At 76.0% G+C, this 55,089-nt stretch carries 54 protein-coding genes, 3 pseudogenes and 1 riboswitch (2 of these 58 running past the window's edge); of the genes and pseudogenes, 32 read left to right on the top strand and 25 right to left on the bottom strand.

Translation table 11 applies throughout. The annotated features are described in order from the left end of the window. Window positions 1-862, bottom strand: partial view of a ferredoxin-like domain-containing protein gene (locus CP974_RS15400; RefSeq protein ID WP_031129789.1) — the 5' portion only. Its footprint begins 449 nt before the window's first position; the window shows 862 of its 1,311 coding nt (coding positions 1-862); the start codon lies at window positions 860-862; the stop codon falls past the left edge of the window. Window positions 863-872: 10 nt separating this feature from the next. Further along, window positions 873-1,004: riboswitch (cobalamin riboswitch) on the top strand. A gap of 35 nt (window positions 1,005-1,039) precedes the next feature. Between CP974_RS15400 and cobN the strand changes: the two genes are divergently transcribed. Together cobN and CP974_RS15410 are read left to right on the top strand one after the other, a co-directional pair. Next, window positions 1,040-4,642 (top strand): cobaltochelatase subunit CobN, encoded by a 3,603-nt coding sequence (cobN, locus tag CP974_RS15405; protein ID WP_031129790.1) that lies wholly within the window; start codon window positions 1,040-1,042, stop codon window positions 4,640-4,642. Between the two features lie 401 nt (window positions 4,643-5,043). Further along, complete coding sequence (locus CP974_RS15410; RefSeq protein WP_031129791.1) at window positions 5,044-5,925, top strand: NAD(P)H-binding protein; 882 nt, start codon at window positions 5,044-5,046, stop codon at window positions 5,923-5,925. Between the two features lie 253 nt (window positions 5,926-6,178). On the opposite strand, the gene CP974_RS29645 is transcribed toward CP974_RS15410, so the two are convergent. Continuing rightward, complete coding sequence (locus tag CP974_RS29645; protein ID WP_158935948.1) at window positions 6,179-6,355, bottom strand: hypothetical protein; 177 nt, start codon at window positions 6,353-6,355, stop codon at window positions 6,179-6,181. An 81-nt stretch (window positions 6,356-6,436) separates the two neighbouring features. On the opposite strand from CP974_RS29645, the gene CP974_RS15415 reads away from it, so the two are divergent. The 3 genes from CP974_RS15415 to CP974_RS15425 all read left to right on the top strand — a co-directional run bounded on the left by CP974_RS15415 (window position 6,437) and on the right by CP974_RS15425 (window position 9,159). Then, window positions 6,437-6,973 (top strand): FBP domain-containing protein, encoded by a 537-nt coding sequence (locus tag CP974_RS15415; RefSeq protein ID WP_031129792.1) that lies wholly within the window; start codon window positions 6,437-6,439, stop codon window positions 6,971-6,973. A 337-nt stretch (window positions 6,974-7,310) separates the two neighbouring features. Further along, a complete protein-coding gene (locus CP974_RS15420; protein WP_051839165.1) occupies window positions 7,311-8,657 on the top strand; it encodes a DUF418 domain-containing protein in 1,347 nt (448 codons plus the stop codon). Window positions 8,658-8,742: 85 nt separating this feature from the next. Continuing rightward, on the top strand, window positions 8,743-9,159 hold the full coding sequence (locus CP974_RS15425; protein ID WP_031129794.1) for a VOC family protein: 417 nt from the start codon (window positions 8,743-8,745) through the stop codon (window positions 9,157-9,159). Between the two features lie 13 nt (window positions 9,160-9,172). On the opposite strand, the gene CP974_RS15430 is transcribed toward CP974_RS15425, so the two are convergent. Continuing rightward, window positions 9,173-10,594 (bottom strand): D-alanyl-D-alanine carboxypeptidase family protein, encoded by a 1,422-nt coding sequence (locus CP974_RS15430; protein WP_031129795.1) that lies wholly within the window; start codon window positions 10,592-10,594, stop codon window positions 9,173-9,175. A 269-nt stretch (window positions 10,595-10,863) separates the two neighbouring features. Between CP974_RS15430 and CP974_RS15435 the strand changes: the two genes are divergently transcribed. Then, on the top strand, window positions 10,864-11,679 hold the full coding sequence (locus CP974_RS15435) for a mechanosensitive ion channel family protein (RefSeq protein WP_051839167.1): 816 nt from the start codon (window positions 10,864-10,866) through the stop codon (window positions 11,677-11,679). A 358-nt stretch (window positions 11,680-12,037) separates the two neighbouring features. On the opposite strand, the pseudogene CP974_RS15440 reads toward CP974_RS15435, so the two are convergent. Further along, window positions 12,038-12,340, bottom strand: a pseudogene (locus CP974_RS15440) (DUF6401 family natural product biosynthesis protein); the annotation flags it as partial. Between the two features lie 221 nt (window positions 12,341-12,561). Here CP974_RS15440 and CP974_RS15445 point away from each other — a divergent pair. Then, a complete protein-coding gene (locus CP974_RS15445) occupies window positions 12,562-12,924 on the top strand; it encodes an SsgA family sporulation/cell division regulator (protein ID WP_031129798.1) in 363 nt (120 codons plus the stop codon). Between the two features lie 89 nt (window positions 12,925-13,013). Here CP974_RS15445 and CP974_RS15450 read toward each other — a convergent pair whose 3' ends face one another. Further along, the gene (locus CP974_RS15450; RefSeq protein WP_031129799.1) at window positions 13,014-13,430 is read right to left on the bottom strand and encodes a four-helix bundle copper-binding protein; all 417 of its coding nucleotides are present in this window, start codon (window positions 13,428-13,430) and stop codon (window positions 13,014-13,016) included. 402 nt (window positions 13,431-13,832) lie between these two features. On the opposite strand from CP974_RS15450, the gene CP974_RS30275 reads away from it, so the two are divergent. The 3 genes from CP974_RS30275 to CP974_RS15465 are packed head-to-tail and all read left to right on the top strand — an operon-like array spanning window position 13,833 to window position 15,105. Further along, on the top strand, window positions 13,833-14,228 hold the full coding sequence (locus CP974_RS30275) for a FluC/FEX family fluoride channel (RefSeq protein ID WP_051839168.1): 396 nt from the start codon (window positions 13,833-13,835) through the stop codon (window positions 14,226-14,228). Further along, complete coding sequence (locus tag CP974_RS15460) at window positions 14,225-14,749, top strand: DUF190 domain-containing protein (RefSeq protein WP_150485813.1); 525 nt, start codon at window positions 14,225-14,227, stop codon at window positions 14,747-14,749. The genes CP974_RS30275 and CP974_RS15460 overlap by 4 nt, the downstream gene beginning before the upstream one ends. After that, a complete protein-coding gene (locus CP974_RS15465; RefSeq protein WP_031137317.1) occupies window positions 14,746-15,105 on the top strand; it encodes a fluoride efflux transporter FluC in 360 nt (119 codons plus the stop codon). The genes CP974_RS15460 and CP974_RS15465 overlap by 4 nt, the downstream gene beginning before the upstream one ends. 132 nt (window positions 15,106-15,237) lie before the next feature. On the opposite strand, the gene CP974_RS15470 is transcribed toward CP974_RS15465, so the two are convergent. The 4 genes and pseudogenes from CP974_RS15470 to CP974_RS15485 form a co-directional block, all read right to left on the bottom strand. Then, a complete protein-coding gene (locus tag CP974_RS15470; RefSeq protein WP_223844329.1) occupies window positions 15,238-15,741 on the bottom strand; it encodes a hypothetical protein in 504 nt (167 codons plus the stop codon). 377 nt (window positions 15,742-16,118) lie between these two features. Further along, window positions 16,119-17,327, bottom strand: a complete 1,209-nt coding sequence (locus CP974_RS15475; protein WP_031131956.1) for an MAB_1171c family putative transporter — start codon at window positions 17,325-17,327, stop codon at window positions 16,119-16,121. 192 nt (window positions 17,328-17,519) lie between these two features. Beyond that, a pseudogene (locus CP974_RS15480) lies at window positions 17,520-18,068 on the bottom strand (toxin); the annotation flags it as partial. A 78-nt stretch (window positions 18,069-18,146) separates the two neighbouring features. Beyond that, on the bottom strand, window positions 18,147-18,662 hold the full coding sequence (locus CP974_RS15485; protein WP_051839454.1) for a hypothetical protein: 516 nt from the start codon (window positions 18,660-18,662) through the stop codon (window positions 18,147-18,149). Window positions 18,663-19,073: 411 nt separating this feature from the next. Between CP974_RS15485 and CP974_RS15490 the strand changes: the two genes are divergently transcribed. Beyond that, complete coding sequence (locus CP974_RS15490; RefSeq protein WP_031131951.1) at window positions 19,074-19,892, top strand: VOC family protein; 819 nt, start codon at window positions 19,074-19,076, stop codon at window positions 19,890-19,892. 94 nt (window positions 19,893-19,986) lie between these two features. Continuing rightward, window positions 19,987-20,682 carry an ester cyclase gene (locus CP974_RS15495; protein ID WP_031131950.1) on the top strand — a complete coding sequence of 232 codons (696 nt, stop codon included), beginning with the start codon at window positions 19,987-19,989 and terminating at the stop codon, window positions 20,680-20,682. 222 nt (window positions 20,683-20,904) lie between these two features. Here CP974_RS15495 and CP974_RS15500 read toward each other — a convergent pair whose 3' ends face one another. Further along, window positions 20,905-21,315 (bottom strand): MerR family transcriptional regulator, encoded by a 411-nt coding sequence (locus CP974_RS15500; protein ID WP_031131949.1) that lies wholly within the window; start codon window positions 21,313-21,315, stop codon window positions 20,905-20,907. A 116-nt stretch (window positions 21,316-21,431) separates the two neighbouring features. Beyond that, window positions 21,432-21,797 carry a PH domain-containing protein gene (locus CP974_RS15505; RefSeq protein WP_031131948.1) on the bottom strand — a complete coding sequence of 122 codons (366 nt, stop codon included), beginning with the start codon at window positions 21,795-21,797 and terminating at the stop codon, window positions 21,432-21,434. 630 nt (window positions 21,798-22,427) lie between these two features. Between CP974_RS15505 and CP974_RS29650 the strand changes: the two genes are divergently transcribed. The 4 genes from CP974_RS29650 to CP974_RS15525 all read left to right on the top strand — a co-directional run bounded on the left by CP974_RS29650 (window position 22,428) and on the right by CP974_RS15525 (window position 25,247). Beyond that, entirely contained in the window at window positions 22,428-23,171 is a 744-nt protein-coding gene (locus CP974_RS29650; protein WP_078915611.1) for an RICIN domain-containing protein, read from the top strand. Window positions 23,172-23,199: 28 nt separating this feature from the next. After that, window positions 23,200-24,090 carry a CmcI family methyltransferase gene (locus CP974_RS15515; RefSeq protein WP_031131944.1) on the top strand — a complete coding sequence of 297 codons (891 nt, stop codon included), beginning with the start codon at window positions 23,200-23,202 and terminating at the stop codon, window positions 24,088-24,090. 250 nt (window positions 24,091-24,340) lie between these two features. Then, window positions 24,341-24,793, top strand: a complete 453-nt coding sequence (locus CP974_RS15520) for a YbhB/YbcL family Raf kinase inhibitor-like protein (RefSeq protein ID WP_031131942.1) — start codon at window positions 24,341-24,343, stop codon at window positions 24,791-24,793. A gap of 7 nt (window positions 24,794-24,800) precedes the next feature. Then, on the top strand, window positions 24,801-25,247 hold the full coding sequence (locus CP974_RS15525) for an archease (protein ID WP_031131940.1): 447 nt from the start codon (window positions 24,801-24,803) through the stop codon (window positions 25,245-25,247). A 364-nt stretch (window positions 25,248-25,611) separates the two neighbouring features. Here the strand turns inward: CP974_RS15525 and CP974_RS15530 are convergent, their stop codons facing one another. From CP974_RS15530 to CP974_RS15545, 4 genes are all read right to left on the bottom strand, one after another. Beyond that, the gene (locus CP974_RS15530) at window positions 25,612-27,030 is read right to left on the bottom strand and encodes an RtcB family protein (protein ID WP_461838984.1); all 1,419 of its coding nucleotides are present in this window, start codon (window positions 27,028-27,030) and stop codon (window positions 25,612-25,614) included. A 219-nt stretch (window positions 27,031-27,249) separates the two neighbouring features. Continuing rightward, complete coding sequence (locus tag CP974_RS15535; RefSeq protein WP_031131937.1) at window positions 27,250-28,413, bottom strand: polyprenyl synthetase family protein; 1,164 nt, start codon at window positions 28,411-28,413, stop codon at window positions 27,250-27,252. Window positions 28,414-28,547: 134 nt separating this feature from the next. Then, window positions 28,548-29,627, bottom strand: a complete 1,080-nt coding sequence (locus CP974_RS15540) for a tetratricopeptide repeat protein (RefSeq protein ID WP_031131935.1) — start codon at window positions 29,625-29,627, stop codon at window positions 28,548-28,550. Window positions 29,628-29,933: 306 nt separating this feature from the next. Beyond that, on the bottom strand, window positions 29,934-30,905 hold the full coding sequence (locus CP974_RS15545) for a sigma factor-like helix-turn-helix DNA-binding protein (RefSeq protein ID WP_031131933.1): 972 nt from the start codon (window positions 30,903-30,905) through the stop codon (window positions 29,934-29,936). A 224-nt stretch (window positions 30,906-31,129) separates the two neighbouring features. Here CP974_RS15545 and CP974_RS15550 point away from each other — a divergent pair, with 224 nt between their 5' ends. Together CP974_RS15550 and CP974_RS15555 are read left to right on the top strand one after the other, a co-directional pair. Continuing rightward, entirely contained in the window at window positions 31,130-31,807 is a 678-nt protein-coding gene (locus CP974_RS15550; protein WP_158100683.1) for a TetR/AcrR family transcriptional regulator, read from the top strand. Next, window positions 31,804-33,135, top strand: a complete 1,332-nt coding sequence (locus CP974_RS15555; protein WP_051839450.1) for an FAD-dependent monooxygenase — start codon at window positions 31,804-31,806, stop codon at window positions 33,133-33,135. The genes CP974_RS15550 and CP974_RS15555 overlap by 4 nt, the downstream gene beginning before the upstream one ends. Before the next feature lie 20 nt (window positions 33,136-33,155). Here CP974_RS15555 and CP974_RS15560 read toward each other — a convergent pair whose 3' ends face one another. Continuing rightward, complete coding sequence (locus CP974_RS15560) at window positions 33,156-33,461, bottom strand: hypothetical protein (RefSeq protein ID WP_031131927.1); 306 nt, start codon at window positions 33,459-33,461, stop codon at window positions 33,156-33,158. A gap of 619 nt (window positions 33,462-34,080) precedes the next feature. Here CP974_RS15560 and CP974_RS15565 point away from each other — a divergent pair. Together CP974_RS15565 and CP974_RS15570 are read left to right on the top strand one after the other, a co-directional pair. Beyond that, window positions 34,081-35,286 carry a PP2C family protein-serine/threonine phosphatase gene (locus CP974_RS15565; RefSeq protein WP_234327602.1) on the top strand — a complete coding sequence of 402 codons (1,206 nt, stop codon included), beginning with the start codon at window positions 34,081-34,083 and terminating at the stop codon, window positions 35,284-35,286. Window positions 35,287-35,344: 58 nt separating this feature from the next. Further along, window positions 35,345-35,755 (top strand): hypothetical protein, encoded by a 411-nt coding sequence (locus tag CP974_RS15570; RefSeq protein WP_150485816.1) that lies wholly within the window; start codon window positions 35,345-35,347, stop codon window positions 35,753-35,755. A gap of 444 nt (window positions 35,756-36,199) precedes the next feature. Here the strand turns inward: CP974_RS15570 and CP974_RS15575 are convergent. Then, window positions 36,200-36,538 (bottom strand): annotated as a pseudogene (locus CP974_RS15575) (MerR family transcriptional regulator); the annotation flags it as partial. A 371-nt stretch (window positions 36,539-36,909) separates the two neighbouring features. Between CP974_RS15575 and CP974_RS15580 the strand changes: the two are divergent. From CP974_RS15580 to CP974_RS29655, 3 genes are all read left to right on the top strand, one after another. Then, window positions 36,910-37,113, top strand: coding sequence for a cold-shock protein (locus CP974_RS15580; protein WP_010468045.1), 204 nt, complete (start codon window positions 36,910-36,912; stop codon window positions 37,111-37,113). Window positions 37,114-37,288: 175 nt separating this feature from the next. Continuing rightward, window positions 37,289-38,782, top strand: a complete 1,494-nt coding sequence (locus CP974_RS15585) for a DEAD/DEAH box helicase (RefSeq protein ID WP_051839217.1) — start codon at window positions 37,289-37,291, stop codon at window positions 38,780-38,782. Window positions 38,783-38,996: 214 nt separating this feature from the next. Next, complete coding sequence (locus CP974_RS29655) at window positions 38,997-39,278, top strand: SCO5918 family protein (RefSeq protein ID WP_031130099.1); 282 nt, start codon at window positions 38,997-38,999, stop codon at window positions 39,276-39,278. Window positions 39,279-39,408: 130 nt separating this feature from the next. On the opposite strand, the gene CP974_RS15595 is transcribed toward CP974_RS29655, so the two are convergent. Further along, on the bottom strand, window positions 39,409-39,777 hold the full coding sequence (locus tag CP974_RS15595; protein ID WP_031130098.1) for a GvpU-like protein: 369 nt from the start codon (window positions 39,775-39,777) through the stop codon (window positions 39,409-39,411). Window positions 39,778-40,004: 227 nt separating this feature from the next. Beyond that, complete coding sequence (locus tag CP974_RS15600; RefSeq protein ID WP_078915474.1) at window positions 40,005-41,351, bottom strand: pectate lyase family protein; 1,347 nt, start codon at window positions 41,349-41,351, stop codon at window positions 40,005-40,007. 375 nt (window positions 41,352-41,726) lie between these two features. Between CP974_RS15600 and CP974_RS15605 the strand changes: the two genes are divergently transcribed. Further along, complete coding sequence (locus tag CP974_RS15605) at window positions 41,727-42,743, top strand: hypothetical protein (RefSeq protein ID WP_107067004.1); 1,017 nt, start codon at window positions 41,727-41,729, stop codon at window positions 42,741-42,743. 110 nt (window positions 42,744-42,853) lie between these two features. After that, window positions 42,854-43,378 (top strand): luciferase domain-containing protein, encoded by a 525-nt coding sequence (locus CP974_RS15610; protein ID WP_140160815.1) that lies wholly within the window; start codon window positions 42,854-42,856, stop codon window positions 43,376-43,378. Between the two features lie 66 nt (window positions 43,379-43,444). Here the strand turns inward: CP974_RS15610 and CP974_RS15615 are convergent, their stop codons facing one another. Continuing rightward, a complete protein-coding gene (locus tag CP974_RS15615) occupies window positions 43,445-44,059 on the bottom strand; it encodes a helix-turn-helix domain-containing protein (RefSeq protein WP_031130093.1) in 615 nt (204 codons plus the stop codon). A 164-nt stretch (window positions 44,060-44,223) separates the two neighbouring features. Here CP974_RS15615 and CP974_RS15620 point away from each other — a divergent pair, with 164 nt between their 5' ends. The 3 genes from CP974_RS15620 (at window position 44,224) to CP974_RS15630 (ending at window position 46,572) form a co-directional block, all read left to right on the top strand. Then, window positions 44,224-45,060 (top strand): EamA family transporter, encoded by an 837-nt coding sequence (locus CP974_RS15620; RefSeq protein WP_031130092.1) that lies wholly within the window; start codon window positions 44,224-44,226, stop codon window positions 45,058-45,060. Between the two features lie 77 nt (window positions 45,061-45,137). Continuing rightward, a complete protein-coding gene (locus tag CP974_RS15625) occupies window positions 45,138-45,785 on the top strand; it encodes an FMN-binding negative transcriptional regulator (RefSeq protein ID WP_031130091.1) in 648 nt (215 codons plus the stop codon). A gap of 79 nt (window positions 45,786-45,864) precedes the next feature. After that, a complete protein-coding gene (locus tag CP974_RS15630; protein WP_031130090.1) occupies window positions 45,865-46,572 on the top strand; it encodes a B3/B4 domain-containing protein in 708 nt (235 codons plus the stop codon). Window positions 46,573-46,681: 109 nt separating this feature from the next. On the opposite strand, the gene CP974_RS15635 is transcribed toward CP974_RS15630, so the two are convergent. Beyond that, window positions 46,682-47,335, bottom strand: coding sequence for a response regulator (locus CP974_RS15635; protein WP_031130089.1), 654 nt, complete (start codon window positions 47,333-47,335; stop codon window positions 46,682-46,684). After that, a complete protein-coding gene (locus CP974_RS15640) occupies window positions 47,332-48,270 on the bottom strand; it encodes a sensor histidine kinase (protein ID WP_373276702.1) in 939 nt (312 codons plus the stop codon). The genes CP974_RS15635 and CP974_RS15640 overlap by 4 nt, the downstream gene beginning before the upstream one ends. A gap of 481 nt (window positions 48,271-48,751) precedes the next feature. On the opposite strand from CP974_RS15640, the gene CP974_RS15645 reads away from it, so the two are divergent. The 4 genes from CP974_RS15645 (at window position 48,752) to CP974_RS15660 (ending at window position 53,237) form a co-directional block, all read left to right on the top strand. Continuing rightward, entirely contained in the window at window positions 48,752-49,096 is a 345-nt protein-coding gene (locus CP974_RS15645) for a hypothetical protein (protein WP_037937321.1), read from the top strand. 195 nt (window positions 49,097-49,291) lie between these two features. Beyond that, a complete protein-coding gene (locus tag CP974_RS15650; protein WP_031130087.1) occupies window positions 49,292-50,812 on the top strand; it encodes a potassium/proton antiporter in 1,521 nt (506 codons plus the stop codon). Between the two features lie 329 nt (window positions 50,813-51,141). Beyond that, window positions 51,142-52,488, top strand: coding sequence for a hemolysin family protein (locus tag CP974_RS15655; RefSeq protein WP_031130086.1), 1,347 nt, complete (start codon window positions 51,142-51,144; stop codon window positions 52,486-52,488). Between the two features lie 203 nt (window positions 52,489-52,691). Then, window positions 52,692-53,237: a GNAT family N-acetyltransferase gene (locus tag CP974_RS15660; protein WP_031130085.1), complete on the top strand. Its 546-nt coding sequence runs from the start codon at window positions 52,692-52,694 to the stop codon at window positions 53,235-53,237. A gap of 264 nt (window positions 53,238-53,501) precedes the next feature. On the opposite strand, the gene CP974_RS15665 is transcribed toward CP974_RS15660, so the two are convergent. From CP974_RS15665 to CP974_RS15675, 3 genes are all read right to left on the bottom strand, one after another. After that, window positions 53,502-53,765, bottom strand: a complete 264-nt coding sequence (locus CP974_RS15665) for a GlsB/YeaQ/YmgE family stress response membrane protein (protein WP_031130084.1) — start codon at window positions 53,763-53,765, stop codon at window positions 53,502-53,504. A gap of 40 nt (window positions 53,766-53,805) precedes the next feature. After that, window positions 53,806-54,261 (bottom strand): tellurite resistance TerB family protein, encoded by a 456-nt coding sequence (locus CP974_RS15670; RefSeq protein ID WP_031130083.1) that lies wholly within the window; start codon window positions 54,259-54,261, stop codon window positions 53,806-53,808. Window positions 54,262-54,359: 98 nt separating this feature from the next. After that, window positions 54,360-55,089, bottom strand: the 3' portion of a protein-coding gene (locus CP974_RS15675) for a sporulation protein (protein WP_031130082.1). 320 nt of this gene lie beyond the right edge of the window; 730 of the gene's 1,050 nt are visible here — the last part of the coding sequence; its start codon lies beyond the right edge, outside the window — the gene reads right to left on this strand; it ends in the stop codon at window positions 54,360-54,362.

Below are 55,089 nucleotides of genomic sequence, written 5' to 3' on the forward strand. Positions count from 1 at the left end.
CGCCGACCAATCCCGGCTCGGGCGGCGCCGCGACCGGCGGAACGCCCGCCGCGCCCGGCAGCGCCTCCGCACCGTCCGCCGCGTGTGCCGCGGCCCGTGCAGCGGCGACCCCGGCCGTGGCCAGACGCTCCGTCACAGCTTCCTCCAGCGGTGCGCCGTCGGGCAGTTCGGCCACCCGCCAGGCCCCCGTGCCCGCTTCCCGGGCCACCGCCAGGAACCCCTCCGCCGCGGCCAGCGCCGCGGTCGGCGCGTCGTCCGGGGCGACCCGCCACGCGAGGCCCCCGATCCTTACCAGAGCGCGGCCGTCCGGCTCTGCGACCAACGTCACATCCCCGCCCAGGCCGGCCACGTCCCCGCGCCCGTCGTCCACGGCGAACAGGAACCGCCCCGAGAGGCCCGTCGTCCACGCCCGCGCGCACAGCAGCGCGTCCAGCGAGCGCGCCCACGCACCGGCGTCCCCGAAGCCCCGGCCGTCCAGCCCGGACAGGGGGGAGACGACCATGTTCCGCACCCGCTCGTGCGCGGCCGACGGCAGCAGCCCGGCCGCGCCCAGCAGCTCGGCGAGGGCGAGGCCGCAGTCGTCGGGAAGGCCGCGCAGATCGAGGTTGCCGCGCGAGGTGACACCGATCCGGCCGTCGCCCAGCCGGTCCGCGGCATCGGCGAGCGCGGCGACCTGGGGGGCCGTCAGCACACCGGTGGGCAGCCGCAGCCGGGCCAGGCCCCCGTCGTCCGCGCGGTGCAGCCGCAGTGCGCCGGGGCACGCGTCCGCACGGTCGCGGACACGGTTCCGAAGGGGATCCCGTATGTGGGATTCGCCCCCGTTCCGGGGCTTTGATGGGCTGGGCGGCATGGCGGCGAGCATACGCGCAGCCTCTACTATGCAGACGGCACAGGGTCCCAGGACCCTAGGGAGGAAGCCCGGTGTGAATCCGGCGCGGTCCCGCCACTGTGAGCAGGACCCGAGCGGCCCCGCGAGTCAGGAACTCCCGCCACCCACGACCACCCGGGGCGAGGACACCCCGAGGAAGGCCCGGCACGCGTGATTCTGCTGCTGTCGCACTCCGACACCGACCTGCTGAGCGCCCGCGCGGCGGGCGGCCCGGTCGAGTACCGGTTCGCCAACCCCGCACGCCTCCCCATAGACGGGCTGCCCGGCCTCCTCGACGGAGTCGACCTCGTCGTCGTCCGCCTCCTCGGGGGCCTCCGGTCCTGGGAGGAGGGCATCGACCTGCTCCGCGCCCAGGACCGCCCGGTCGTCTTCCTCACCGGTGAACAGGCGCCCGACGCCCAGCTCATGGAGGCGTCCACCGTCCCCATCGGGGTCGCCACCGAGGCGCACGCCTACCTCGCCCACGGCGGCCCGGACAACCTGGAGCAGCTCGCCCGGTTCCTCTCCGACACCGTGCTCCTCACCGGCCACGGCTTCGACCCGCCGGCCGCCGCGCCCACCTGGGGCCCGCTGGAGCGCACCCCCCGCACCGCCGACGGCCCGACCGTCGCCGTGCTCTACTACCGCGCCCACCACATGAGCGGCAACACCGCCTTCGTGGGCGCCCTGTGCGACGCCGTCGAGGACGCCGGCGGCCGCGCCCTCCCGCTGTACGTGGCCTCCCTGCGCGCCCCCGAACCGGAGCTGCTGGACCAGTTGCGCGGCGCCGACGCCGTCATCACCACCGTCCTCGCCGCGGGCGGCACCAAGCCCGCCGAGGCCCAGGCCGGCGGCGACGAGGAGGCGTGGGACGCGGGCGCGCTCGCCTCCCTGGACGTCCCCGTCCTGCAGGCGCTGTGCCTCACCAGCCCGCGCGCCGACTGGGAGGAGAACGACGAGGGCCTGTCCCCGCTCGACGCGGCCAACCAGATCGCCGTACCCGAGTTCGACGGGCGGATCATCACCGTCCCGTTCTCCTTCAAGGAGATCGACGAGGACGGGCTGCCCGCGTACGTCGCCGACCCCGAGCGCGCGGCCCGCGTCGCCGGCATCGCCGTCCGCCACGCGCGGCTGCGGCACATCCCGAACGCCGAGAAGCGCCTGGCGCTGGTCCTCTCCGCGTACCCGACGAAGCACTCCCGCATCGGCAACGCCGTCGGCCTGGACACCCCCGCCTCCGCCGTCGCCCTGCTGCGCCGGCTGCGCGAGGAGGGGTACGACTTCGGCGACGAGGACGTGCCGGGCCTCGCGTCCGGCGACGGCGACGAGCTGATCTACGCCCTCATCGAGGCCGGCGGCCACGACCAGGACTGGCTCACCGAGGAGCAGCTCGCCCGCAACCCGGTCCGCATCCCGGCCGCCGACTACCGGCGCTGGTTCGCGACCCTGCCGGAGGAGCTGCGCTCCGCCGTCGAGCAGCACTGGGGCCCGCCGCCCGGCGAGATGTTCCTCGACCGCTCCCGCAACCCGGAGGGCGACATCGTCCTCGCCGCGCTGCGGCGCGGGAACCTGCTCATCCTCATCCAGCCGCCGCGCGGTTTCGGCGAGAACCCGATCGCGATCTACCACGACCCGGACCTGCCGCCCTCGCACCACTACCTGGCCGCCTACCGCTGGATCGCCGCGCCCGCCTCCGACGGCGGCTTCGGCGCGGACGCCATGGTCCACCTCGGCAAGCACGGCAACCTGGAGTGGCTGCCCGGCAAGAACGCCGGCCTGTCCGCCGCCTGCGGCCCCGACGCCGCCCTCGGCGACCTGCCGCTGGTCTACCCCTTCCTCGTCAACGACCCCGGCGAGGGCACGCAGGCCAAGCGGCGCGCCCACGCCACACTGATCGACCACCTGGTGCCGCCGATGGCCCGCGCCGACTCGTACGGCGACATCGCGCGGCTGGAGCAGCTGCTCGACGAGTACGCGCAGATCTCCTCCATGGACCCGGCGAAGCTCCCGGCGATCCGCGCCCAGATCTGGACCCTCATCCAGGCCGCCCGCCTCGACCACGACCTGGGTCTGGAGGACCGGCCCGACGACGACGGCTTCGACGACTTCCTGCTGCACGTCGACGGCTGGCTGTGCGAGGTGAAGGACGCGCAGATCCGCGACGGCCTGCACGTCCTCGGCACCGCCCCGTCCGGTGCCGAGCGGGTCAACCTGGTCCTGTCGATCCTGCGCGCCCGGCAGATCTGGGGCGGCACGCAGGCTCTCCCCGGCCTGCGGGAGGCGCTCGGCCTGGACGAGTCCGCCGCGACCCGCACCACCGCCGACGAGGCGGAGGCCAAGGCCCGCGCGCTGGTGGAGGCCATGGAGGCCGCCGACTGGGACCCGGCCGCCGTGCCGGCGGTCGCGGAGGGCCACGGCGAGCAGGTCGCCGCCGTACTGGACTTCGCCGCCCGCCAGGTCGTGCCCCGCCTCGGCGCCACCACCGCCGAACTCGACCACGCCGTGCACGCCCTCAACGGCGGCTTCGTACCGGCCGGCCCGTCCGGTTCGCCGCTGCGCGGTCTGGTCAACGTCCTGCCGACCGGCCGGAACTTCTACTCCGTCGACCCGAAGGCCGTTCCGTCGCGCCTCGCGTGGGAGACCGGGCAGGCCCTCGCCGACTCGCTGCTGGAGCGGTACCGCGCCGACAACGGCGACTGGCCCACCTCGGTCGGCCTGTCCCTGTGGGGCACGAGTGCGATGCGCACCAGCGGCGACGACGTCGCCGAGGCGCTGGCGCTGCTGGGCGTCCGCCCCGTCTGGGACGACGCGTCCCGCCGCGTCAACGGCCTGGAGCCGATCCCGCTCGCCGAGCTGGGCCGCCCCCGCGTCGACGTGACGCTGCGCATCTCCGGCTTCTTCCGTGACGCCTTCCCGCACACGATCGGGCTGCTCGACGACGCGGTGCGGCTCGCCGCCTCCCTCGACGAGCCCGCCACGGAGAACTACGTCCGCGCCCACGCGCAGGCCGACCTGGCCGAGCACGGCGACGAGCGGCGCGCCACCACCCGCATCTTCGGCTCCCGGCCCGGTACGTACGGCGCGGGCATCCTGCAGCTGATCGACTCCCGCGACTGGCGCACCGACGCCGACCTCGCCGAGGTGTACACGGTGTGGGGCGGCTTCGCGTACGGCCGGGGCCTGGACGGACGCCCCGCGCGCGAGGAGATGGAGACGGCGTACAAGCGGATCGCCGTCGCCGCGAAGAACACGGACACGCGCGAGCACGACATCGCCGACTCCGACGACTACTTCCAGTACCACGGCGGCATGGTCGCCACCGTCCGCGCCCTGCGCGGCACCGCGCCGGAGGCGTACATCGGCGACTCGACCCGCCCGGAGACGGTCCGCACGCGGACCCTGGTGGAGGAGACGTCCCGTGTGTTCCGCGCGCGCGTCGTCAACCCCCGCTGGATCGAGGCGATGCGCCGCCACGGCTACAAGGGTGCCTTCGAGCTCGCGGCGACCGTCGACTACCTCTTCGGCTACGACGCCACGACCGGTGTCGTCGCGGACTGGATGTACGACAAGCTGACCGAGGCGTACGTCCTGGACCCGGAGAACCGCGCGTTCCTCCAGGAGGCCAACCCGTGGGCGCTCCACGGCATCGCGGAGCGGCTCCTGGAGGCGGAGTCCCGCGGCATGTGGGCGAAGCCCGACCCGCGGGTGCTGGAGGAGCTGAAGCAGGTGTACCTGGAGACGGAGGGCGACCTGGAGGGCGGCGACGAGGCGTAACGCCCGCTTCCTCGTTCGCGGTTCCGGTTGTCCACAGCCGCCCGGCCTGGTTGTCCACAGGGCCGGGCGGCTGTGGCGTTTCGTCCGTAGGCTGGTCCTGCCGGATGAGGCGGCGTACCTGACGCCTGGCGTGGGCTCGGGTCCTGGTGGTGCGCGGCGTCGTGGACGGGGCGTGGGGGCGCTGGAGCGGTGGCGCCGGGTGGGCCGGGTGCGGGGTGCGGGGTGCGGCAGGGGCGGGTGCGCTGATGCGGGGATGGGCTGAGGTGAGTGGCCGAGGAACTGGGTGAGGGGACGTCCGGGGTGCCGGAAGGGGGTGTGGAGAGGGCGGTCGGGGTGCCGGAAGGGGGTGTGGAGAGGGCGGTCGGGGTGCCGGGTGGGCGTGCCGGGCGGAGACTGCCGGTATGAGCGATGACGTGGTGGCGGTCACCGGAGCCTCCGGGCGGATCGGGCGGCGCGTGGCCGACCGGCTGGGCGCGGCCGGGGTGCCGGTGCGGTTGCTGGGACGGGATCCGGCGCGGCTTCCGGAGGTGCCGGGGGCGGTGAAGGCGCCGCCCGCCGCGTACGGGGACGGCGAGGCGATGAGGGCGGCGCTGGACGGTGCGGACACGCTGTTCCTGGTGTCGGCGCACGAGTCGCCCGACCGGGTGGCGGAGCACCGGACGGCCGTGGACGCGGCGGTGGCGGCCGGGGTGGGGCGGATCGTGTACCTGTCGTTCCAGGGGGCCGGGCCGGACGCGACGTTCACGTTCGCGCGGGACCACTGGCACACGGAGCAGTACGTCCGCGCCCACGAGGGGCTGGCGTTCACGTTCCTGCGGGACAACTGGTACCTGGCGGGCATCCCCGCGATGACTGGTCCGGACGGGGTGATCAGGGGCCCGGCGGGCAACGGCAGGGTGGCCGCCGTCGCGCACGAGGACATCGCCGACGTGGCGGCGGTGGTGCTGCTGGCCCGTGACCGCCGGCACGACGGCGCAGCGTACGACGTGACGGGAGGAGAGGCGTTCACCCTCGCGGAGGCGGCCGAGGAGATGTCGCGGGCTACCGGACGGACGATCCGGTACCTGCCGGAGACCAGGGAGGAGGCATACGCGTCACGTGCCGGGTACGGCGCCGAGCGGTGGCGGCTCGACGGCTGGGTCAGCTCGTACGAGGCCGTCGCGCGGGGTGAGCTGGCCGCGGTCTCCGACACCGTCGAGCGGGTGGCGGGCCACGAGCCGATGACCTTGCGCGCGTACCTGTCGGCGCACCCGCGGGACTACGCCCACCTGGTGGGTCGGTAGGGCCGCCAGGTCCTGCCGCAGGAGGCTTCTCCCGGCGGGGCGGCGTGATCTCGGTGGGGCCGGCGGGCCTCCACGGGGACGGCTGTTCATCACGGAGCGGCCGTTGGAGGGTGGTGGGGGCGTGCACGAGGGGCGTGGACGCGCAGGGGTGGGAGGGCGGCCGGTGGGACGGAGCGCTCGGTCGGGCAGCTCGTGCGTGGTGACGACGGGGCCGTCCGAGTGGGGGCCGGGCCGCCCTCGGTGTCCGCCTGGATCAGTCCTCGCCCAGGATGATGTGCCACTCCTGGGCGGTGGGGTCCTCCGGTTCTCTGTCCGTGCGGGCCGGGCGGCAGGTGCGGACTCTGCCCTGGATGTCGCGGTGGAGGGAGATGGGCTGGGGCGCGGCGGGCGTTTCCGCGCCGCCCGCGCCGGGCGCTGTCTGTGTACTCATGGCGACCGAGTACCCACACAAAGCGAGGCAAACGAGAAAAGCACGTGCGTCTCGGGCGGGCTGTCCGTACGGTCGGCACACGTGGAACCGCTCTCAGAGAAACAGATCCGCGCGTCCTTCATCAATTGCTCCAAGGGCGACGCGGCCCGGCTCAAGCTGCCGGCCGACTTCGCCGACCTCCCCTGGGAGGACCTGGACTTCCTCGGCTGGCGCGACCCCGGAGCCCCGCTCCGCGCCCACATCGTCCTCCCGGCCGGCGCCCTGCCGGAAGCCGGGGGAGGCGGCGCCCGCCCGGTCGGGATCACCCTCCGGGTGCCGGAGGCGGCCCGTACCAGCGCCGTGAAGTCCAGTCTCTGCCGTGTCTGCCTCACGGGGCACGCCTCGTCGGGCGTCTCCCTGCTCGCCGCCCCGCGCGCGGGCGCCTCCGGACGCGACGGCAACTCGGTCGGCATCTACGTCTGCTCCGACCTCGCCTGCTCGCTGTACGTGCGCGGCAAGCGGCAGCCGGCGCTGCGCACCCGCTACGAGGAGTCGCTCGGCGTGGAGGGGCGGATCGAGCGGTTGCGGGCCAACCTCGTCGCGTTCGTGGAGAACGTCCGGCTGCCGTCCGGCGGATGAGGGCCGGGCGGTGCGGGGCGGGGGGCCACCGTGCGGCCCCTGCCCGCCGCCGCCCCGCGTCGTGCGGGGGCGTACCGATCCGGCCGTGCTGACCGGAGGATGACCGGGCGGCTGGCTCGCCTGCGAGGCGACCGGCGGGTCGGGCGGGTCGGCGGCTGACCGGCCGGTGGCCGAGGGGGCGCGTCGGAGTCGGGACGCCCGGGCCGGCGGTCGGGGGGTGTACATCGCGGGCAGGAAGACCTCGTGCCCGCGGCGGCCCGGGTACATCCTTCGGCGCAGTGGCGGTTCGTCCTCCGACACGACGCCACGGGGCCGCGCCGCTCGGACGATGGAAGGCATGACGAGGACGCCGGCTGACGGGACGACGACACCGACGAGCGGGACGACGACGCCCGCGAAGGGCGCCGCCGCGCCGCCCGGCGGGAGCGGCCGGATGCCGCTGCTGGACGTGGTGCGCGGGGTCGCCATCATCGGCACGCTGATGACCAACGTGTGGATCTTCACCGGTCCCGGCGCCGAGTGGGGCGTCCTCTCGGGCGGTTCGCCGGCGGGCGGGGCGGCCGGGACCGGGTCGTCGTCCGGGGGCGGAGGCTCGGCACAGGGCGGCGGCCCGGCCTGGGAGTGGGCCGGGGCCTGGGCGGAGGCGGTCTTCCGGCTGGTCGCGGACGGCAAGTTCCTGTCGATGCTGACCATCCTGTTCGGCGCGGGGCTGGCCATCCAGTACCGCTCGGCGGAGCGGCACGGGCGGCCCTGGCCGGGCCGCTACCGGTGGCGCGCGCTGTTCCTCTTCGTCGAGGGCACCCTGCACTTCCTGCTGGTCTTCGCGTGGGACGTGCTGATGGGGTACGCCGTGACCGCGATGCTCACCGCCTGGCTGCTGGCCCGCTCGGCGCGCGCCCGCCGTCGCGTGATGGCCTGGGCGGCCGGGGCGCACCTGACGCTGATGGGCCTGCTGACGGCGGGCCTCGTCGCGTACGGGGGCGGGGACGGCACCGGGGCCGGAAGCGGGGGCGGAGGGGTGCCGCAGGAGGTGGTGGACCTCTACGCGCACGGCAGCTGGGCGGACCAGGTCGCCTTCCGCCTGGAGAACGCGCTGGTGCTGCGGATGGAACCGGTGCTGACCTTCGGGCTGCTGCTGTTCCTGTTCCTGCTGGGCGTGCGGCTGCTGCGGGCGGGTGCCTTCGGCTCGGACGGGACGGGGCGCCGCCTGCGGGCGCGGATGCTGCGCTGGGGCCTCGGCCTGGGCGTGCCCCTGAACGTGGCGTGCGCGCTGGGCGGTGAGGACTGGTTCCTGATGGGCCGGTACGTGGCGGCGCCGCTGGTCGCCGTCGGGTACATCGGTGTGATCGGCGCCGTCGTGGACCGGGTGCGGCGGCCCGGCCCGCTGACGCGGGGGCTGACGTCGCTGGGCCGCACGGCCCTGTCGGGGTACGTGCTGCAGAACGTGGTGTGCGTCCTCGTCTCGTACGGCTTCGGCCTGGGGCTGGCCGCCGAACTCGGCGGCGGGGGGCGCGGCTGGGACCCGTGGTGGGTGATGGGCCTGTGGGCGGCCGTCTCGGTCCTGATGCTGGCCGGGTCGGCGCTGTGGCTGCGGCGGTTCTCGGCGGGGCCGGTGGAGTCGGTGCAGCGGTGGGCACTGGGACTGACCGAAAACCGCTCGTCGGGCCGCGGCGGCTCCGCCTAGGCTCATCGGCAGGGCATCGCGTGCCGGTCACCGGCCGGGTGAGGCATGGAGGTGCCCGTGAGATGCCTTACGGAGGCATTCCAGCGTGGCAGTACAGCTCAACCACACCATCGTGCACGCCAAGGACAGGCGGGAGTCCGCCGAGTTCCTCGCCCACGTCCTCGGGCTGGAGGTCGGCGCCGAGACGGGCCCCTTCCTCCCGGTCGAGACCGCGAACGGGGTCACCCTCGACTTCGCGACGGTCCCCGAGGACCACATCACCACCCAGCACTACGCGTTCCTGATCTCGGAGGCCGAGTTCGACGCCGCCTTCGCGCGGATCAGGCAGGCCGGGATCCCCTACTGGGCCGATCCGCGCCAGGAGCGACCCGGCGAGATCAACCGCAACGACGGCGGACGCGGCCTGTACTTCATGGACCCGTCCCGCCACGCCATGGAGATCATCACCCGCCCGTACGGCAGCGGGAGCGCGGGCGGGGGCGGGGACGACCCGGCCGTGTAGCGCCGGGCCGGCCTCACCGCGCCGTGCGCCGCCGCGTCGCCCACAGCGCCGCGGCGGCCACGCACGCCGAACCGACCACCAGGAGCGGGACCAGCGCGCTCGGCGCGCGTCCGCCGTCCGCCCCGGCCGGACCCGTCGCGCCCGCCGTTCCCGGGGCCGCCGCCGCTCCGGCCGGGAGCGGTGCGCCCCCGGAGCCCTGCGTCCCGGCGGGCGTCCCCGCGGACGCGGCCGAGGGGGCGGTGGCAGCGGGGGTACGGGACCCGGACGCGGCCTCCGCGGCGGCCCGGGGGGCCGTACCGGCCGACGGGCCGGACGCGGCGCCCCTGCCGGGCGCCCCGGCGGCCGCCGGGGCCGTACCGGTCCCGGGCGTGGCGGGCGCCTTCGGGGCACCGGACACGAGCCGCGTCGCGGCGGGCGGCAGCAGCGACCCCACGGGCCGCGCGGCCGGCCCGGTGGCGAACCCCCAGTCGAGCAGCTCGCGCGCCTCCTCGTACACGGCGCGCTGGCCGCCGGACGGGTTCAGGACCGTCACGACCAGCGTGCGCCCGTCGCGGCGGGCGGCGGCGATCAGGGTGTGGCCGGCGTTGCTGGTGTAGCCGTTCTTCACGCCGAGGATGCCGGGGTACTTCGCGATGCCGTCCTCGCCGGTGAGCAGCCGGTTGGTGTTGCGGATGCCGTACGACCAGCCGCCCGCGGGGAAGGTGGCGTAGGGCAGCGAGCAGTACCGCGCGAAGTCCGGGTTCCGCAGCCCCTCCCGCCCGAAGACGGCGAGGTCGTACGCGGACGAGACCTGGCCCGGCGCGTCGTAGCCGTCGGGGGACACCACCTTGGTGTCCATCGCGCCGAGCGACCGGGCGGTGGCCTCCATCTGGCGGGCGGTCGCCTCCCAGCCGCCGTTCAGGCCGGCCAGGACGCGCACGGCGTCGTTGCCGGAGTGCAGGAACACGCCGCGCCAGAGGTCCGCGATCCGGTACGTCAGGTTCTCCTTCACGCCGACGAGACTGCTGCCGGCGCCGATGCCGGTCAGCTCCTCCTCGGCGACCGTGTGCTGGGCGGTCTGCGAGAGCTTCGGCAGCACGGTCAGGGCGAACAGGGCCTTCAGGGTGGAGGCGGGCGGCAGCCGCCTGTGGGCGTCGCGTGCGGCCAGCACGTGTCCGGTGCCCGCGTCCGCGACGAGCCAGGCACGCGCCGAGAGGGCCGGCGGCGGTGTGGCGCCGGGCGGGAGCCGCACCTGCGTACCGGAGCGATGCAGCAGCGCGGGGTCGACGCGGGCGCCGGGCCGGGGCGGCGTCGGCTCGCTGGGGCGGTGCACCGCGCCGGCGGCGGACACGGCGGCCGACAGCACCAGCACGGGGAGGAGGAGGGCGAGCAGGAGGAGCGGGAGGAGGCCGGGGAGGAGACCGGGGGCGGAGCGGGCCGATGAGCTGACGATCATTCAGTCACGGTAGGAAGCGGGGGCGCGGCCCGCGCGCGGACGTGCACCAACCGGTTGACGCCCGTGCCCGCACACCCGCCGAGCGGGTGCCGCGCGGAGGTGCGGGGGCCGCGCTTCCGTCGGGTGGGCGGGGCCGGAAGGGCCCGGGGGCCGTGTCGCGGGCCGATCGTCATACGGATGGGTGCGCCTGTGGATCGCCGGGGGGCGCCGGGAGACGGGCGCTGATATCCCGGAGGGGTAAGTGTCGCTTGCCGACTGGAGGGCCTCCCATGACCCCGTACGTCCCGACCATCAGCCTCGCGGTCGACTTCCAGCAGGGCGTCTCCGACGCCTGGTCGAAGGTCGCCCAGTTCGTGCCCAAGTTCGTGGCGTTCCTGGTCATCCTGGTCATCGGCTGGTTCCTGTCGAAGGTCATCGCCAAGGTGGTGGACCGGGTCCTGCGGAAGGTCGGCTTCGAGCGGCTCAGCGAGCGCGCGGGCGCCCAGCGCATGCTCGCGAACTCGCAGTACGACGCGACGGGCATCCTCAGCAAGGTCGTGTACTACGGGCTCCTCCTCGTCACCCTCCAGCTCGCCTTCGGCGTCTTCGGGCCGAATCCGATCAGCGGCATGATCAACGGCATCGTCGCCTGGCTGCCGCGGGCGCTGGTCGCGCTGGTGCTGGTGGTCGTCGCGATGGCCATCGCCAACGCGGTGCGCACCATCGTGCGGGGCGTCCTCTCCGGCGTCTCGTACGGGAACACGGTCGCGACCGTCGTCTGGGCCGTGATCGTCGCGCTGGGCGTGATCGCCGCGCTGGGTCAGGCGGGCATCGCCACGGCCGTCACGCAGCCGGTGCTGTACGCGGTGCTCGCGACGGCGGCCGGCATCCTGATCGTCGGGGTCGGCGGGGGCGCGGTCGTCCCGATGCGGCAGCGGTTGGAGCGGTGGATGAGCGCGGCCGAGCAGGAGACGTCGAAGGCCCGCTCGGGCGCCGGCGCGTACATGGCCGGCCGCGAGGACGCCCTGTCCCGGCAGCAGCGCGAGCAGGAGCGCCAGCAGCGCGGGGCGGGCGGCGGCGGCCCGGGCGGCGCCGACCGGAGCTGACGGCTCCGGCGGAGCCGGGGCCCGGCGCGGCCGGGTGAGGGAGGAGGACTGACCGGGGCGCGGCTTCGTCGGGCCTGGGCCTGGGTCTGGGTCTGGGTCTGGGTCTGGGTCTGGGGCTGGGTCTGGGTCTGGGGCTGGACTCGTCCTGGACTTGCGCCTGCGCTCGGTCCTGGCTGGACCTCGCCGGTCCGGGGATCGGTCAGTCCGCGTCCAGGTCGAGATCCCGGTCCTGGTCCCGGTCCCGGCTGCGGTCCTGGTTTCGGCCGCGGTCCTGGTCCCGGGCCTGGTCAGGATGCCGGTCCCGGTCGAGGCCCTGGCCCCGGTCCTGGACCCCGTGCCGGTGCTCCTCGCCGGTGTCCAGGAGGTCGTACCGGCGTATCAGCCAGCAGACGGCGGTCAGCCGGCACACCGCGAAGTCATGGCCCGGCGGCTCGTCCCAGCCGGTCTCGGCGAGGGCGTCGAGGAACCCGAGCGCGTAGTCCGAGAGGGTCTCCCCGTCCGGCGGTCCCGGCTCCAGCCCCGGTCCGGTCGCGCCGACGCGCTCGCGCACAGCGGCGACGTGCTGGTCGACGGCGGCGACGAAGCCGGGTTCGAAGGCGAACTCGGCCAGACGCGGCGCGAACGCCGTGACGACGGTGGCGAGGGGCGACGGGGAATGCACCCGCTCACGTTAGGCGGAGGGCACGCCTCCCGGTGAGTCCGGAAGCGGACATGCGACGCATCTCACGCTCACGGTGCAGTAGTTGATCAATCGGGGCGGTCCGGGCGGATTCGCGGGGCGCGGGATAGGGCCGGGCCCTCGGGGGCACCTGGGAGGGAACTCCTTTCGGAGCCCGGAGTCCGGAGCCCGGAGCCCGCCCCCAGAGTCCTCGGGAGGAACCCATGAGCGCGGTCCTGCACGACAAGCTCTTCATGCGCCTGCACGAACTGCCGGTGATGGCCCACATGACCTACGACGAGACCGACCCCTACGCGGTGCGGGTGGCCTTCGCCAACGGCGATCACGTGTACGCGGAGTGGCGCCTCGACCGGGAGATGCTGCGGGAGGGCATGCGGCGGCCGGTCGGCGAGGGGGACGTCCGGATCTGGCCGGGGGTCCACATAGAACTGTGCGGCGAGGCCGACTTCACCGTCGGCGAGGAGTCGCTGGCGCGGTTCCTGGAGCGTACGTACGAGGTGGTGCCGGAGGGCGAGGAGCGGGTCGACGTGGACGGCCTCGTCACCCGCCTCCTGACCGCCGGCTGAGGGCCCGCCCCGGAGGTGCGTCGCCGGGGGCGGGCCCGCGGGCCGGCCGCGCGCACCGGGTGTCCGCCGGTCCGTGCGGCGTCAGGGGGCTACCCGAGGGCGCCCAGGAGGTCGTCGCACGCCTGCCGGCAGCGGTGGCAGGCATCGGCGCAGACGCGGCAGTGCTCGTGCCGCGAGGCGTGCCGTTCGCACTCGTCGGCGCAGGTGGCGCACGCCACGACGCAGGCGCGGAGGACCGCGCGGGTCAGATTGGCGTCGTAGCCGGTGTGGCGGGAGAGCACCGAGCCGGTCGCCTGGCACACGTCGGCGCAGTCCATGTTGGTGCGGATGCACTTGGCGAGCATGTCGAGGTGCCCGGTCTCCGAGAGGCACGCGTCGGCACAGGCGCCGCACGCCTGCGCGCAGGCGGCGCACTCCTCGATGCAGTGCGCGAGCTTCTGCCGGTCGACGTCTCCGAGGTCGGCGGGGTAGGTGCGGAGCATGTCTTCGACGACGAGGGAAGCCATGGGGTCTCGCCTCCGATGGAGTTGTCCGTCTTGTGTCCGACCCGACCAGTGTCCCGCCGGGCGGAAGGACCCGCAGCCGCAGCCGCGGGTGGGGGCCGTGGCCGGGTGGGTGACCGGGGTCGCCGCCCGGTGCGCGGGGCGTCGCTCGGCGGCCTAGGCTCCCCTCCCATGAACCAGCGCCCCACGCCGGACGGCCGCGCGCCCGACGACGGTGCTCCCCCGCCAGGCCCCGCACGACCGGCCGGGCCGCGGACGGGGGCGGGGTCCGGACGGCACCCCGGCGGCTCCTCGCCCGCGCGGCGCTCGGGCGGCCACGCGCCGGGGCGGCCGTACGGGGGTCCCGTCCGGCGTGCGGGGGCCGCTTCCGCGCGGGCGGTACGGCGCGCCGCCGGGTCGTGGGCGGTGCTCGGTGCCGTGGCGGTCGGCGGCGCGCTGGGCGCGGGGGCGCGGTACGGGGTGGCGCTGGCGCTGCCCACCGCGCCGGGCGCCTTCCCCTGGGCGACACTGTGGACGAACGTCGCGGGCTGCGCGCTGATGGGGGTGTTCATGGCGGTGCTGGACGAGGCGCGGCACCCTCACCGGCTGCTGCGGCCGCTGGTCGGTACGGGGATGCTCGGCGGGTTCACGACGTTCTCGACGTACGCCCTGGACATCCGGACGCTGCTGGAGCAGGGCCGTGCGGTCCCGGCGGCGGTGTACCTGGCGGGTACGCTCCTGGCCGCGCTGGCGGCGGTCGCGACGGCCGCGTGGGCGACGCGGGCCGTGCTGGCGGCGGTGGGCGGGAGGAGGCGGGCATGACCGGTGGGACGACAGGGGCAGCGGGTACGGGGGCGCCGGGCACGGGGGCGCCGGGTACGGGGGCAGCGGGTACGGGGGCGCCGGGCACGGGGGCGGCGACGCGGCTGACGGTGATCCTCGGCGAGGCCGACCAGTGGCACCACCGGCCGCTGTACGCGGAGGTCGTGCACCGCGCGCACGAGGCGGGACTGGCGGGGGCGAGCGTCTTCCGGGGCGTGGAGGGCTTCGGCGCGTCGTCCGTGGTCCACACGTCGCGGCTGCTGTCGCTGAGCGAGGACCTGCCGGTGGCCGTGGTGATCGTGGACGACGACGCCCGTGTCCGGGCGTTCCTGCCCCGGCTGGCCGGCCTGGTGGACGGATGCCTGGTGACCCTGGAGCGGGTCGAGGTGCTCCGGTACGGGGGCGGTGGGAGCGGCGGCGAGGGCGGTGGGGGAGACCGGGGCGGCGGGGACGGGGTGCGTGCGGGTGACCGGGCGGACGGGGGCGGGGCCCGCGGGGACGGCGGGGGCGGGGCGCGGTGACCTGGCTGCTCGTCCTGGCGGGCGGTGCGCTGGGCGCCCCGCTGCGGTACCTGACCGACCGGGCGGTCCAGTCCCGGCACGACACGGTGTTCCCCTGGGGCACCCTGGCCGTCAACGTGCTGGGCTCCCTCGTCCTGGGGGTCCTCGCGGGCGCGGCCGTGGCGTCCCCGGCGTACGCCCTGCTGGGCACGGGGCTGTGCGGGGCGCTGTCGACGTACTCGACGTTCTCGTACGAGACCCTGCGCCTGAGCCGGGCGGGTGCCACCGGCTACGCCGCCGCCAACGTGGCCGCCTCGGTCGTCGCGTCCGTGGCGGCACTGGCCCTGGGCGCCGCCCTGGGCGGGGCGCTCGGCTGACGCGGGGCGGCCGGCCGTACCGGTCGGCCGACGGCCCTCCGGGCGACGGCCGACCGGGTCGCCGCGCTCCTCCGGCTGCCCTGCTGGTGGCTCGCCCGACCGGGCCGGGGCCCCGCCTCGGCCCGCCCCGCCTCAGCCCACCAGGTACGCCAGCGACGTGGCCGCGCCCAGGGCCGCGCCCGCCAGGGTCTGGGCCGGGGTGTGGTAGCGGAGCGCCACGCGGGACCAGCACACGGCGGCCGTCAGGGCGTACGCGGTGAGCCACCACGCCGAGTCGACGCAGGCCAGCAGCGTCACCACCGACGACGCGACCGCCGAGTCCACCGAGATCTTCCACACCGTGTTGACGGCCAGCAGGCCCACCGTCATCACCCACAGCGCGAGCATGGCGGTCAGGATGCCGACCGGGGCGCCGCCCGCCACCATGAGCAGCGATCCCGTACCGATCGAGCCGAGGATCACCAGGAAGATCGGTGCCCGCTGGGTGCGGTCCACGACGTGCCGGTCGCCCCAGCGGCCCCGGCCGCGCTCCCACTCGATATAGGCCGCCGGGACGATCCCGGCGCACAGGGCCCCGAGCAGGCCCCACAGCAGGCCGGTCCAGTGGCCCGCGGCGAGGGCGCCGACGGCGGGCATCCCGGCGAGGAGCACGTTGCGCGGCTGGAGCACGTCGGTGACCCGCCGGGCGGCCACCGCCACGGTCGTGGGCGGGGGCTCGGTCGCGGGCGCGGAAGTGGCCGGGGCGACGACGGGCGGGGTGGTGGCCGGGGCGACGGGCGGGGTGGTGGCCGGGCTCGTGGCCGGGGGTGCCGACGCGGGCGGGGGCGCGGCTGAGGGCGCGGGTGCCGGCGGGGCGACGGGTGGGGGCGCGGGTGCCGGCGGGGCGACGGGTGGGGGCACGGGTGCCGGCGGGGGCGTCGGCGTTGCCGGGTCCGCAGGGGAGGGCGCGGGCCGGGCAGGGGGCGCGGGCCGGGTGGGGCGTGTGGGCCGGGCCGGGGGTGTGGGACGGGGGGTCATACGAGCAGGCCCCTCGCCTTCTCCTCCGGTATCGAGCGGTACGCCTCCGCGACCCGCACCAGCCATGCCACCTCACCGTCCTGGTCCGCCGCCGGGCGGGTGTCGAACCGCGCGGCCTCCCCCGCCTCGGCGCCCGCCGCCTTCGCCGCCAGCGCGGCCTTGATCCAGTACGCGTCCGCCTCCGGTCCCGTCGAGCCGGCCGCCTCGCGCGCGGCGGGCAGCAGCCCGTCCGGCACGTAGTGGCGGAGCTTCTCCACCGCGTCCGCGATGTCGGCCGCCCACCGGTCCACCCGCAGGTCGGCCGGGGTGCCGAAGCGGGTCAGCTCCCGCGCCAGCGACGCCGGCGGGGCGAACGGCTGGTCGGGGAAGGCCGTCATGAGCTCCCGCCACATCGGGTGCAGCGCCGCCTGGGCCCGCCAGAGCCGCGCCCGGCGCCAGCCGGAGCCGAACGCCGGGATGGAGGCGCCGATCGCGAAGAGCGCGAACAGCAGCACCTGCGCCGCCTCGGTCGCCTTGTCGAAGCCCCGGGCGAAGCCGGCGGTCGGCTCCTCCACGACGCTGATCCACAGGAACAGCGTCCGGCTCACCGTGTATCCGACGCCGATGAACATGGCGGCCGTCATCATCCCGAGCCCGACCCGCAGGTGCCGCAGCGGCGCGTTCGCCGTCGCCAGCGCCCACTGGTAGGCGCACACGGCGGACGCGGCCCCCAGGTACAGGTAGAAGACGGTCATGTAGAGCGACGCGCCCCACTGCCCGGCGTGGTCCGACACGAACCGGTCGGAGGGCGTGGAGCGGTCCACGACCGTGAAGAAGAGCACCGTCAGCAGGATCAGCGTGGCCACCGACGCCTTCGCCGCCACGTGCTGGATCAGCCGCGCGAACCGGACGTGGCGCGGCACGGTCCCGCCCTCCGGGTACGTCCCGTAGATCGCCACGATGTAGCCGAGGATCGCCAGGATCGCGACCGTCGCCGTGTAGTGCTTGATCAGCACGGCCAGGTCGACGATCGGGCTGTTGTTGAGGCTGACCCGTACGACCTGCGTCTTCGTCCAGAGGGCGGCGGCGAACCCGGCGTAGCAGCCCCACAGGGCGCGGCGCCGCCTGTCCTCCTCGTCGCCCCACAGCGCGGCGGGCATCCGCCACAGCGCCACCGCCGTCATCAGGGCGGCCACCAGGTAGCCGGCCAGGTCAAGCGCACTCAATTCGCGTCCTCGCAGGGGGCTTCGTCGTCGGGTGCGTCGGACGCGTCGGCCGCATCGGACGCGTCGGTCGCGTCAGTCGCTGTGGCCTCCGCGGTCCTCGCGGCCGTCACGGCCCTCGCGGCCGTCACGGTCCTCGAGGCCGTCACGGTCCTCGCGGTGGCCGCCGCCGCGCGGGGCTGCGCCTCGCTCGTCACGGCGGAAGACGTCCCGGCGGCGGTGGGCGACCGGCCGGGACAGGGAGTCGGCGAGCCGGCCGACCATGTCGTCGCCGGCCACCCCGCGGGCCAGGCGCGGGATCAGCGAGGCGCCGAGCTCGGCCATCCGCTCGTCGTGGGTGTCGTACTGGGCACGGGCCTGCACGGTGGTGCCCGCCTGCATCACGCGGGAGATCAGCGACGTGTCGAACATCGGCAGCAGTCGCCGCAGCCGCTCCGCGTCGAGCGAGGTGCCGTGGTCGAACCACTCGTGGCACAGCTCGTGCAGGATGACGTGCTGCGTCTGGTACGTCGTGGGGCGGCGCCGGTACAGCACGAAGCTGGTGTCGCCGGCCTTCAGCCGCAGCCCGCAGGCGGAGTCGACGCGCGCCAGGCGCTCGGGCAGCTCCCGCAGGACGATGCGGCGGCCCCGCACGGCCTCCATGTTGGCGACCAGCTCGGGGATGGCGAACGGTGCCGGGATCGGCAGGTCGGCCAGACGGGCCTCGCACTCTCTGCGCAGCGCGCGCATGGACCGCTGGGACATGGGGACCTCTTGATCGGAGTCACGCGTGTGCGACCTGCGGTCAGCGAGTCTAGCCAAGCCGGGCCGGACCCGTGTCCGTCAGCGGCGGCTCCCCGCGCCGCCGCCGGTGCCCTCCGCGCGACCGCCCCCACCGTCGCCCGCCGCGTCGCCCGCCGCGCCCGCGGGGCCCTCCGCACGGGTCTCCTGGAGGAGGGAGAGCGCGAACTCCAGCAGCTCCGCCGGGAGGCCGGCGTCGCCCGCGCCGCGGGCCGCGAGGCCGCTGATCTCCCCGGTACGGCGCTTGGCGAGGAACTGGAGGCCCGCGACCACGTCGTCCACGACCTCCGACTCCTCCTTGAAGAAGCGCCAGTCCACGCCGAAGCCCAGCCCGAGGGCCTTGAGGATGTCCTCGGACGGGTGGGTGACCTTGCCCGCCAGGATGTTGGAGAAGTAGCTGTGCGAGAGGGCGCCGCCACGCTCCCTGACCAGCTCGGAGAAGGCCCGCCCCGAGACCTTCTGGCCGGGGAAGGTCTTCTCCACCATGTACGCGACCTTCTGCTGCAGCGTTCTCAGCTCGGGTGCCGCGGTCCGCTCCCCGCCGTTGCCGTCGTCCATCCCGATCCCCATGTTCGCGTGCGGCGCTTCCGCGCGGTCGGTCAACGGGCCCGTACTGTACCGACCCCGACTCGGGCGGATCCGGTCCTGAGCGGGCTTGCGTAAACACTCTACGTCACTGTTAACTCGAAAAAACATGGACAAGGGGCCACGAGGGGAGTCCCTTGCCCGTGCGGGCGCGCGTGTGCCCGGCCGCCCCGAGCGGTCCGGGCCGCGCGGCCCTGTCGTGGGCCCCGGTTTCGGCCCGGTCGTACGGCCTGCCGGGCGGCCCTCTCGTGCGGTCGGGCGGGGACGTCGGCGCGCGGCCCGGCGCGCGGCCCGGCGCGCGGCCCGGCGCGCGGGTCGGCCCGCTGGTCGATAGCGTGGCGAATCGGACATGTCACACCACCCGTGAACCGTGAGGGGATCACCATGACCGAACGGCCCGCCGAGGGGGTGCCCGTCTGGGCGGACGCGATGTTCACCGACCTGGAGGGCGCCAAGCGCTTCTACGGCGACGTGCTGGGCTGGACCTACGGCGAGGAGGCCACCGAGTACGGCGACTACACGCAGGCGTACGCCGGCGGCAAGGCGGTCGCCGCCATCGTGCCGCCCATGCCGGGTCAGGGCGACGGGGGCGGCGGGGCGCCCCGCTCCGCCTGGTGCCTGTACCTTGCGTCGCCCGACGTCGAGGAGACCGCGCGGAAGGTGCGGGAGGGCGGCGGCGAGGTCGTCATGGGCCCCATGGCGGTCGGCGAGTTCGGGAAGATGCTGGTCGCCCGCGATCCGGGAGGGGTCGTGTTCGGCGCCTGGCAGCCCGGTACGCACCGGGGTTTCGAGGCGCGGGCCGTGCCGGGCGCGTACTGCTGGGCGGAGGTCACCACCCGCGACGCGGACGCGGCCGACGCGTTCTTCCCGGCCGTCTTCCCGTACGCGACGAAGCGGATGCCCGACGAGCACGTCGACTTCAAGGTCTTCGAGGTCGGCGGCGAGCCGGTGCTCGGCCGGATGCGGATGGACGAGGGCTTCCCGCCGGAGGTCCCGCCGTACGTCAGCGTCTACTTCACCGTGGACGACGTGGACGCCGCGATCGGGCGTGCCAGGACGCACGGCGCCAAGGTGGTGTTCGGGCCGGTCGACAGCCCCTTCGGCCGCTTCGCCGCGCTGGTGGACCCGCAGGGCGCCCCGTTCTCGCTGATCGACGTCGCGCGGACGGAGGGCGAGACGCCGGAGCTGATCCCGGAATCCTGACCCGCCGGTACCCCGGGACACAAGGGGCGGAACGGGCATACCGTGGTTGGTGTCAGGCGAAGGGTCAACCGGTCAACCGCGGGAGGCGGGCGCCATGACGTTCGTGCAGGTCATCGACTGCCGTACACAGCAGGTCGACGCGCTGAACAATCTGATGGACGACTGGGTCGAGGCGACGCGGGGCAAGCGGACCGCCACCCACTCGATCGTCGCCAGGGACCGCTCCGACGCGGCCCACGTCGTCGAGATCGTCGAGTTCCCCTCGTACGAGGAGGCGATGCGCAACTCCAGGCTGCCGGAGACCGGCCGCATCTACCAGGAGATGGTCGAGCTCTGCGAGGGTGAGCCGTCGTTCACGGACCTCGACGTGGTCCGGGACGAACAGCTCAACAAGGCGCTGGTGAGGGAGTTCTTCGAGCGGGTCGTCAACGCCCGCGACATCGACGCGGCGGACGCGCTGTGCGCCGCCGGATACCGCGAGCACGACCCGGCGCTCTCCTCCGACGCCCTGGACCTGGAGCGGGCCAAGGCCGAGAACGCCGAGATACTGGCGGCCTTCGAACCGCGGCTCACCCTGGACCGGGTCGTCGCCGAGGGCGACCTCGTGTGTGTCGGCATCGGCTACCAGGGCCACCACGTCCGCGAGTACCGGGGCATCCCGGCGACCGACCGGGACGTGGCCGGCACGGGCCACGCCACGTTCCGCTGCGAGGACGGCAAGATCGTGGAGAGCTGGTGGAACTGGGACGAGGTCGGCATGCTGCGCCAGCTCGGGGTGCTGGACACCTGAGGGGCCACCGCCGGCCCCGTCGCCGGGGCCGGCGCACGGTGCCAGCGCGGGCCCGGCCCCGGCGTACGGGCCCGGCGTACGGGCCCGGCCCCCGGCGTACGGTCTCGGGTCGGCGTACGGTCGCGGGCCGGAGTGCGGTTCACCGTCGGCTGCGACGGTCTCGGGCCGCCGTACGGCCGCGGGTCGGCGGTGGTCTCGGGCCGGAGGAGTACGGCTCCGGGGTCAGCCGACCGGGTCCAGGTGGCCGCGCAGGGCGGCGGCGAGGTCCTCGGCCCTGCGCAGCCGGACCCGCAGCGCCTCGCACCGTGCCTCGACGGCCCGCCGGTACGTGTCGAGGCGGGCCCGCAGCAGCGCCCGCTCCTCGTCGTCGGGCGGGTCGTCCACCGAGGCGAGCCGGTCGGTGAGGTCGAGCACGTCCCGCATCTCGTCCACGGTGAAGCCGAGCGGCCTCATCCGCCCGGCCGCCAGCAGGCGCTCCACGTCGGCGGCGGTGTAGAGCCGGAAGCCGCCCTTGGTGCGGGCCGACGGCGCCGCGATGCCCGCGTCCTCGTAGTGGCGGATCGTGCGCAGCGGCAGCCCGGTCCGCTGGGCCACCTCGCCGATCCGCATGTGCCACCGCTGGTCGTCCGCCATCGCCGCGCCCGCCTGCCTCGTCGCCGCCCGCGCGCCCGCGAGCCCGCGCGCCCACTGGATCGGCCCAGCCTACGCACGGTGCGCGGGCCGGCCGGTACGGTGGCGGCGCGCCGCCGTCAGCGTGCCACGAACTGCGTAAGGATCGCCTGCACCTCGTAGATGTCGACGCCCTTGGTGAAGGTCTTCTGGACCGGCGTCGGGCTGCCGGAGATCCAGATCTTCAGCTCCGCGTCGAGGTCGAACGTGCCCGCCGTCTCCACCGCGAAGTGCGTGATGCTGCGGTACGGGATCGAGTGGTACTCGACCTTCTTGCCGGTGATCCCCTGCTTGTCGACGAGGATCAGCCGGCGGTCGGTGAACAGGATCGTGTCGCGGATCAGCAGGAACGCCGCGTGCACCCGCTCGCCGGGGCCGAGGAGGCGGGCGTACTCCTGCTGCGCGCTCGCCGGGTCGACCGTGTGGGCGTTGCCGAACAGTGCCATGTGAACCCCCGTCATCAGTTCGTACGATCGTCGCACTGTACCGTCGCCGGGCGGCGCGACGAGGAGACGCGAACGGGCCGGGGCGGCGCGGACGTGTCGGGCGGGCCGCACGTAGGGCGGGACGTACGGGACGGGCGGGACAGGCGGGCGAGGAGCAGGGTGAACGACCAACCACAGGGCAGCGGTTCGCGGGCGTGGGACCCCGACGCGACGGAACTCCTCCCGCCGACCCTCCCGGCGGCCCCGCCGCCGGACCCTTACGGCGCCCGGCACCCCCACGGTGCCCAGGCCCCGGACGGGCCCCCGCACCCTGATGCCCCCGAGGCCCCGTACGGAGCCGCTGCCCCCTACGGGCACCCGAGCCCTTACGGGGACTCGAACCCTTACGGGGACTCGAACCCCTACGGGGACTCGAACCCCTACCAGGCCCCGAACCCTCACGGGCACCCTGACGCCCCCTACGGCTCCCAGGCCCCCTACGGCCAAACCTCCGGCGGCCAAGCCCCCTACGAGCCCGCGCACCCACAGGCCGCGCACCCGCGGGCCCCGCACGCAGCCCAGGCCGCCCAGGGCCCGGCCGTCCAGGGCCCGGTCGCGTACGGCGCCGGGGCGTACGGTGGGCCGCCGCCCGTGGAGGCGACGCGTCCGCTGCCCCGCATCGAGGACGACCTACCGCCGCGAGGCGGGCCCACACCGCCCGCGTCCCGCCGCTCCGGGCCCTCCCGGCCCTCCCGGCCGCCCAGGGCGGTGCTCGTGGGCGCGGCGATCATCGTGTGCGCCGGGGCCGGCCTGGCCATCGGCGCCGTGCTCGGCGGCGGGGACGGCGACGGCACCCCGCGGGCGGCCCCGGCCACCGCTTCCGCGACCGCCCCCACGCCCTCGGCGCCCCCCGCCCCGAACCCGGCCCCGACGCCCACCCCGACGCCCACGCCGAGCCCGGCCCGACCCCCCGTTCCCGCGGGCACCTTCGTGCTGGTCGATCCGGCGACCGGCCGGGCCGCCGACGTGTCGGGCGGCGCCACCCACGACGGCGCCCCGGTCATCGCCTGGGAGCGGCACGGCCAGCCCAACCAGCAGTGGCAGGTGGCCGACCTCGGCGACGGCCACACCCAGCTCCGCGCCGTCCACTCCGGGCTGTGCCTCCAGCCCGCCGACCCGCCCGGTCCCGGCGCGGCCGTGGTGCAGCGGCCGTGCGTGGACAGCGACGCCCAGCGCTGGGCGGCGACCCCGTCCGCCGACGGGGCCGTCCACACCTTCACGTTGAAGGGGCAGGGCCTCGCCCTCGCCCCGGCAGGCCCGGAGAACGGCGCGCCCCTGAGCCTCCGGGCGCCGGACGCCGCCGGTCCGCCGGGCTGGGCGCTCCAGGCACCGTAGACACCCGACGCGCGGGCGTGCTTCGCTCGTGGACGTGGAGGCGCCCGAGGAGCCCGCGAGCCGTCCGGACCGCACCGACCAGAGCGACCAGAACCAGAGCGACCAGAACCAGCACGACCAGAACCAGCACGGCCAGAGCGACCGCCCCGGCCGCCCCGACAGGAGCGGTCCGAGCGGCCAGAACGGTCCGAGCGGTCCGAGCGACATGGGGCTGCCGCCGCGTGTGGCGGCGGAGTTGGACGGCACCGTCCGCGCCTACTGGAGGGCGCGGGAGCGGCAGCACCTGCGGGATGTGTACGCGGGGGTGCGGATCAAGAAGTTCCCCGAGGACCTGCGGATGATGGAGCACCTGATGTGGCTCTCCCGCAGCCAGGCCGTCGTGGAGCTGGGCACGCACTTCGGGGGTTCCGCGCTGTGGTTCCGCGACCGGCTGCGGACGCTCGCCGCGTACGGCCGGGTGCCGCCCGGAGTGCGGGTCGTCACGGTGGACCTGCGCCAGGACAAGGCGCGGGCCGCGCTGTCGGCCGCCGACCCGTCGTACGAGGACGGCATCACGCTGGTCGAAGGGGACGTCGCCGACCCGGACACGGCCCTGCGGGTCCGCGCGGCGCTGCCGGCCGGGGCGCGCTGCCTGGTCGTCGAGGACACCGTGCACACGTACGGGACGACCACCGCCGCGCTGCGCAACTTCGCCCCGCTGGTGCCGGTCGGCGGGTTCTTCGTGGTGGAGGACGGCATCGTGGACGTGCCGGAGCTGCGCCCGCCGGGCATGCCGGGCGGGGTGCTCCCGGCCGTGCGGGACTGGCTGGCGGGCCCGGACGGCGCGGACTTCCGGCAGCGGCGCGACCTGGAGCGGTACGGGCTGACCTGCCACATCGGCGGCTGGCTGGAACGCGTCCGCCGGGGCACCGCCGCTTAGGGGCCGCCCTTACGGGACGGCGGGGACGGGGCAGCACCCGTTCGGCGCCCCCGTAGGGGTGCGGGGGCCCCGCCCTTTCGAGCGGGGGCGCCGCCCCTGACGGGGCTCGGGAGCGGGCCCGGCCGGGAGCCCGGCCAGGCCGAGCCCGTACGCGCCTCGCCGCACACCGGCCGCCCCCTCGGCCGGGCCGGCCGGGTGACCTGCCCGGTGAGCGGGCATAGGGACGCGGCTCAGGGGTACTGCGGGGCGCATGGCCGGTATCGATCTGAAGAGTTCCGCGTTCGGTGACCACGCGCCCATCCCGCGCCGGCACGCGCTGGAGGGCGAGAACGAGCCGCCGCCGCTGACCTGGTCCGGCGTGCCGGACGACGCCAGCGAACTGGTGCTGGTGTGCGAGGACCCCGATGCCCCCTCGGGCACGTTCGTCCACTGGGTGGCCGTCGGCATCGACCCGCGCACCGGCGGTACGGCGCCCGGACGGCCCCCCGAGGGGAGCACCGAGCTCGTCAACGGCTTCCACCGGCGCGGCTGGGGCGGCCCGCACCCGCCGCCCGGCGACGAGGCGCACCGGTACGTCTTCCGCCTGTACGCCCTCCGGGAGCCGTGCGTGCTGCCCGACGAGCCCACCGCCGAGCAGGTGCGCCGGGCCGTCGAGCCGAAGGCCGTCGCGAGCGGCACCCTCGTCGGCGTGTACCGGCGCTGACGCCGGCGTGGGCGGCGAGACGCCGGTGCGGCGGCGCGGCGAGGGCGGCCACCGGACCGTGCCGCACACCGCGGACGTACGGGTCGAGGCGTGGGGCGCCAACCGGGAGCAGTGCCTGGGGGAGGCGGTGCTCGGCCTGGTGGAGTGCTTCGCGGACGTGTCGGCCGCGCACGCCGACGCGGTGCGGCGGGTGCGGCTCGCCGAGGAGAGCGACGAGGACCTGCTCGCCGACCTGCTGGACGAGGTGGTCTACCGGCTGGACGCGCACGGGGAGGTGCCGGTCGACGTCGAGGTCGAGTCGACGGAGGCCGGCGAACTGGACGTACGCCTCGCGGTGGCCCCGCTTGCCCGGGTGCGGATGACCGGCTCCGTGCCGAAGGCGGTGTCGTGGAGCGACCTGCGCATGGGCCCGGACCCGTACGGCTGGTCGTGCGGGGCGACGGTCGACGTGTGAGGCGGAGGCGGGGGCGTGGCGGGAGCGGGAACGCCGTGTGAGGCGGGCGGGGGCGCGGGAGGGCCCCGGCGGAGAGCAGCCCCGAGAGCCCCGGGAAAGCAGCCCCGGCGGAGAGCCCCGGGAAAGCAGCCCCGGCGGAGAGCCCCGGGAAAGCAGCCCCGGCGGAGAGCCCCGGGAGAGAGCCCCGAGAGAGCCCCGAGGGCCTGGTGGCGCCGAGGGCAGAGCCCCAAGAGCCCCGAGAGCACGGCGGGCACCGCGGGCACTGCGGGCGGCGCGGGCCTCGCCGGGGTGCCGAGAGCGGTCCCGGGAGCCTTGCGAGCCCCGGCTCGTCCTTCTCCGTTCGGGGATCGCGCCGACGAGCCGGCTAGCCCTTCACGACGCCCAGCGGTTCCAGACGGGCGACCCTCCGGCACAGGCCGGCGCCCTCGCTCGCGGCGACGACCGCCGACACGTCCTTGTACGCCTCCGGCGCCTCCTCCGCGAGGCCGCGCATCGACAGGGGCCGCACCGCGATCCCGGCGTCCTCCAGCCGGGCGCGCAGCGCGGCGCCGGTGACCGTGCGCGCGGCCTGGTGGCGGCTCATGACACGGCCGGCGCCGTGGCAGGCGGAGTGGAAGGCGTCCCCGCCCGGTACGCCTGCCAGCACGTACGAGGCCGTGCCCATCGTGCCGGGGACGAGGACCGGCTGGCCCGCGTCCCGCAGGTCGCCGGGGAGGTCCGGGTGGCCCGGCGGGAACGCGCGCGTGGCGCCCTTGCGGTGGACGCACAGGCGGCGCGGCTCGCCGTCCACGCGGTACGTCTCGGCCTTGGCGAGGTTGTGCGACACGTCGTACACGAGGTCGAGGCGCACGCCGGCCCGCCGCCGCAGCACGCGCCTGGCGGCGTCGGACAGGAGCTGGCGGTTGGCGCGCGCGTAGTTGGCCGCCGCGGCCATCGCGCCCGCGTACGCGCGGCCCTCCGGGGAGTCGACGGGCGCGCAGGCGAGCTGCCGGTCCGGGACCTCGATGCCGTACCGGGCCATCGCGCGGTCCATGGCGCGGACGTGGTCGGAGCAGATCTGGTGGCCCAGCCCCCGCGACCCGCAGTGGATCATGACGCAGACCTGCCCGGCGGCGATCCCGTACGCCTCCGCCGCGTGCGCGTCGTACACCTCCGTGACGGCCTGGACCTCCAGGAAGTGGTTGCCGGAGCCGAGGCTGCCGACCTGGCCGAGGCCCCGTTCGCGGGCGCGCGGGCCGACCTGGTCCACGTCGGCGTCGGCGACCACGCCGCCGTCCTCGCAGCGCAGCAGGTCGCGTTCGACGCCGTACCCCCGCTCGACGGCGTAGCGGGAGCCGCCGCGCAGGACCCGCTCCAGTTCGCCGGTGCCGTCCAGCCGCCACACCCCGCCCGGTCCGGCGCCGCGCGGCACGGCCCGGCCGAGGTCGTCCATGACGGCGCCGAGCACCGGGCGCAGGGCCTCCCGGTCGCAGTCGGCGGCGAGGAGCCGCACCCCGCAGGAGATGTCGAAGCCGACCCCGCCGGGCGAGACGACGCCGCCCGCGGCCACGTCGGTCGCGGCGACCCCGCCGATGGGGAAGCCGTAGCCCCAGTGGATGTCGGGCATGGCGTACGAGGCGCCGACGATGCCGGGCAGGGTGGCGACGTTCGCGACCTGGCGCAGGGACTGCCCGGCGTCCCGGAGGAGGTCGCGGGAGGCGAACACGGTTCCGGGCACGCGCATGGCGCCGTGCCGTTCCAGGCGGAACCGGTACGGGCGTTCCTCGACGACGTCCAGGTCCACGTGCCCCCGGTACCCGACGGGGGCCGCCCCACACCGCCCGGCGGGCACCGGTGGCGCCCACCGGCCGGGCCCGCCCGGCCCCGCACCGGGGGCGGGGTGCGGGGCGGTCGGCCGGGCGGCGCGGGGGGCCGCCGGGCCCGCCGGGCCCGCCGGGCGGCGCTGCACGCGTCCCGGCACCTCGGGCAGCCGAGGCCCCCCGCGGACCCGTCGGCCGGGCCCTCAGACGACCCGGTGCAGCAGGAACTCCAGCAGGGCGTCGAGCTCGCCGGACGGGCCGGGTGCCAGGGGGACGCCGCGCAGGCAGGCGCGGGCGGCGCCGAGCTGGTCGACGGCCTCCCGCAGGGTCGCGTCCCGGCCGCCGGCCCGCTCCACCAGGGACGCGGCGTGCGCCGCCGTCGCCGGGTCGTCGAGGGTGGCGCCGGGCGCGGGGAGCGCGGCGGAGCCGGTGACGGCGGGCGTGCCGGGGAGGGCGCCGGGTCCGCCGGGAGCGGCGCCGGGTCCGCCGGGAGCGGCGCCGGGTCCGCCGGGCGTGCCGGTCGCGTCGAGGAAGGCGGCCAGCTCGCGGGCGGCCGGGGTGTCGGCGGCGAGGGCGGCCAGGACCGGGTACGTCTTCTTCCGCCGCCGCAGGTCGCTGTGGACGGGCTTGCCGGTCACCGCCGGGTCGCCCCACACCCCGAGCAGGTCGTCCACCGCCTGGAAGGCCACCCCCAGGTGCCGTCCGGCCCGGTCCAGCGCGGCCACCGTGGTGTCGGGCGCGCCGCCCAGCAGGGCCCCGAGCGCCGCCGCGCAGCCGAGGAGGGAACCGGTCTTGTGCTCGGCCATGGCCCGGTACGCGTCGGGCGGCACCGCGCCGGGGCCGGTCCAGGGCCGGCCCTCGAAGCACAGGTCCTCCGCCTGGCCGCGCACGAGGTCGTTGAGCGTGTCCCCGAGGCGCCGCACGGCGGGGCCCGTGTGGCGGCCGGGCGCCTCGGCGAGGCTCTGCACGGCCAGCGCGAAGAGCGCGTCACCGGCCAGCACGGCGGGCCCGGTGCCGTACGCCTTCCACACGGTCGCGCGCTGCCGCCGCACGGCGTCGCCGTCCATGATGTCGTCGTGGAGCAGCGAGAACGCGTGCACCAGCTCCACCGCGACCGCGCCCGCCACGGCGACCCGCCCGTCCGCGCCCACCGCCTCGGCGCCCAGCACGGCGAGGGCCTGCCGGACGCCCTTCCCCTCGGACGCGCCCGGCTCGGGCGTGCCGTCCACGTCGGCCCAGCCGAGCGAGAAGGCGGCCATCTCGCCGGTCCACGGGTGCAGTCGCCGCACGGCGCGGGCGAGCGCGGGCCGCACGAGCGCACGGCACCGCACCAGCAGCGCTGCGGCGCCACCATCCGCCCCGCCCACCGCCGAGGGCGCCGAAGGGGGTGCGGGAGCCGAGACCGCCCCCGGCCCCGAACCCGAGACCGCCCCCGGCACCGAACCCCAGACCGCCCCCGGCACCGCCCCCGGCACCGAACCCGCCGCCCGCACGCGCCCCGTCACCGCACCCCCTCCCCACCCGGGGCGGGCAACGGCCCCACGCCCAGCTCGGCGGCGGCCTTCTCCACCATGTCGCGGGCGTGCCGCAGCCCGATCCGGTCCAGGGTGCCGCGCAGTTCGGCCAGTTCGGCGGCGGTCTCGGAGAGGTCGCGGCCCAGCCGGGCCAGGGACTTGGCGAGGCCCAGCCGGGACAGGGCGGTACCGCGCGGCTCGTCCATGGCGCGGAACTCCTCCAGCGCCAGCGCGTACGTGTCGCGGGCCTCCCCGTACCGCCCGGCCCGGTAGAGGACGTTGCCGCGCATCTTGTGGTTGTACGCCAGGGCACTGGACAGCCTCATGTCGCGGCACACCACCTCGGCCCGCGACAACAGCTCCAGCGCCCGCTCCACGTCGCCGTCCCGGACGGAGACGACGTCGGCGACGCCCCGCAGCGCCCAGGCCCAGCCGCGCCGGTCGTCGGCCCGGTCGGCGGTCTCGGCGGCCTCCTCGAACAGCGCGAGCGCCCGGTCGTACGAGCCGGTGTTGCGGTGCATCTGCGCGATGCCCTCCAGCGCCCACACGGTGTGCCGCGCCTCGCCGCGCCGCCGGGCCTCCGCCAGGAGCTGCTCGTGCAGCTCGCCGACGGCCGCGTAGTCGCCCTGTATGCGCCCGGTCTCGGCCAGGCCCGCGAGGGAGTAGCCCCGTACGACGACGTCGCCGCCGCGCTCGCCCGCGTCGGCGGCCAGGCGCAGGAGCCGGTACGCGAGGGCGAGGGCGCCGCGCTGCCGGGCGAGGGTGCCGCCGCTCCACAGCGCCCACGCCATGGCGCCGGTGTCGCCGGCGTCGCGCGCGGCCCGGAAGCTGGCCTTCCAGGCCCGGTCGGCGTCCTCGACGCGCCCGAGCCGCCGGTACGCCTCCGCCACGGCGAGCCCGCACCGCGCGGCCTCCCGTGCCTGCCCGGCCTCCTCGGCCGCCCGCAGTTCGCGGATGCCGCGCTCCAGCACGTCCGTCAGCGACGAGTTCACCGACAGTGACCCGAGCGCACCCTGGTACTCGGGTGCGAACGCCTTCCCCCGCCCCGCGGAATCCGTTGTCCCCATGGTCTGACTCACCGTCACATCCGTTCAGCCGTCCGCTTGGTACAGGTCAAGACGGTATGAGCGGGCAAAGGTTCCACGAGTCCGCCGCCATGTCGGTCGTGGGTCATACCTGAGTGCTACGCGGCCACGCAGCGTCATCACAGAGATGTACGGCTCCGGGGCCCGGCGCCACGGCGAGAGGGGGCCGGGCCGGGAGGCGGACGCGTCGGCCGCGCGGCCGTGCAGAGGGACCGCCGGCCGGGCAGGGGGGCGGTCGGGCCGGGCAGGGCGGGCGGCCCGGCGGGGCGGGCGGCCCGGCGGGGGCGGTCAGTCCAGCAGGGCGGTGAGGCCGAGGCGGGTGAGGCGGTCGGGGTCGGTGAGGACGTCCAGGGCCGTGACGCGTCCACCCCGGACGGTGAAGGACATCACCGAGATCACCCGGCCCTCGGCCACGGCCATGACGCCTGGGGCGCCGTTGACCAGGACCAGGTGGGCGGCCTCCGCGAGGCGGGCGAAGATCACCGCCTGCGCCGCGACCGTCGTCGCGCCGCGCCGCAGGAGGCTCGGGCGGAGCGTGCCGCCGTCGGAGCGGGCCACCACGTCCGGGTCGAGCACCGCGAGCAGCGCGTCCAGGTCGCCTTCCCCGGCCGCCGCCAGGAACGCCGCCACGACCTCCCGGCGGTGCTCCGGGTCGCCGTCCGGCGCGGGAGCGGCGGCCCGTACCCGGCGGCGGGCGCGGTCGGCGAGCTGCCGGGCCGACGCCTCCGTACGGCCCAGCACCTCCGCGACCTCGTCGGACGGCACCGCGCAGAGGTCGCACAGCACGAGCGCCACCCGCTCCGCCGGGCCGAGCGTGTCCAAAGCGGTCATGAAGGGGAGGTCGCACCCGTCCGAGAGGAGTGCGCGCTGCTCGGAGTCGGGTCCGGGGCCGGGGCCGCCGGGGCCGTGGCCGGGGCCGTGGCCGGGCCCTGGCACCCGGCCGACCACGGGGTCGGGCAGCCGTACCCGGCCGTCCTCCCCGTAGGGGTCCTCCTCGCGGCGGGCGGCGCCACGGGAGCGCAGCCGGTCCAGGCAGACGCGGGCCACGGCGGCGGTGAGCGCGCGGTCCGCGTTCCGCACGGCACCCGCCTCCGGGCCGGGGTCCGCGTCCGCGCCGGCTCCCGGGCGCTCCAGCCGCAGCCGCGCCTCCTCGACCGCTTCCGCCGCCTCGCCGAGCGAGCCCAGCAGCCGGTACGCCACCGCCCGGAGGCGCGGCCGGTGCTCCTCGAATCGCCGTGCCAGGACCATGCTCCCGCCCATGCGCCGCCACCCCGCGTTCCGGTACGCCTGTCGCCGTGTCGCCGTGTCGCCGTGTCGCCGTGTCGCCGTGTCGCCGTGTCGCCGTGTCGCCGTGTCGCCGTGTCGCCGTGTCGCCGTGAGGACGATACGGCGCGCGGGGCCACCGCGCGAGATGCTTGGCGACGGACCGCCGCCGACCGGGGCCGCCATTTGGCTGAGCGCGCTCACTGAGTATGCTCAGCGACATGTCCGAGACTTCGACACGCCCCACCGGGGTACGGCAGGAGCGCAAGCGGCGGACCCGGCAGGCGCTTCTCGACGCCGCCCGCCGGGTGCTGGAGCGGCGCGGCATGGCGGGCCTCACCACCCGCGAGGTCGCCGCGGAGGCGGGCGTCGCCGCCGGTACGTTCTTCGTGCACTTCCCGGACCTCGCCACGCTCGTGGAGACCCTGCTCGACGAGCACGTCGGCCAGGCGCTCGACACCGCGCTGCGCACCCTGCCCGACGGCGACCTCGTCACCCGTCTCGTGCACGTCGCCGCCCGGCTGTACGAGAGCTACGACCGCGAGCCGGAGCTGTCGCGCCAGTACATCTCCGCCGCCCTCTTCCACCGCCACCCCGACGGCCCGACGGAGCGCCGTATGGCGGAGTTCCGCGCCTGGGTGACGGACGAGTTCGCGCGGGCGGCCGGGGCCGGGGAGGCGCCCGGGCAGGACCCCGCACTGGCGTTCACCGCGTACTTCTCCCTGTACTTCGGCATCCTCGTCGCCGGACTGCGCGGCGAGCTCGACCGGGACGGGCGCCTGGCCCTGCTGGAGGCGGCCCTGCGGCGCCTCGTGCACGGCACGGCCACGGGCTCCGGTACGGGCCCCGGGTCCGGGGCCGGGGCCGCCGGCGTGACGGGCGGGGGGCGGTCCGCGTGAACGCCCCGGAGGACCACCGGCACGGCGGAAACGGCCGGAACGGCCGGGACCGCGACCGGGCGAACGACCGGGCGAACGGCCGGGCGGGCGACGGAACACCGCTGCGCGTCCTCGTCGCGGGCGGCGGCATCGGCGGGCTCACCGCCGCGCTCGCGCTGACCCGCGCCGGGCACGAGGTCACCGTCGCCGAGCGGGCGCCCCGGTACGAGCCCGCGGGCGCGGGCATCGTCCTGGCGGCGAACGCCCTGCACGTGCTCTCCGCCCTCGGCGTCGACCTGGCGCCGCACAGCCTCGCCCTGCCGTCGCTGGACGTGGTGGCGGCGGACGGCCGCCTGCTGCGGCGCGTCGAACCGCAGCGGGCCGGCCGCGGCTACGGGCCCACCCGCGCGCTGTCCCGCACCGCCCTGCACACCGCCCTCCTGGACGCCCTGCCGCCCGCCGCCCGGCCGGTCACCGGGCGCGCCGTCAGCGCCCTGCACGACACGGGCGGGTCCGTCACCGTCCGCTTCGAGCGCACCGTGCCGGCGCCCGGCGGGCCGGACCCGCGCCCGTCCGACCCGAAGGGATCCGACCCGCAGAGATCCGGCCCCGAGGGACCTGGCGGATCCGGCGAGGAGGCGTACGACCTCGTCGTAGGCGCCGACGGCATCCGCTCCACCGTGCGCGCCCACGCCGCCGCCCGGCCCCCGGCCCTCCGGCACAGCGGCGTGACCTGCTGGCGCGGCCTCACCGGCAACCCCGGCGTCACCTCGGCCGTCGAGTCGTGGGGTCCCGGCACCAAGACGGGGCTGGTCCCGCTGCCCGACGGCCGGCTGTACTACTTCCTCGTCCGTCCGGCGCCGCGCCGCGTCCCCGCCCCGGCCTGGCCGGACGCCTTCCGGCGGGCGTTCGCCCACCACCGGGGCGTATCGGCACGGCTGCTGGACGGGCTCGACGGGCCCCCGCCGCTCCACCACGACCTGGAGGAGCTGGACGCGCCGGTGTGGGGGCGCGGCCGGGTGCTGCTGCTGGGCGACGCGGCGCACGCGATGACCCCGAACCTGGGGCAGGGCGCCGCGATGGCCATCGAGGACGCGTACGCGCTGGCGCTGGCGCTCCGGGCCGGCGCGGACGGCGCGGCCGACCGGTACCGGGCGCTGCGGCACCGCCGGGTGCGCGCGGTGCAGCTGGCGTCCCGGCACGCCGGGTACGTCACGCGGTGGCGGAACCCGCTGGCCGGGGCCGTCCGGGAGGCGGCCGTGCGGCACATGCCGGCCGCGCTCCAGGACCGCCAGTACCGGGGCCTGGTCGAACCGGCGCTCGCCCTGGTGCGCGAGCCGCTGACGTAGTACGGCGGACGGGGGCGGCGTCAGCCGAAGTGGTGGTGGTGCCTGGGGAGGGTCAGGACGGCGCCCCCGCTCCCGCCCTGCCGTACGGCGTCGACCGCCGCCTGGTGCAGTGCGCGGCTCTCCTCCTCGGAGCGGCACGGCACGGGGCTGCCGGCCATCGTGTACCACTCGGAGCCGCCGCTGTACTGGACCGCGACGACCGCCTCGGTACCGGTCCAGGTGGTGTGCACGCTGACGTCGCCCGTCATCACCCCCAGTTCGACGGTACGGACGCCGCCCGTCCCCGAGAAGACGTTGACCGTCGTCCAGGAAGCCCATCCGGTCATGGCCGCACCCCTTTCGCCGTACCGCGTGCCCGCCGGGGGATGGGGCGCTGGTCAGAAGCGGTGTGAGGTTTGTCCAGCGCTTCCCGGGAAAGTCGGAGGGCGTTCGTCGGTCCTAGCACCCACCATGCGCTCACTGCCGCGGTCGCGTCGACCCGAGCGGCGCGGCGCCCGCCCCCGGACCGGGAGACAGACCGCCATGGAACCCCACGAGGCCCCGAGCCGGCCCCCGGCCGGGCCGGACGAGTCCCCGCACCACCTCCCGGAGACCGCCCCGCCACCGGCGCCCGCACCCACGCCCCCGCCCCCGGAGACCCCGGCCGCGACCCCCGACCCGCACGGGCCGACCGCCCCCACCCCCGCCCCCGACCCGCACACCCCCGCCCCCGACCCGCAGGGGCCCAACTCCCCCGCCCCCGACAGGTCGGCCGCCCCCACCCCGGCGCACACGCCAGACACGCCAGACACACCGGACACGGCAGGCGCACCGAACACGGCAGACGCACCGGACACGGCAGGCGAGGCCGACGCGGCGGACGCCCCCGCCCCGCTCAGCGTGGCCGCCCAGCTCCAGGAGCTGGCGAACGCGCGGGACCGGCTGCAGGGGCTCCTGGACGCGGTCATGGCCATCAGCGGCGAGCTGGAGCTGCCCGTCGTGCTGCACCGCATCGTCCGCACCGCCATGGACCTCGTCCACGCCCGCTACGGCGCCCTCGGCGTCCTCGACGAGAACCGCACCGCACTGGCCGAGTTCCTCACCGTCGGCCTCACCGGCCAGGAGCGCGCCGCCCTCGCGGGCGTGGAGCTCCCGCACGGCCGCGGCCTGCTTGGCACGCTCATCCACCATCCGGAGCCGCTGCGCGTCGACGACATCCAGGCGCACCCGCACTCCGCCGGCTTCCCGCCCGGCCACCCGCCGATGCGCACCCTCCTGGGCGTCGCCATCACCGTGCGCGGCGAGATCTACGGCGACCTGTACCTCTCCGACCGCCTCGACGGCCGCCCCTTCGACGCGCACGACCAGGACATCGTCGTCGCCCTCGCGGGCGCGGCCGGCATCGCCATCGAGAACGCCCGCCTCTTCGAGCGCGTCCGCTCCGGCGCCGAACGGTTCCAGCGCCTCCTCCTGCCGCGCCTGCCCGACCTGCGCCCCTACGAGGGTGCCGCCGTGTACCAGCCCGCATCCAGCCCCGCGCAGGTCGGCGGTGACTGGTACGACGCCGTACTGCTGCCCGACAACGCGTGCGGCGCCGTCATCGGCGACGTCGTCGGCCACGACCTCCAGGCCGCCGCCGCGATGGCGCAGACCCGCAACATGCTCAGGGCGCTCCTGTACGACCGGCGCACCCCGCCCAGCGAGGTCCTCACCGCCCTCGACCACACCCTGCACGCCATCACCGAGGCCCCGGTCACCACGGCGTGCCTGGCCCGCATCCAGCCGACGGCCGGGGGAACCGGCTGGGAGCTGCACTGGAGCAGCGCCGGCCACCTGCCGCCGCTCCTCCTCGCGCCCGGCCGCCGCCCGGAGTACCTGCACGCCGAGCCCGGCCTGCCCCTCGGCGTCGACCCCGGCCACCCGCGCCCCGACCACGTGCGCCCGCTGCCGCCCGGCTCGACCCTGGTGTTCTTCACCGACGGCCTGGTCGAGCACCCCGCGCACCCCATCGACCACGGGCTGGACGCGCTGCTGGAGCTGGCCGCGCCGCTCGGCGACCGGCCGCTGGACGAGCTGTGCCGGACCCTGTGCCGGGAGCATCCCAGCGACGGCCACGACGACTTGGCGGTGCTGGCGCTCCGTCTGCCGCGGGGGGTGTATCCGGAGCGATGAGGGGGACCCGGAAGCGAGGGAGAGACAGCCGCGAGCGACGAGGACGGGGTGTGCGCACATGACGACCCGACAGGTTCCGCCCACACGCGAACGGACGAGCCGGATCGGGGTGCGCCCCGTGGACGAGGTCGAGACGGCCTACCGGAAGCTCACCGCCGAGGCGGCCCGCACCGCCCGCGCGGGCGGCTCTGCCGGAAGGCGGCACGGCAGGGGCCCGGAGCCGTTCGAGGCGGTGTCCGAGGGGGCGGCCGACGCCTACCGCTGGGCACTGGCCCGCGCGGGCCGCGGCCCGATCACGGGGGCGCCCACCGGCGACGTACCGGACCTGTCGCGGCTGACCGCCGAGGCCGACGCGGCGGCGGTGCTGCTGGACGACCCGGCGTGCCCGCCCGACCGGCGCGCGTACGTACGGGGCGTGCACGACGCGCTGGCATGGCTCTGCGGCCAGAGCGACGAGCACGCGGTCTGACGGGAAACGAGCCGCGGGCCTCCGCCCCGACGCCCGCCCGCCACCCCGCCACCCCGAACCCCGAACCCCGAACCCCGAACCCCGAACCCCGCACCCCGCACCCCGCACCCCGCACCCACCCCTGACCCCTACCCAGGCCCCGTCCCATCGGGCCCCGTACGGGCACCGCCCCGCACCCCAACCCGGACCCACGGGCATCGTCCCGGCCCCCTGCCGGGACCTACGGGCACCGCCCCGCACCCCAACCCAAACCCACGGGCATCGTCCCGGCCCCCTGCCGGGACCTTCGGGCACCGCCCCGGACCCCTATCCGGACCCCGTCCCGTCGGTCCTCGTCCCGCCGGACCCCCTCCCGGCGTCCTCCGTGGCCGCGTCCTCCGCAGCCGTGCCCCCGGGCCCGCCCCCCGTACCGCCCCCGGCGTCCTCCCCCGTGCCCGCCGCCAGGTCACCGGCTCCCCCTCCGGGCCCGCGCCGGCGCAGCTCCTCGTTGAGGCGCTGGGCCTCCTCCAGCTGGTCCTCCAGGATGATGATCCGGCAGGCCGCCTCGATGGGCGTGCCCTGGTCCACCAGTTCGCGGGCGCGCGCGGCGATCCGCAGCTGGTAGCGCGAGTACCGGCGGTGGCCGCCCTCCGACCGCAACGGGGTGATCAGCCGGGCCTCGCCGAGCGCGCGCAGGAACGCCGGCGTGGTGCCGATCAGCTCCGCGGCTCGCCCCATCGTGTAGGCCGGGTAGTCGTCGTCGTCGAGGTTGTCGGCGGGGTTGCGCCGTGCTCCTGGAGCCATGCGCGCCTTTCGTCCTGGGCGTCCGGGCGGGGGCCGGCCTCGTCGTCGGACACGGGCCCCGCGCGGGCACGGTAACCGCCGGGAGCGGCGAAAGTCTATTCCGGCCGGTGCAGATTCCCGTACGGCGAGGCGGCAGAAATCCTCCAACGGGAGAATCCCCCGCCCGAATTCCGTGCGGATGCGAAATCCGCGTGCTACTGTCGATCTCAGTTGCAGTTGTGGTTCCCAGAGCTTCGAGTGCCCCTCTCGCCCCACGGCGGAGGAGCACTTTTGTGTGGCCGGTTCTTTCGATCCGGCACGGGGCAATCATCGCGGCGACGCGAGGCTCGCGCAGTGCGGGTCCAAAGAATTCCCCGTGAGGAGAAGAGATTATGGCTACTGGCGTAGTGAAGTGGTTCAACGCGGAAAAGGGCTTCGGCTTCATCCAGCAGGACGGTGGCGGCGCGGACGTGTTCGCCCACTACTCGAACATCGCGACCAGCGGTTTCCGTGAGCTGCAGGAGGGCCAGAAGGTCACCTTCGACGTCACGCAGGGCCAGAAGGGCCCGCAGGCGGAGAACATCCTCCCCGCCTGACGCCTGACGACGAGGCGTCCCGACGCCGCCGGGGCCCGCACCTTGGGTGCGGGCCCCGCGCCGTTCCCTGGCACCGCCGCTCCGCCGCACGGCCCCGGCCGTCGCGGCGGAGCGCCGCCCGCCCGGCTGAATCGAGGGCCGTGAATTCCTCGATATCCGTATTGAGGACAATTACATGACCCGTACGTCCCGTTCCCGGGGCCATCACGCGGGGGCCGCCCGGTCCGCCTCCGCCCCGGCCCGCCGAGGAAAAGGCGACCAGTCGGAGAACGCGTCGCGATCGGCCAAACCGGCCGGTTCCCGCACGCGCGCCCCGCGCCGCCGCACCGCCCCGCCCCCGCCCGGTGACTTCACCCTCCCGGTGACGCACACCCCTCCGCTGCCGCCCGTCGAGGCGTTCGCGGACCTCGGCTTCCCGCCCGCGCTGCTGCGCGCCCTGGACGCCGAAGGGGTGACCGTCCCGTTCCCCATCCAGGCGGCGACCCTCCCGAACTCCCTCGCCGGCCGCGACGTGCTCGGCCGTGGCCGCACCGGCTCCGGCAAGACGCTCGCGTTCGGCCTCGCGGTGCTCGCCCGCCTCGCCGGGACCCGCGCCGAGCCGAAGCGCCCCCTCGCCCTGGTCCTCGTCCCCACGCGGGAGCTGGCCCAGCAGGTCACCGACGCGCTCGCCCCGTACGCCCGGCCGCTCGGGCTGCGGCAGGCCACCGTCGTCGGCGGGGTGTCCATCGGCCGCCAGGTCTCCGCGCTGCGCGCCGGCGCGGAGGTCCTCGTCGCGACCCCCGGCCGGCTGCGTGACCTGGTCACGCGCGGCGACTGCGTCCTCGACGACGTCGGCATCACCGTGCTCGACGAGGCCGACCAGATGACCGACATGGGCTTCCTGCCGCAGATCACCGGTCTGCTGGCGCTGACCAGGCCCGACGGGCAGCGGCTGCTGTTCTCCGCGACCCTGGACCGGAACGTCGACTCCCTCGTGAAGGGCTACCTCCACGACCCGGTCGTCCACTCCGTGGACCCGACCGCCGGGGTGGTGACGTCGATGGAGCACCACGTGCTGCACGTCCAGGACACCGACAAGAACGCCACGGCCACCGAGATCGCCGCCCGCGAGGGCCGCGTGATCATGTTCCTGGACACGAAGCACGGCGTGGACCGGTTCACCAAGCACCTGCTCAAGAGCGGGGTGCGGGCGTCGGCGCTGCACGGCGGCAAGTCGCAGCCGCAGCGGACCAGGACGCTGACGCAGTTCAAGGACGGCCACGTCGACGTGCTCGTCGCGACCAACGTCGCCGCGCGCGGCATCCACGTCGACGACCTCGACCTCGTCGTGAACGTCGACCCGCCCGGCGACCACAAGGACTACCTGCACCGGGGCGGGCGCACCGCCCGCGCGGGCGAGTCCGGCAGCGTCGTCACGCTGGTCCTGCCGCACCAGCGGCGCGACATGAACAGCCTGATGCACCACGCGGGCATCCGGCCCGTCACCACGGCCGTGCGGTCCGGCGACGCGGAGCTGACCCGCATCACCGGCGCGCGTACGCCGTCGGGGATACCGGTCGTGATCGCTCCGCCCACGCCCCCGGCCGGCCAGGCGTCCGGCGAACCGGGCTCGGGCTCCCGCCGCCGCCGTACCGGCACGCGCCGCCGCGCCGGAACCCGCCGCCGTTGACACCCGGCGCCCCGCCCGAGGCGCCCCCGCGCCGTACGAGCGCCCCGCGCCGTACGGTGCCGGGCGTCCGCATCCGGCACCCCGCACCACCGCCGGGCGTCCGCATCCGGCACTCCGCACCACCGCCGGGCGTCCGCATCCGGCACTCCGCACCACCGCCGGACGCCCGTCTCCCGCACCCCCGCTCCGCCGCCCCGACCCCTGTGAGGCAACCATGCGCTGTGTGATCGCCCGCTTCCCGTTCGACTTCACGGCGAGCGAGGTGGAGGCCCTGCTGGCCAAGGTCAAGCCGGAACCGGCGGAGGGGCCGTGCGCGGTCATCGGCCGCCACACGTACCCGGTGAAGCAGGTCGGCGAGGTCATCACCCGCCAGGACCGCCGCGACTTCACCGCCGACGAGGTGACGCGGGCGCTGCGGCGCCTCGGCTTCACCGTGAGGCAGGCCCCCGCCCCGGACCCGCTGCCGACCCAGGCCGCCACGGACCTGTTCGGCTGACGCCCGTCCGCGGGCAGCCCTCGGACGCCGACCACCCGGTACTCCCGGGTGGTCGGCGTCCGCTCGTTCCGCCTCCCGGCCGTCCGCGGCCCGCGGGCCCGCGCCGGGGCCGGGCCGCCGTACGGCCGTCCTAGTCGTCGGTGTAGCTGAAGTCGCCCACCGTCCAGGCGCTCACGTCCTCGATGGCCACGCGGTACATGCCGCCCGTCTCGGGGATGCCGAGGGTGCCCTGCAGGATCCGCGCCACGTGGAAGTGCAGGTGCGTCGGGGCGCCGGGGCGCGCGGTGTCCTCCGGGGGCGGTGCGAACACCCCCGCGAACCCGCCCAGGCGCTCCGAGTCCCGCAGGACCTCCGCCACCCGCTCCCGCCACACGGCCTCCGGAGCGAGCCGCCCCGTGATGACCGCACCGTTGACCACGACGGTGAGCGACATCTGATTGGACTGCTCCGACTCGACGGTGGCCGCGACATTCACGAGCAGTGCATCAGGCTTCGTCATGCCCCGAACCTACAAGCCCGAGCGCCCGAGTGGGGCCCTCACCCCCGCCCCGACGCTCACGGAGCGCCGGGGGAACGCCCGCCGAACGGCCGGGGAACGCCCGGCACGTCAGCATTCGTCCCCCACCGCGCACCACCGCGCCCCCACGCGTCCCCACCGCGCTTCCACCGCGTCCCTCCCCGCCGTCCGGGGGCGGCGCCGGCCGGCGCCGCCCCCGGGGCCCTCGGCTACTCGACCGTGCCCTGCTCGGTGAGGACGCCGGCGCCCGCGGTGCGGGCCAGTTCGGCGGGCAGGGACGCGGCGGAGGTCCGGAGGCCGGCCGTCAGGGTCGGCGTCCAGCCGGCGGTGGTCCTCAGCTTCTTCCCGGCGGAGGCGTTGTAGGCGGCGACGACGTCCGTCACCGTGCCGTTCACGGTGTTGCCGCGCCCGGCGACCGCGCCGGTGCCGTCCCCGCTGAGGAGCTGGGACACCTTGCGGTCGGCGGACAGGGTCCAGGCGTTGTACTCGGCCACGATCCTGGCGTCGGCGCGGGCGTTGATGCTGTAGCTGTGGGCGTAGCCGTTGAGCTTCGCCGTGTCGTAGTGGTTGTTGTACAGGTGGATCCGGCCGAGGCGGGCCAGGGGGGCGCGCTGGGTGATGCCCTTCCACACGTTGTGGTGGAGGGTGACGCGCAGCTTGCCGACGCTGTCGGTGTCGCTGCCGCCGATGAGCATCGTCTTGTCGTGGCTGTGGAAGACGTTCTGCTCGACGGTGACCAGGTCGGAGCCGCCTGTGATGTCGAGCGCGCCGTCGTGGACCTGGTACTTGCGCCCGAAGTACGTCTTGAGGGCGCTGTCGTAGAGCGGGGCGTCGGTGAAGGTGTTGTGGTCGGCCCACACGTGGGTGGCGCCGCGCAGGGTGACCGAGTCGTAGGCGGAGTTCCACTCGCCCTTCGAGCCGTCCGTCGGGTCCCACTGCGGGAAGCAGTCCTCGGTGGCGCTGAAGGCGAGGTTGCGGATGATCACGTTGTCCGCGTTCTGCACGGCGACGCTGCCGCCCCGGATGCCGGCGCCCGTGCCGGGCACGCCCACCAGGGTGGTGTTCGACGGGACCTTGAACACGATGGTCTTCGCCTGCCTGGCCGCCGCGGCCTTGCGGGCGTCCTCCTGCGTGCCGGACGGCTTCTTGGAGCGCCCCCAGACGGCGGGGTCGTACGCCTTCAGGTACGCGGAGAGCGAGTAGCCGGTGCCGGCCGCGTAGTCGGCGCAGGTGCTGCCGCCGCTCGCGTCGATGAGCCCCTTGACGCGGACGATGCGCGGCGCGGGGCCGGAGGCGGGGTCGAGGGCCTTCGCCAGTTGGGCGCGGTCGGTGACGGTGAAGACGCGTGCGTCGGTGGCCTGGGCGCCGCCGGTCGTACCGGAGCCGTGGGCCGCCCAGCCGTCGCCCGCGGGCAGGGTCTGCCGCGCCAGGTCGACGGAGGCCGAGGCGCTGGTCACGAACGGTACGGCGCCGAGCCCGGCGGCGACCACGGCCGCGGCGGAGAGCAGCGCCGTGCGCCGGCGGAGGGGGGAGCGGCGGTGGGTGGGGGATGCCACAGAGATGTCCTTCGGGTCCTTGCGGGTACGGGGTGCCGCCCCGTGCTCGGGGTGGCACCCCTGGGTGGCTCCTGCGCCCGGAAAGGTTGCCCAGCCGCCGGAGGGCGGGCGACTGCCCGGTCTGGACGGCGCCTCGGCCCAGGGGTCTCCCGGGCCGGTGGTCTCCCGGCCCGGCGGCTCCCGGCCCGGCGGCTCACCCGTACGGCGGAGGGGGGTCGGCCCGTGGGGCGACGCCGGGCGGGCGGCCGTCCGGGATCGTCGGAGGTGCGAGGACCGCTGAGGTGCGAGGACCGCTGGGGTGCGAGGGCCCGTGAGGTCCGAGGCCCCTGTGGTGCGAAGGTCCAGATGCTCGAAGCCCCCGTGAGGAGCCGCCCCATGCACCCGTCACACGAGGACCAGGCCGTGAAGGCGTACCCGGAGGGCCGGGGCGTGAAGGCGCGCCCGGAGGGGCGGGCGGCGGCGGGGCGGGGGTGGGCCCGGGCGCGGACGGTGGGGGGTGTGGGGGCGGCGCTGGCCGTGACGCCGTATCTGCTGATCAAGGTGGTGTGGTCGTTCGGCCTGCTCCTGCCGACCGCCGCGATGGCCGGCGCCGGCTGGCGGGCCGTCAACGCCGCGACGGCGGTGATGGCCGCCGCGGGCGTCGGGCTGGCCCTGGCGTTCTGCCGGCCGTGGGGCGAGCGGCTGCCCGCCTGGCTGGTGGCGGGGCCGGTGTGGGTGGGCACCGGGCTGCTCGTGCCGATGCTGCCGCTGGCGCCCGTGCTGGGCCCGGCCGCCGTGGGCCGCGACCGGGCGGCGGGCTCGCCGGACCTGTGGACGTACGAGCAGGCACTCGTCATGGTGTCGCTGGTCGGCGTCGCCGCCGGGCTGCCGCTCGCCCTCGCCGGCTACGTCAGGGCGCGCTGGCCGTGGGCGCTGGGCGGTCCGCTGGCGCACCCCGAACCCGGGGGCGGCACGCGGACGTCGCGGGTGCCGCTCGCGGTGGCGGTCGCGACCGGGTGCGTCCTGCTGGGCGGCGCCAAGGCGTACTGGGCCGCGGGCGGTGCCGCCGGGCTGGACCCGGACGTGCCGCACCTCCGCGACCTGTGGTGGCACCTGCTGTCGGGCAGCACGGCGGTGTGGGCGCTCGCCGGGGCGTGGGGCGTCCTGGTGCTCGCCCTCCGGCGCGGCGCACGCCGGGTCGTCCTGCCCATGGCGGCCGCCTGGGTGTCGTCCGGCATGCTCTTCTCGTACGGCGCCTACGGCCTGCTGGCCCTGACCGGCATGCAGCGGCCGGGTCCCGAACTCCCCGTCGCGGCGGCCCTCGCACGGGAGGGCGGCATCGTCCTGGGGGCCGCGATGGCCCTGGTCCTCCTCCTGGCCCTGCGCGACCGCCGCCGCGCCCTGCCGGGCTGAGCCCGGGTGCCGGGCGGAAGGGGAACGCGGGCGGCCCGCCGCGCGGGCGGCGGGCGACGGTATCCGGTCAACCCCTGTGCGGCGGCGCGTGTTTGGTGCACGCTGTCGGCATGAACCTCGCCGAACAAGCGGACCAGCGGCTCATCGGCTGGTCGGCCCTCTCGCGGTGCGGGCGCGGTGAGTGCGGGGAGCCGCGCTGCCTGTGCGCCGCGGACGGCACGGAGATCGTCCACTTCCACGGCGACCGCGAGGCCGACGTCCACCTCACCCGGCCGATGATCGCCAAGCTGGGGCCGGCGCTGCGGCGCTCCACGGCGGTGCGCCTCTCACCGGCGTCCGGCTGGGTGACGGTGCGCCTTGAGGCGCCGTCCGACGTCGACCTGCTCGCCACCCTCGTCAGCGCGGCCCTCCTGGGCTCCCACCGCCGCGACCGGTCGGCCCCCGCGGGGGCGTCCCCGGAGCGCTGCAACCACCCCTACGCCCACCCCGTCCGGCCCGGCCTCCAGCCCGGTGCGCACCGCGGTCCCCACCCGGACGCGCACCCGGAGGCCCACCCTGAGCCGGACCCCGAGACCCGCCCCTACGCCCACCCGTGCGTCCACCCCTACGTACGCCCCTACGTGCGCCCCTGCTGACCCCGGATCCGTGAGCCCCGCCTCCGGTCCCGGGCGCCCACGCCCCCGCGGCCCCGGGCCGCCGGTTCAGGCGGGGTCCGTCGCGGTGGGGGCGGGCACGGCGGTGGAGGCGGGGCCGGGCGGGAGGTGGACGGTCATGACCAGCCGGCAGGTACCGGTGCCGCCGCCGCGGTAGGTGTGGGGGGCGTCGCCGTCGAAGGTCGCGGTCTGCCCCGCCTCGACGGTGTGCTCCACGCCGTCCACGACCAGCACCATGCGGCCGGAGGTGACGCTGACGGTCTCGACGACCCCCGCCTGGTGGGGGTGGCTCGGGTACTCCTCGCCGGGCTCCAGCCGCCAGCGCCAGACCTCGACCGGCGCCGGGCCGGAGGTCGTCAGCATCAGCCGGGCCTCGCCGCCCCGCGGCCCGCTCCACAGCGGCGTCACGGAGTCGGCGGCCACGACGCGGACACGGCCTTCGGCCGGGCCCTCCATCAGGGCGGAGACGGAGACGCCGAGGGTGTCGGCGAGCCGGACCAGGGTGGCGAAGTTCGGATTGCCCTGGGCCTTCTCCAGGCCGACGAGGGCGCCCTTGCTGACCTTGGCGCGCCGGCCCAGTTCGTCCAGGGACAGGCCGAGGCGGGTGCGGGCCGCCCTGACGTTGTGCGCGAGCGTCCGCAGGGCTTCCTCTGCCTCGGCCATTCGATCGCCCTCCTCGTGGCGGAGCGTTCCGTGGCGGACCCATCCGTGCGGGCCTCTGGACACGGACCATTCCGATGCACCGGGCGGTCGGTTGGTTGACACGCCTCGGTCGGTTCGTTGTACGGTTCAGTCGTTCCACTGAAATAGTACGGGATGGACCCACCGTGATCGCTCTGCTGCTGGCCCTGGGCAGCTCCCTCGCCTACGGGTGCGCCGACTTCCTCGGCGGGCTCGGCGCCCGCAGGGCGCACGTGCTGCGCACCGTGATGGTCGCCGCGCCCGCCTCGCTCGCGGTCGAACTGCTGCTGTGGCCCTTCCTCGGCGCCTCCTTCGGCACCGGGGCGCTGGTCTGGGGCGCCGCGTCCGGCGTCGCCTCGGCCGCCGCGTTCGCCCTGCTCTACCGCACCCTGGCGATCGGCCCGATGAACGTGCTCTCGCCCGTCACCGCCCTGGTCTCCGCGATGCTGCCGGCCGGCGTGGGCCTCGTCCAGGGCGAGCACCTCGGCGCCGCCGGCCTGGTCGGCCTCCCGCTCGCCCTGGCCGCCGTCGTCCTGGTCAGCGCCGGCCACGGCGCCGGCTCGGCCAGGCCCACCCGTACCGCCCTGCTGCTGGCCCTCGGCGCGGGCGCCGCGATCGCCCTGCAGCTCGTCTGCCTCCACCAGGCGCCCGCGGACAGCGGCGTGGCCCCGCTGATCGTGGGCCGGACCGTGTCGTCGGCGGTCACCCTGGCCGCGGCCGGCCTGATGCACCGCAGGCTCGGCCCCGAGAAGCCCGCCTACGCGATGTCGGCCGCCGCCGGCGTGCTGGACTCCCTGGCGAACCTCCTCTTCCTGCTGGCCGTCCGCGGCGGCGACCTCGCCGTGGTCGCCGTGGTCACCGCCCTCTACCCGGCCGGCACGGTCCTGCTCGCCCGTACCGTGCTCGCCGAGCGCGTCCACCGCGGCCAGCTCGTCGGCCTGGGCACGGCCGCGGTGGCGGTGAGCCTCCTGGCCCTCGCCTGACCGGGCCCCGCCCCGCGTTCCTCTTCCTTCCCCTCTCCTCCCTTTCCCTCCGCCCGCCCGCCGGCAAGGAGAAGCACATGTTCATCCGGCCCTGGGACGCCGCCCTGGACGAAGCCGAGTGGCGGACGTGGATCGCCGAGGGCCACGACTTCGGCCTGCTGAGCGTCAACGGCCCGCCCGGCTCGCCACCGGCCGCCGTCCCCACCCACTTCGCCGTCGAGCCGGGCCACCTCCTGATCCACCTGGCCCGGCCCAACCCCGTCTGGCGGGCGATCGAGAGCGACCCGCACGTCCTGTTCACCGTCTTCGGCGACTATGCCTTCGTCCCCGGCCCCTGGCGCGCGAGGCCCGGCACCCCGCCCGCCGACGGGGTGCCCACCAGCTACTACACCGCCGTCCAGTTCACCTGCCGCGCCCACGTCGTCGACGACCCGGAGGGCAAGGCCGAGCTGCTCCGCCGCCAGATGGCCCACTTCCAGCCCGACGGCGACCACGCCCCCGTCACCGCCGACGGCCCCCCGTACGGGCGGATGCTGTCCGGCATCCGGGGGCTGCGCCTGGAAGTCACCTGCGTACGAGCCAAGTTCACCTACGACGACCACAAACCCGTCGAGCACCGCGCCGCCGTCGCCGGCCACCTCGCGGAACGCGGCCAGGGGCTCGACGGCCCGGCGGCGCGGCAGCAGCGCCGCCGCCTGGACCGCGTCGGCCGCTGGAAGTCCTGACCGCCCGCCTCCTCTCCTCTCGCCCGCCCGCCCGCGCGCGGCCGAACCGTCCCGCCCCACCGCAGAGACAGGAACCCCCTTGACCGCCTTCCGTATCGCCCCCGCCGTCGCGGACGCCTTCCCCGGCACGCTCGTCGCCCTGGTCACGGCCTCCGGCCTGCGCAACCGGGAGACCTGGCCCGCCACCGCCGCGGCCGTCGAGGAGCTGGAGCGGCGGCTCGCCGACGGCACCTGGCGGCCCGCCGACGAGACCGACCCCCGCGTCGGGGCGTGGCACACGGCGTACCGCTCCTTCGGCACCAACCCGCGCCGGACCCGCCCCAGCGTCGACGCGCTCGGCCGCCGCCTCGCCAAGAAGGGCGCCCTGCCGCGCGTCAACCCGGCCGTCGACGCCTACAACTGCGTCTCCGTCCGCCACGGCCTGCCCGCGGGCGCCTTCGACCTCGACCACGTCACGGGGGACGTCGAGATCCGCCTCGCCGACGGCACGGAGGACTTCACCCCGCTCGGCGAACCCGGCACCGTCGAGCACCCCCGGCCGGGCGAGGTGGTCTACGTGGACGCGGGCGGCGTGCTGACCCGCCACTGGAACCACCGCGACGCCCACCGCACCCGCGTGACCGGGGACTCCGCCCGTGTCGCCTTCATCCTGGAGACCGTCGAGGCGCCCCGCGACGGGGACCTCGTCGAGGCCGCGGCCGAGGAGCTGCGGGCCCTCCTCGCCCCCCACTCCACCGCGACGGCCGTCCACCGCCTCACCCCGGGCCACCCGGAGGCCGTCGTCTGAACCGGTCGGCCCGGTGTGTCGGGTCCATACGGTGCGTCAGGTCCGAACGGTCGGCCCCGTCGGCGCGGGTCGGGGCGGTCGGCCCGGTCGGCGCGTGCCGGGCGGCGGGTCAGGGTTCGATGAGACCGGCGCGGATGGCGTACCGGGTCAGTTCGAGGCGGTCGCGGAGCGCCAGCTTCTGGAGCAGGTTGGCGCGGTGCCGTTCGACCGTCTTGACGCTGATGTGCAGGAGGTCGGCGATCTGCCGGGAGGTGTGGCCCTCGGCGACCAGCTTGAGGATCTCCTCCTCCCGGTGGGTGATGGGCTTGGCGGGGAGGTCGGCGCCGTCGCGGGCCCGGTCGAGGTAGCTGCGGATCAGGGTGCTGACGGTGCCGGGGTACAGGAAGGACTCCCCGCGCATCGCGGCGCGGCACGCCTCCACGAGGTCCCGGTCGGCGACGGACTTGAGGACGTAGCCGGAGGCCCCCGCGCTGAGGGCCTCGAAGAAGTACTGCTCGTTGTCGTACATGGTGAGCATGAGGATGCGCAGGTCGGGCAGTCGGCGGGACAGCTCGCGGGCGGCCTGGAGACCGGTGAGGCGGGGCATGGCGATGTCGAGGATCGCGAGGTCGGGCCGGTGCTCGCGGGCCGCCTCCACCGCCTCGGCGCCGTCGCCCGCCTCGGCGACGACGGTCAGGTCGGGCTGGCCGTCCAGGATGAGCCGCACTCCGCGCCGTACCAGGGCGTGGTCGTCGGCGAGCAGGATGCGGGTGGGCTCGGTCATGCGGGGGTGTTCCGTTCCGGTACGGGGATGGTCAGGCGGACCTCGGTCCCGCCGCCGGGGGCCGGACCGAGGTCCAGTGCGGCGTTGACGAGCAGGGCCCGCTCGCGCATGCCGCGGATGCCCGCGCCCTCGGGCGCCCCACCGGTGCCGCGGCCGTCGTCGCGGACGCGCAGCCCGACGGCTCCGGGCATGCTCTCCAGCCGGATCTCGGCCCGCCGGGCGCGGGCGTGGCGGGCGGTGTTGGTCAGGCTCTCCTGGGCGACGCGGTACAGGACCAGTTCGGTCTCGTCGCTGAGCGGCGGCAGGTCGGCGCCGATGTGGTGGCGGACGGTGAGTCCCGGGCCGGTGAACTCCGCGGTCAGCGCCCGCAGGGCCTTGGTCAGGCCCAGTTCCTCCAGGACGCCGGGACGCAGGCGCCGGGCGATGCGGCGGATCTCGTCGAGGCTGTTGCGGGTGGTCTCCTGCACCTCGTGGAGGGACTCGCGCAGGGGCGCCGGGGCGCGGTCCGCCACGTCCTTGAGCTCCAGCAGGACGGCGGTGAGGGTCTGCCCGATCTCGTCGTGGAGCTCCTGCGCGATGCGGCGGCGCTCGCCCTCCTGCGCGGACAGGGCCCGGCCGGTGCTGGCGGCGCGCTCCGCTTCGAGCCGGTCGAGCATGCTGTTGAAGGCGGCGATCAGTTCGGCGATCTCCCCCCGGCCGGAGGCCGGAAGGCGCGGTCCGGGGCGCAGCAGGTCGATGGTGGACATGGTGCGGGCCAGCCGGGCCAGCGGCGCCAGGCCGACGCGCAGCACCAGCGCGTTGGCGACGAGCAGGGCGGCGAGCCCGGCGACGAGGACGACCGCCTCGGTCAGGAGCGCGGGGGTGGACACCGTGACGGGGCCGAGGAGCAGCGCGGTCGTGGCCGCGGCGAGGACGGCGGCGTTGAGGAGGAACACCCGCCAGAACAGGGAGACGCCCGGCGGGGAGCCGCCCGGCGGGGCGCCGCCCGGTGGCCGGCTGCCCGGTGGGGACGTGCGCGGTGGTCGGCTGCCCGGTGGGGACGTGCCCGGTGGCCGGCTGCCCGGCGGGGGCGTGCCCGGTGGCGCGGTGCCCGGTGGCGATGCGCCCGGTGGCGTGGGGAGGCGGCCCGCCGGCTGTTCGTCGTCCGCCGCGGTGTGTGTCCGGTCCGCTCCCATGCCCTCAGCGTCACAGCGTTCGCCGCCCGCGTCCATCGGTGACAGCACCCATCCGCACGTCCGGTCCCGGCGCGGGGGCCCGGAATGGGTGGTGGCCCCGATACCGCCCGCGCTCGCCATTCGTGACCCTGGAGGTACCGGAGGCGGCTACGGAGGAGGAGCGGCACGTGACGCATGAGGCGCGGTGGACCACTCGCGGAGCGTACGTGGGAGGGCACCGTGCCGGAACGGAGGAGGAACGATGGCGACCTTCGGCACCGGGCGACCGGAGCGCCGGGCCGGCGCCCCCCGGCGGCGGAGGCCGGGCGGACGGCCCGAGGGGCTGGAGCGGCGGGTCGAGTGGCGGCGACTGCCCGAGCGGACGGGGCGCGCCCGGCCGCGGCCGGGCCGTGGCCGCGTCACCGCCCCGCCCGTCGGGCCGCGTGGGCACCGACCGCGCCCGCTCGGGCGAAAGACCGCGTGGTCGCTGCTCGCCGCGGCCCTGGCGGCGCTCACGGCGGGGATCATGCTCCCCGATGGTCTGCTGCTCGCCTTCGGCATCGTGGCCGCCGGTGTCGCCGGCCACCTCTTCGAGCCGCCGCCGTGACGACCGGGACGGCCGGGGCGGCCGCGACGGCCGGGCCGCACGGTCCGCACTGCCGGGGATCGCCGGCCCGCGCGCCACGGCGCCCCGCGTATCCGGGCGTCGTGCCGTCCGCGTACCCGGGCGTCGTGCCGACAGCCGCATCGGCCGTCCTGCCGAGCGCCGCGCCGGCCGTCCCGCCGGGCGGGGCGTGGTCCGGTGACGCTCCAGGAGCTCTATCCGACGCTCCTCGTGGCCGGCGCGGTACTGCTGGCGAGCATCGCGGCGGCCCGCGCCGCGAACCGTCTCGGCCTGCCCAGCCTGCTGCTCTTCCTCGGCGTGGGGGTGATCATCGGCGAGGACGTCATCGGCCTCGACTTCGACGACGCGGTGCTCGCCCAGACCCTCGGTACGGCCGCGCTCGCGATCATCCTGGTCGAAGGCGGCCTGACCACCCGGTGGGGCGACGTCAGGCGGCTGCTGCTGCCCGCCGGGGTCCTGGCGACGGTGGGCGTCGCCGTCTCGGTGCTCGTCACGGCCGCGGGGGCGCACTGGCTGCTCGGCGTGGACTGGCGTCTGGCCCTGCTGCTCGGCGCCATCGTCTCCTCGACGGACGCGGCGGCCGTCTTCGCCGTACTGCGCGCCCTGCCCCTGCCCCAGAAGGTCACCGGCCTGCTGGAGGCGGAGTCCGGCTTCAACGACGCCCCGACGATCATCCTCGTCCTGGTCTTCAGCACCGCCGCCGCCGACCTCCCGGATCCGGCGAGCATCGCCGCCGACGTCCTCTACCAGCTGACCGTCGGCGGCCTTCTCGGGCTGCTCACCGGATGGCTCGGGGCCGTGGCCCTGCGCCACATCGCCCTGCCCGCCAGCGGGCTCTACCCGCTGGCGACGTTCGGCTTCGGCATCGTGGCGTTCGCGGCGGGCGGCGCCGCCGACGCGAGCGGCATCATCGCCGCGTACCTCTCCGGGCTGGTGCTCGGCAACGCCAAGCTCCCGCACCGCGCCGCGACCCACTCCTTCGCGGAGGGCGCGGGGTGGCTGGCCCAGATCGGCCTGTTCGTGATGCTCGGACTGCTGGTCACGCCGAGCGAGCTGCCCTCGGCCGTCCTCCCGGCGATCGGCGTCGGACTCGTCCTGCTGCTGGTCGCACGGCCGATCTCGGTACTGGTCTGCCTGCTGCCCTTCCGGCTCCCGTGGCGCGAGCAGACGTTCATCTCCTGGGCGGGGCTGCGCGGGGCGGTGCCGATCGTCCTCGCGACCTTCCCGATCGTCGCCGGTGTCGAGGGCGCCGAACGGCTCCTCGACATCGTCTTCGTCCTCGTGGTCCTCTTCACCCTCGTCCAGGGCCCCAGCCTGCCCGCCATGGCGCGGCTGCTGCGGCTCACCCGGCCCGACGCCCTGCGGGACGTCCAGGTGGAGACCGCGCCGCTCGACGTGCTCGACGCCGACCTGCTCACCCTGACCGTGCCGGAGAGTTCGCGCCTCCGGGGCGTGGCGGTCTTCGAGCTGCGCCTCCCGCCGCCGACCGTGCTGACCCTGATCCTGCGCGAGGGCAACACGCTCACGCCGACCCCGGCGACGGTCCTGCACTCCGGCGACGAACTGCTGCTGATCACCACGCCGGAGGTGCGCGACGCCGCGGAGCGCCGCCTCCGGGCCGTGGGGCGCCGCGGCAAGCTCGCCCGCTGGTTCGGCGAGACCGGCGACCCCCAGTCGCAGCAGCCCACCACCATGTGAGGTCCGGCGCTCCGGGCCCCCGGCGCTCCGGGTCCGCGGCGCTCCGGGTCCGCGGCGCTCCGGGGCCCCGGCGGTGCGGGTCCTCGCCGGTCCGGTGGCCCGGGACCTCGCCGGTCCGGTGGCCCGCCGGTCCGGTGGCCCGTCGGTCCGGCGGTCCGGGTCCTCGTCGGTCCGGGTCCCCGTCGGCCCGGCGGCCCGCCCGGCCCGGCGGTCGGCGGTCCGATGGCCCGCCGACGGTGGCCGGGCCCGGACCGGGCGGTCGGCGGCTGCGGTGACGTGCGGCGCGTGGGTCACGGGACGGCGGGCCGGAGCGTGGCAGGCTGGCCGCCATGGACGGCTACTGGCTGGAGCTGGCACTCGTCGCCGTGCTGATCGTGCTGAACGCCCTCTTCGCGGGAAGCGAGATCGCACTGCTCTCGCTGCGGGAGAGCCAGCTCAGGCGGCTGCGCGGGCGCAACGGCTCGGCGGGCCGGCTGGTGCGGCTGGCCGACGACCCGAACCGGTACCTGGCGACGATCCAGATCGGCATCACGCTCGCCGGGTTCCTGGCGTCGGCGACGGCGGCCGTGTCGCTGGCGGAGCCGATCGCGCCCTGGCTGTCGTTCTTCGGGGCCTCGGCGGAGGCGGTGGCGATCGCCCTGGTGACGCTGGTCCTGACGTTCGTGACGCTGGTGGTGGGGGAGCTGGCGCCGAAGCGGCTGGCGATGCAGTACGCCCTGCCGTGGGCGCTGCTGGCGGCCACCCCCCTCACGGTCCTGTCCGCAGCGGCGCGCCCGGTGGTGTGGGCCCTGGGCCGGTCGACGAACGCGGTGGTGCGGCTCCTCGGCGGCGATCCGCGCACCGGCCGGGAGCCCCCGACGCCGGAGGAGCTGAAGGACATGGTGGTCAGCCATCGCGGGCTGTCGTCCCAGCAGCGCAGGATCGTGTCGAGCGCGCTGGACATCCACGAGCGGACCCTGCGCGAGGCGCTGGTGCCGCGCCGGTCGGTCTTCACCCTGCCCGCCTCGGTGGCGGCGGCCCAGGCGCGGGCCGAACTCGCCGCGGCCGGCCACTCCCGCGCGCCGGTGGTGCGGTCGGGCCACTTCGACGACGTGGTCGGTGTGGTGCGGCTGCGCGACCTGACGACCGTCGACGACGACACGCCCGTGACGGAGGTGGTCCGGCCGGCCGTGGTGTTCTCCGACTTCACCAGGGTGTCGGAGGCGCTGCGCCGGTTCCGCACGGAGCGGCAGCAGTTCGCCATCGTCGTGGACGAGTACGGCTCGGTCCTGGGGATCGTGACCATCGAGGACCTGCTGGAGGAGATCGTCGGGGAGATCTACGACGAGACGGACCGGGACGTGCTGGCCGTGCGGCGGCAGCCCGACGGCTCCCTGCTGCTGCCGGGGAGCTTCCCCGTCCACGACCTGCCGGACATCGGCGTCGACGCGGAGGAGCTGGCGGGGGAGGGGCACCGGTTCACGACGGTCGCCGGCCTCGTCCTGGAGCGGCTCGGGGCGATCCCCGCGGCCGGGGAGCGCGTGGCGGTGGGCGACTGGGAGGTGGAGGTCACCGAGGTCCGCCACCACACCGTCATGGCCGTGCGCCTGCGCCGCCGTACGGACGGAGGGCCCGGCGGCGGGCCCGGCACGGGAGAGCGGGACGCCGACGGGGACGGCGGTGGGGGCGGTACGTGAGCGGCGCGGGGGCGCGGGGGGCGCGGGGGTACGGGTGCGAGGGGGCACGGGTGCACGGGGGTGCGCGCGACACGGGAGGCACGCGGGGCATGCGGGGCACGAGGGGCCGGCGCCCGCGGCCCCCGCGAGGGCGCCCGGTCCGCCGAGCCGTGGCGTCCGGCAAACCGGGTGACAGCCCGGGCGCGCCGAGGAAGACTCGCCCCGTGCGCGATCGTGTGGAGGCCCCCGGCGGCCTGGTGCTCAGGAGATGGCGGGCCGGGGACGCCCGCGCGGTGGCGTCCGCGTTCGCCGACCCGCTGATGCGGGGCCAGTCCGCGGAGCCGGTGGACTGTGTCCCGGCCGCCGAGCGGTGGACGGCGGCACGGGAGGACCGGTGGGCCGCGGGCTCCGCGTACTCCTTCGCCGTCGTCGACGGCGCGGACGCCGTGCTGGGCCAGGTGTGCGTGGGTCCGGTGGACCGGCGCCACGGCACCGGATGGGTGTCCTACTGGACGACGGCGGCGGCCCGCGGCCGTGGCGTGGCGTCACACGCCTGTCGCGCCCTGGCCCGCTGGGCCTTCGACGACGCGGGCCTCTTCCGGCTGGAGCTGGGGCACCGGGTGAACAACCCGGCGTCGTGCCGGGTGGCACGCGCGGCCGGCTTCGCGGTGGAGGGGCGGCAGCGGCAGAAGCTCGCGTACGAGGGTGTCCGCTACGACGTGGAGCTGCATGCCCGCCTGGCGACGGACCCGGAGCCCGCGGCCCGGTAGGGGCGGTCCCCGCCTCGCCCGGTCCCGCGCCGCACGCGTGGCGCGCCCGGCCGCGACGGCGGTGACGGGGTGCCAACCCGCACCCGGGGGTGCCCCGGCCCCCGCCGCCCGGCCGCCGTTCCGCCCGGGCCGACCGTACTGCCGGGCCGCCGTTCCGCCGGGGCCGCCGTTCCGCCGGGGCCGACCGCCGTTCCGCCGAGGCCGCCGTTCCGCCAGGGCCGACCGAGCCGCCGGGCCCGCCCCCGTACCGCGGTGCGGCAGGGGTCAGGAGCGGGACCGCAGGCGCTCCAGTGCGGTGACGCCGGCGGCGGCGAGGCCGATCTGGAGGGCCCACTCGATCCAGTCGACGCCCTTGGTGTCGGCGACGCCCAGCGCGGTGGCGACGGCGGTGCCGACGAGGGCGGCGGCGATACCGACGCCGATGGTCCACAGCCAGCCGATGTCCTGCCGTCCCGGCAGGGCGAGCCGGCCCAGGGCGCCGACGACGGCGCCGATGACGATGGCGCTGATCAGGCCGGAGATCTCCACGCGCGTACCCTTCCTCGCTCCCCCGTCCGGACGTGCGGACTCACAGGTCGAACTCGTGCGGCGGCAGGTCCAGGGTGTAGCAGGCCTCGCGGACCACGGCCTGCTCCGTCTTGTCGAAGTCGCCGTCGGCGCCGCCGATGACGATGCCGATCTGGATGACGGCGCGGGCCTCGGCCGGCTTCTTCCTGGCCTTGGCGATCTCCTGCATGACGCTGACCTTGCCGAAGGCGAAGTCGGCGGTCAGCTTGTCGAGGTTGGCCTCGAAGCGGCGCTGGAGGTCGTCGGCGGCGAAGTTGCGCAGGACGTCGTTGGTGGCGATGAGCTGGGCGACGCGCTGGCGCTCGGCGGGGTCGATGGTGCCGTCCGCCGCCGCCACGAGCGCGCACATCGCCATGGAGGCGTCGCGGAAGGCGCCGTTGGTGAGCTCGTTCTTCTTCGCCATGAGCTGGGTCTGCATCGTCGACGCGGACTCCTTGAGGCGGTCCCACAGGGCCATGCGCACTCCTTCGTCGTGAGGTCCGGCCGGGGCCGCGCCGAGAACGTCCGGCCCCGACCGGTTACTTCTACAGTTGTGTAGAAGCTATCAGGCCCGGCTCAGCCCTCGTCGCCCTCGTCGTCGCCCTCGAAGAAGTCGCCGACCTCGTCGACGACCTCCGCGGCGACCAGGCCGCCCGCCACGCCGACCGCGAGGCCCGCGGCGCCGGCGGCGATGGCGGTCCCCATGCCGGGACCGGACCGGTGGCCGTGCTCGTCGTGGCCGTGGTGCCCGTGGTGGTCGCCCTTGTGCCCGTACGGGGCGCCGTGCCCGTACGCGTCACCGTGCCCGTACGCGTCACCCTGCCCGTACGGGGCGCCGTACGCGGCGGGGGCGCCGTGGCGGTCGGCGAGGGAGCGCACCCAGGACTCCACCAGGGCGTTCCAGTCGGTCCGCCCGACGTCCTCGTGGCTGACCGTGAAGCGGTTCAGCACGTCGTGGCCGCCGGAGAGGAAGCCGCCGCGCTTGTCGGCCTCCACGACGACCTCCATGCCGGCCGGGTTGGCCAGGAAGGTGACCTCGATCTCGCTGACCTGGTGCGCGTACCGCGGCGCCGGGGTCATCTCGATCTCCTGGTAGAACGGCAGCTGCTGGCCGGTGCCGCGGATGTGCCCGTACTCCAGGTCCGCCGACCTGAAGCCGAAGCCGAGCTGCCCGAACGCCTCCAGGACCGCCTCCTGCACCGGGAGCGGCCCCACGGCCAGCGGGTCCATGTCGCCCTTGTCCTTCGCCCCGGCCACCCCGAGCTCGGTGCGCACGCCCAGGACGATGCCGAGGCCCTGCCCGTGC

The sequence above is a fragment of the Streptomyces fradiae ATCC 10745 = DSM 40063 genome (assembly GCF_008704425.1).
GTDB lineage: Bacteria > Actinomycetota > Actinomycetes > Streptomycetales > Streptomycetaceae > Streptomyces > Streptomyces fradiae.

Coding starts and splice junctions, on each gene's coding strand:
- CP974_RS15410 (WP_031129791.1), top strand. CDS start 5,044: ATGAGCGATGACGTGGTGGCGGTCACCGGAGCCTCCGGGCGGATCGGG.
- CP974_RS29645 (WP_158935948.1), bottom strand. CDS start 6,355: ATGAGTACACAGACAGCGCCCGGCGCGGGCGGCGCGGAAACGCCCGCC.
- CP974_RS15420 (WP_051839165.1), top strand. CDS start 7,311: ATGACGAGGACGCCGGCTGACGGGACGACGACACCGACGAGCGGGACG.
- CP974_RS15430 (WP_031129795.1), bottom strand. CDS start 10,594: ATGATCGTCAGCTCATCGGCCCGCTCCGCCCCCGGTCTCCTCCCCGGC.
- CP974_RS15435 (WP_051839167.1), top strand. CDS start 10,864: ATGACCCCGTACGTCCCGACCATCAGCCTCGCGGTCGACTTCCAGCAG.
- CP974_RS15445 (WP_031129798.1), top strand. CDS start 12,562: ATGAGCGCGGTCCTGCACGACAAGCTCTTCATGCGCCTGCACGAACTG.
- CP974_RS15450 (WP_031129799.1), bottom strand. CDS start 13,430: ATGGCTTCCCTCGTCGTCGAAGACATGCTCCGCACCTACCCCGCCGAC.
- CP974_RS15460 (WP_150485813.1), top strand. CDS start 14,225: ATGACCGGTGGGACGACAGGGGCAGCGGGTACGGGGGCGCCGGGCACG.
- CP974_RS15470 (WP_223844329.1), bottom strand. CDS start 15,741: ATGCCCGCCGTCGGCGCCCTCGCCGCGGGCCACTGGACCGGCCTGCTG.
- CP974_RS15485 (WP_051839454.1), bottom strand. CDS start 18,662: ATGGACGACGGCAACGGCGGGGAGCGGACCGCGGCACCCGAGCTGAGA.
- CP974_RS15490 (WP_031131951.1), top strand. CDS start 19,074: ATGACCGAACGGCCCGCCGAGGGGGTGCCCGTCTGGGCGGACGCGATG.
- CP974_RS15495 (WP_031131950.1), top strand. CDS start 19,987: ATGACGTTCGTGCAGGTCATCGACTGCCGTACACAGCAGGTCGACGCG.
- CP974_RS15500 (WP_031131949.1), bottom strand. CDS start 21,315: ATGGCGGACGACCAGCGGTGGCACATGCGGATCGGCGAGGTGGCCCAG.
- CP974_RS15505 (WP_031131948.1), bottom strand. CDS start 21,797: ATGGCACTGTTCGGCAACGCCCACACGGTCGACCCGGCGAGCGCGCAG.
- CP974_RS15520 (WP_031131942.1), top strand. CDS start 24,341: ATGGCCGGTATCGATCTGAAGAGTTCCGCGTTCGGTGACCACGCGCCC.
- CP974_RS15540 (WP_031131935.1), bottom strand. CDS start 29,627: ATGGGGACAACGGATTCCGCGGGGCGGGGGAAGGCGTTCGCACCCGAG.
- CP974_RS15545 (WP_031131933.1), bottom strand. CDS start 30,905: ATGGGCGGGAGCATGGTCCTGGCACGGCGATTCGAGGAGCACCGGCCG.
- CP974_RS15550 (WP_158100683.1), top strand. CDS start 31,130: ATGTCCGAGACTTCGACACGCCCCACCGGGGTACGGCAGGAGCGCAAG.
- CP974_RS15560 (WP_031131927.1), bottom strand. CDS start 33,461: ATGACCGGATGGGCTTCCTGGACGACGGTCAACGTCTTCTCGGGGACG.
- CP974_RS15565 (WP_234327602.1), top strand. CDS start 34,081: ATGGCCATCAGCGGCGAGCTGGAGCTGCCCGTCGTGCTGCACCGCATC.
- CP974_RS15570 (WP_150485816.1), top strand. CDS start 35,345: ATGACGACCCGACAGGTTCCGCCCACACGCGAACGGACGAGCCGGATC.
- CP974_RS15580 (WP_010468045.1), top strand. CDS start 36,910: ATGGCTACTGGCGTAGTGAAGTGGTTCAACGCGGAAAAGGGCTTCGGC.
- CP974_RS15585 (WP_051839217.1), top strand. CDS start 37,289: ATGACCCGTACGTCCCGTTCCCGGGGCCATCACGCGGGGGCCGCCCGG.
- CP974_RS29655 (WP_031130099.1), top strand. CDS start 38,997: ATGCGCTGTGTGATCGCCCGCTTCCCGTTCGACTTCACGGCGAGCGAG.
- CP974_RS15595 (WP_031130098.1), bottom strand. CDS start 39,777: ATGACGAAGCCTGATGCACTGCTCGTGAATGTCGCGGCCACCGTCGAG.
- CP974_RS15605 (WP_107067004.1), top strand. CDS start 41,727: ATGCACCCGTCACACGAGGACCAGGCCGTGAAGGCGTACCCGGAGGGC.
- CP974_RS15610 (WP_140160815.1), top strand. CDS start 42,854: ATGAACCTCGCCGAACAAGCGGACCAGCGGCTCATCGGCTGGTCGGCC.
- CP974_RS15615 (WP_031130093.1), bottom strand. CDS start 44,059: ATGGCCGAGGCAGAGGAAGCCCTGCGGACGCTCGCGCACAACGTCAGG.
- CP974_RS15625 (WP_031130091.1), top strand. CDS start 45,138: ATGTTCATCCGGCCCTGGGACGCCGCCCTGGACGAAGCCGAGTGGCGG.
- CP974_RS15635 (WP_031130089.1), bottom strand. CDS start 47,335: ATGACCGAGCCCACCCGCATCCTGCTCGCCGACGACCACGCCCTGGTA.
- CP974_RS15645 (WP_037937321.1), top strand. CDS start 48,752: ATGGCGACCTTCGGCACCGGGCGACCGGAGCGCCGGGCCGGCGCCCCC.
- CP974_RS15655 (WP_031130086.1), top strand. CDS start 51,142: ATGGACGGCTACTGGCTGGAGCTGGCACTCGTCGCCGTGCTGATCGTG.
- CP974_RS15670 (WP_031130083.1), bottom strand. CDS start 54,261: ATGGCCCTGTGGGACCGCCTCAAGGAGTCCGCGTCGACGATGCAGACC.